This is a genomic window from Pseudomonas sp. DE0010 (assembly GCF_007680745.1).
In the GTDB taxonomy this organism is placed as follows: domain Bacteria; phylum Pseudomonadota; class Gammaproteobacteria; order Pseudomonadales; family Pseudomonadaceae; genus Aquipseudomonas; species Aquipseudomonas parafulva_B.
Genome location: NZ_VEJQ01000023.1, coordinates 1 through 55,342, shown reverse-complemented (window position 1 = coordinate 55,342; position 55,342 = coordinate 1). Strand labels below are relative to the sequence as shown.

Genomic DNA, 55,342 nt, shown 5'->3' with positions numbered 1-55,342 from the left:
GCCGCTCGCTGGCGCGCCGGAGTGCTGACATTCAGCCGACGGCTGGGGACCGCAACAACAGCTGAGGCCGCAAAGCGGCCCCAGGTATCCAGCCACACGACAGACTGCACAAACTGCTGCGTCCCCTCTGCTACGGCCCACCCCGTCCAACCTACTGCTTCAGGTCAAACCCGGAACCGGCTGACCAGCATCTGCAACTCACCCCCAAGCCGCGCCAGCTCAACGCTCGACGCCGCCGTCTCGTCGCTGGCCGAGGCCGTCTGCTCCGACACATCGCGCACATTCAGGATGCTGCGGCTGATCTCTTCGGCCACCGCGCTCTGCTGCTCGGCCGCAGCGGCAATCTGCTGGTTCATCGACTGGATGCTCGACACGGTGCCTGTGATGTTCTCCAGCGACTCACCAGCCTTGCGCGCCAGTTCGACGCTGCTGTCGGTCAAGGCGCGGCTGCCCTGCATGGCATTGGCCACCTGCTGGGTGCCATGCTGCAGGCTGGCGATCAGCTCCTCGATTTCCTCGGTCGACTTCTGCGTACGCTGTGCCAGCCCGCGCACTTCGTCTGCCACCACGGCAAAACCGCGCCCGGCTTCACCCGCACGCGCCGCCTCGATGGCCGCGTTGAGGGCTAGCAGGTTGGTCTGCTCGGCCACCGACTTGATCACGTCCATGACGCTGCCGATCTTCTGGCTTTCCTGCTGCAACGCGGTCATGGCCTCGGTGGAGCGGTGCATGTCCTGCGCCAGGCGCTCGATCTGGCTGATTGCCTCGCCCACCACCCGATCCCCGGCCCGCGCTTCGCCGTCGGCACCTGTGGCCGCCTGCGAAGCCTGTTCGGCATTGCGCGCCACTTCCTGAACCGTGGCGGCCATCTCGTGCATCGCCGTAGCCACTTGGTCGGTTTCGACTTTCTGGCTGTTGGCACCGGCACTGGTCTGTTCGGTCACGGCTGACAGCTCCTCGGCAGCGCTGGCGATCTGGGTCACGCCATCACGGATGCCGCCGATCAGCTCGCGCAGGGTCGTGCCCATGCGGGCAATGCCTTGCTGCAGCACCCCCAGCTCGTCGCAGCGGGTGACATGCAACTGCTGGGTCAGGTCGCCGCTGGCGATTTTCTCGACCGCGGCCAAGGTGTCCTGTAACGGCCGGGTGATCTGCCGGGTGATCAGGACGGCTGCCACGATGCCCACCAGCAATGCCAGCAGGGTGGCGATGGTCTGCAAGGTGCGCGCCTGGCTGCTTTCGACGTCGCGACGCTCCAGCTGGATCTTGTACAGCGCATCGCTGTGCTTGACGATGTCCGCGCCCTGGACCGTCATCTCGGCGCGCGCACCGGTAATGGTGGCCACGGCATCGCGGAATTGACGCGTAGCTTCACGGTAGTCGGTGACTGCGCGCTCGAGCTGTTGCACCCGCTCGCTTGGGCCGGACAGTTCACGCTTGAGACTATCGACCACCGCAAGCGCCGCATCGAGCTGGCGCAGAGCCGCTTGTTCATTGTCCGCCGTGTTGTCGGCGATGTAGCCGCGTACATCGATGCGCACCTGCATCAGCTGCTGGCGGGCCTTGCTGATCAGCTGGTACTGCGCAAGGCGCACGCCGTCGGCCTCTGGGCGAGCCATGACTTCCTGGCTCAATGCCTCCATGGCTTGGTCAGCCTGGCTACCGGCGCGGGTCATGGCGGCGCGGGCGGCACGGCTGGCGTCGTAGCCCTGGCGCATCTTGGACAGCGACACCTTGTAGGCGCTGATGATGTCGCCCAGTTCGCCCAGCAACTTGACGTTCTGGGGGCTCTTGAACGTGTGCTCCAGGTAGGCCTGCTGCTTGCTGAAGGTGTCGAGTTTGGCCAAGGTATTGGCAGCAGCGGCGTCATCGCCGTTGGCGATCATGTATTGCAGGCGGGCGATACGCAGGTCGGTAAGGTCCTTGTTCAACTGGCCGATGTCGCTCATCCAGTTGCTGCGGTCGATGAGACCGCCCAGGCTCGTCCAGCCCACCAGGGCCAACAGGCCGGTCAGGATCAGCACCAGGCCGAAGCCCAGGCCGAGTTTGAGGTTGACGCTGATATTGGCAAACCAGCTGTTCATGCACGCACTCCAGAAGTTGTTTTCGCTCTCTTGATCTCCGATCGCAAGGCGTTGTTATTCTGGATGCCCGCTCAATCGTGCTGGAGTTATCGGCCGTTGACGAGGAAGCTGAAACGCTTTTTCAGCCGTAAGGGCGACACGGCGCGTTTCAGCGACCACAGGTGCTGTAATAGTCGAATCAATCAGGTGCAACGCTGAAGATGTTCAGAGATTACGCGCGCTGAAGGTGTCGCAGCTGTCGACGTCGCCTTGAGCGAACCCGGCCTTGAACCAGCGTACGCGTTGCGCCGAGGTGCCGTGGGTGAACGAGTCCGGCACCACGCGCCCTTGACCCTGTTGCTGCAGTCGGTCGTCACCGATGGCATTGGCGGCATTGAGCGCTTCCTCCACATCGCCAGGTTCCAACCAGTTCAGGCGTTTTTGTGCCTGGTAGGCCCACACGCCAGCAAAACAGTCAGCTTGCAGTTCCTGGCGTACCAGCAGGCCATTGCTGCCTTCCATGCGCTGGCCGCTGCGCCGTGCCGCATCCACCTTGGCCGAGACGCCAAGCAGGGTCTGCACGTGGTGGCCGATTTCATGGGCGATCACGTACGCCTGGGCGAAGTCGCCGGCAGCCGAGAAGCGTGTCTCCATTTCCCGGAAGAACGACATGTCCAGGTACACCTGCTGATCCGCCGGGCAGTAGAACGGCCCGACCGCCGCGGTGGCAAAGCCGCAGGCAGAATTCACCTGACCACTGAACAGCACCAGCTTGGGGTCCCTGTACTGTTTGCCGGACTGGGCGAACAGGGCTTGCCAGGTGTCTTCGGTGTCGCCCAATACGGAGGCGACGAATTCAGCCTGCTGGTCATTGGCCGGTGGCGCCTTGCCATCGGTCACGGCAGGCGCTTGCTGCTGCATCTGGCCAGTCAGTTGACCGAGGATCTGCAAGGGGTCCTGGCCCGTCAGCCAGCCGATCCCGACAATCAGCAAGATGGCGCCAAGCCCCAGCCCTTTGCCACCGCCAAAGCGCATGCCACCGCCACCTGCGCCCCGTGCATCGACCACATTGTCGCTACGCCGGCCTTTTCGCCATTCCATGAGTGCTCTCCAGAGCGTGAAACAAGAAGACAAATATTAGTTCAACACAGCCTCAGGTGTCAGAGCACCGCGGCTGTCTTGCGCATTGGAGATTACCGGGGCGGCTGAATTCAATTTCATCGGCCCCGACCTGCACAGGGTCCAGGCTCAGCGCCGCACCAGCAGCACACCGCTTTCCATGTGGTGGGTGTAGGGGAACTGATCGAACAACGCGCAGCGTTCGATCCGGTGGGTATCGTGAAGCTGGGCAATGTTCGCCGCGAGCGTTTCCGGGTTGCACGAAATGTACAGGATCCGCTCGAAGCGCCGGGTCAGCTCGCAGGTGTCCGGGTCCATGCCGGCGCGCGGCGGATCGACGAAGACCGTGCCGAATGCGTAGCTTTTCAGATCGATGCCTTCCAGGCGGCGGAACGGGCGCACCTCGTTCAGCGCCTGGGTCAGCTCTTCAGCCGACAAGCGCACCAGCCGCACGTTATCCACAGCGTTCTCGGCCAGGTTGCTCAGTGCAGCATTGACCGAGGTCTTGCTGATCTCCGTGGCCAGCACCTGGCGCACCCGGGTGGCCAGCGGCAAGGTGAAGTTGCCGTTGCCGCAGTACAGCTCGAGCAGGTCGTCATCGCGCTCGCCAATGGCCTCGAAGGCCCAGCTCAGCATCTTCTGGTTCACGGCGCCGTTGGGCTGGGTGAATGCACCTTCAGGCTGGCGATAGCTGAACACACGGCCGGCCACGTCGAGCTTTTCAACCGCATAGTCACGGCCGATGACCAGGCGCTTGCCCTTGGAGCGGCCGACCAGGCTCACCCCCAGGTCTTCAGCCAGTTGCCGCGCAGCCACTTCCCACGCTTCGTCCAGCGGGCGGTGGTAGCACAGGGTGACCATCGCATCACCGGCCAGGGTGGTGAGGAATTCCACTTGGAACAGGCGATTGCTCAATGCCTCGCTGGCCTGCCAGGCCGCCTTCAGGCGCGGCATCAGGTCGTTGATGCGCTCGCTGGCAATCGGAAAATCGTCGATCAGGATAGCCTTGTGCTTCTCGCCAGGGGCGAACATCGCATAGTGGCGCTGGCCGTCCTCGCGCCACAGGCGGAACTCCGCACGCAGACGATAGTGCGCGCGCGGCGAGTCGAACACGGCAGGCTCTGGCGCACCAAAGGGGGCCAGCAGCGCACGCAGGCGGGCGGCCTTATCCTGCAGTTGCGCGTCGTAGGCGCTAGGGTCGAATGCAGCACTCATGCGTTGAACCAACCCAATTTGATGACGAACAGGATGGAAAGAATCACCAGGGCCGCGTTCAGGTCATGGCGACGCCCGGAAATAAGCTTCACGGCAGTCCAGGCGATGAAGCCGAAGGCAATGCCGTTGGCAATCGAATAGGTCAGCGGCATGGCCAGCGCGGTGACCACCACCGGGGCGGCTTCGGTGACATCGTCCCAGTTGATTTCCGCCAGGCCCGAGGCCATCAGCACGGCAACGAACAGCAACGCCGGCGCCGTGGCGAATGCCGGTACGCTGCCGGCCAGCGGCGCGAAGAACAGGGCCAGCAGGAACAGCACGGCGACCACGATGGCCGTAAGGCCCGTACGGCCCCCGGCGCTCACGCCAGCCGCCGACTCGATGTAGCTGGTGGTGGTCGAGGTGCCCAGCAGCGAGCCGGCCATGGCGGCGGTGCTGTCGGCGATCAGGGCACGGCCCATCTTCGGCATGTGGCCGTCCTTGCCCATCAGCCCAGCGCGCTTGGCTACGCCAATCAGGGTGCCGGAGTTGTCGAACAGGTCGACGAACAGGAAAGCGAAGATGACGCTCACCAGGCCCACGTCCAGCGCCCCGGCGATGTCCAGTTGCAGGAAGGTCGGCGCCAGCGAAGGCGGCATGGACACGATGCCCCCGAATGGCGTCACGCCCATGGCAATGGCGGCCACGGTCACGGCCAGGATGCCGATCAACACGGCGCCGCGCACCTTCAGCGCTTCCAGGCCTACGATCAGGAAGAAGCCCAGGGTAGCCAGGATCGGTGCCGGCTGGCGCAGGTCACCCAGGCCAACCAAGGTCGCAGGGTTATCCACGACGATGCCCGCGTTGTGCAGCGCGATCAACGCCAGGAACAACCCGATCCCCGCCGCAATGGCCGAGCGCAGGGGCAGGGGAATGCTGTTCACGATCCATTCCCGGATCCGGAAGATCGACAGCAGGAAGAACATCACCGCCGACAGGAATACCGCGCCCAAGGCCACCTGCCAGGTGTGCCCCATGTGCAGCACCACGGTGTAGGTGAAGAACGCGTTCAGGCCCATGCCCGGCGCCAAGGCGATCGGGTAGTTGGCGATCAGGCCCATGGTGGTCGAGCCAATGGCCGCCGCCAGGCAGGTGGCGACGAACAGCGCACCCTTGTCCATGCCCGTCTCGCCGAGGATGCTCGGGTTGACGAAGAGAATGTAGGCCATGGCCAGGAAGGTGGTGACGCCCGCCAGTATCTCGGTGCGCACATTGGTGTTGTGTGCTTTTAGTTGAAACAGCCTTTCCAGCATGCCCGCTCCCCGAGGCGCCCCCGGCGCCATGAATATGTCGACCCCATCAGCAAAGCACAGACCGTACCGGTTGCCGTGATTTCTATGGGGCAGAAAAAAGCCGCGCATCATACCAGCATGCCGGGCAGGGGCCTATGGCCGTCTGGGAATAGGCCGGCCCCGCCCGGTGCGCATGGCGTGCAGGGCCGCTGGGGTGGCTTTTCAGCCTTCGTGCAAACGGTCCCGGTTGGCCAAGGTGGGGAACAGTTTTATCCACACCCCCGTCACCACCAGGGTACCCACCCCACCCATGACGACGGCCGGGACCGTACCAAACCAGTGCGCGGTGACCCCCGATTCGAATTCGCCGAGCTGATTGGAGGCACCGATGAACAGCCCATTGACGGCGCTGACGCGCCCGCGCACTTCATCCGGGGTATGCAACTGCACGAAGGCGCCTCGAATGACCATACTGATCATGTCCGCAGCGCCCAGCACCACCAGTACCGCCAGGGAAAACCAGAAGGACGTCGACAGGCCGAACGCAACAGTGGCCACGCCAAAGACGCCCACTGCCGCGAACATGGTTCGGCCCACCTTGCGCTCGAAGGGAAAGCGCGCCAACCACACCGACATGAGCAACGCGCCCACGGCGGGTGCCGAACGTAGTAGCCCGAGGCCCAGCGGGCCTGTCAGCAGGATGTCCTTGGCAAATACCGGCAGCAGCGCCGTGGCCCCGCCCAGCAGCACGGCGAACAGGTCCAGCGAGATGGCGCCCAGAATGTCCGGTCGGCTGCGAATGAAACGAATGCCGGCCAGCAGCGACTCGACGGTGGCACGCCCGCGTTGAACGACCTGTCCTCGCGCGTGCAGGCTCAGGGTCAGCCCACAGGCTATTGCATACAGCACCACGGTCGGGCCGTAGACCCAGCCGCTGCCGAAGGCATACAGGAACCCGCCCACGGCGGGGGCCACGATGGTGGCCGACTGGGTCGCAGAGGCCGAAGCGGCGACCGCCCGTGGAAACAGGCCCGCGGGCACGACGTTGGGCAACAGCGCCTGGGTCGCCGGCATCTCGAACGAACGGGTGGCGCCGAGCAGAAACGCCAGCACGAAAATCAACTCGCGGCTGACCTGGTCCGTGGCGCTGCCCAGCGCCAGGGCCAGTGCGATCAGCCCTTGCAGGCATTGGCACAGGGCGGCGACCTTGCGCCGGTCATAGCGGTCGGCCACATGCCCGGTATGCAGCATGAACAGCACACGGGGTGCAAATTCCACCAGCCCCACAAGCCCCAGGTCCAGCACGTTGCCGGTCAGCTGATACAGGTGCCAGCCAATCGCCACGGTCAACATCTGGAATCCACTGGCGGTAAAGACCCGTGCCAGCCAGAACGCCAGAAAAGGGCGATGATGACGCAACAGCAGCGGTTCAGTCTCGGACATCGGACACCTGTGACCTCGATGCAAGGGAAGCTCCGCAGCCTATCATCTGTATGTAACAAATAGTTGCTGTTTACCGTGTTCGACACAGTTTCGGTGCCGTTGAACAGAGGGTGGGTCAACCGGTCACGCGGCAAACAACCACACCTCGCACCGGACTGTTCGGGGCTATGCTTGACTCATATCGTTGACCTGGATCAATCGTTACGTTTGCAACGATCCCCGACGATTTCGGCCTTTGGCCGCAATCCCTGCACATCGAACAGAACAATTCCAACACGCCGTACTCGACTATGTGGGGGCAGTGGGCGAAAGGGCCGAGTGCCCGACCGCCGGATTATCTGATGAGGTAGCACCTATGTTCGGTCTGGAGGCACTGGATCTTGCCCGGATCCAGTTCGCGTTTACCGTATCCTTCCATATCCTGTTTCCTGCCATCACCATCGGCCTGGCCAGTTACCTGGCGGTGCTCGAAGGGCTGTGGCTGAAGACAGACAGACAGGTCTATCGAGACCTGTACCACTTCTGGTCGAAAATTTTCGCAGTCAACTTCGGCATGGGCGTGGTCTCGGGCCTGGTCATGGCCTATCAGTTCGGCACCAACTGGAGCCGTTTCTCCGAGTTTGCAGGTTCGGTCACCGGGCCTTTGTTGACCTACGAGGTGCTGACCGCCTTCTTCCTCGAAGCAGGTTTCCTGGGAGTGATGCTCTTTGGCTGGAACCGCGTGGGCCGTGGCCTGCACTTCTTCGCTACCTGCATGGTGGCGCTCGGAACGCTGGTTTCCACGTTCTGGATCCTGGCCTCGAACAGCTGGATGCATACCCCGCAAGGTCACGAAATCATCGATGGTCGCGTGATCCCGGTCGACTGGTTCGCTGTCATCTTCAACCCCTCGTTCCCGTTCCGCCTGATGCACATGGCCACGGCGGCGTTCGTCGCTACCGCCTTCTTCGTGGGCGCGTCGGCTGCCTGGCACCTGCTGCGGGGGCGCGACAACCCTTCGGTGCGCAAGATGCTCTCCATGGCCATGTGGATGGCGTTGATCGTCGCGCCGATTCAGGCAGTGATCGGCGACTTCCACGGCCTCAACACCCTCAAGCATCAACCGGCGAAGATCGCCGCTATCGAGGGGCATTGGGAGAACCCGCCCGGCGAGCCTACTCCGTTGATCCTCTTCGGCATCCCGGACATGCAAGCTGAAACGACACGGTTCAAGATCGAGATCCCGGTGCTCGGTAGCCTTATCCTCACCCACAGCCTGGACAAGCAGGTGCCGGCCTTGAAGGAGTTCCCGCCTGAAGACCGGCCCAACTCCACCATCATCTTCTGGTCCTTCCGCATCATGGTGGCGCTCGGCATGCTGATGATCGCCGCTGGCGTGTGGAGCCTTGTATTGCGCAAGGGCGGCAAGCTGTACACCTCGCGGCCGTTCCTGCACTTCGTGACCTGGATGGGGCCTTCCGGGTTGCTGGCAATCCTCGCCGGCTGGTTCACCACCGAAATCGGCCGCCAGCCCTGGGTGGTCTACGGGCTGATGCGCACAGCCGACGGCGTTTCCAACCACAGCTATGCCCAACTGGGGGTCACCCTGGTGGCGTTCGTGGTGGTGTACTTCGCCCTGTTCGGCACCGGGTTCGCCTACATGATGCGCCTGGTGCGCAAGGGCCCGCATACCGGCGAAGGCGATCAGCAGCGTCCGGGCGGTCCTGGCCGCAAACGCACGCCGGCGCGGCCATTGTCCGCCGCCGACGAAGGCAGCGATGCCACCACTGCAGACCTGAGCAAGGGGAACTGAGCCATGGGTATCGATCTTCCACTGATCTGGGCCGTCATCATCATCTTCGGCGTCATGATGTACGTGGTGATGGACGGTTTCGACCTGGGCATCGGCATGCTCTTCCCCTTCGTCAAACAAGAGCGTGACCGTGACGTGATGATGAACACGGTCGCACCGGTCTGGGATGGCAACGAAACCTGGCTCGTGCTGGGTGGCGCGGGGCTGTTCGGCGCGTTCCCAATGGCTTACGCGGTCGTGCTCGAAGCGCTCTATCTTCCGCTGATCCTGATGCTGATCGGCCTGATCTTCCGTGGCGTGGCCTTCGAATTTCGCTTCAAGGCCACCGATGCTGGCCGCCATCTGTGGGACAAGGCGTTCATCTGGGGTTCTCTGGTGGCGACGTTCTTCCAGGGCGTAGCGCTGGGCGCTTTCATCGAAGGTTTCAAGGTGGTGGACCGCCATTACGCCGGTGGCTCGCTGGACTGGCTGACACCCTTCAGCATGTTCTGCGGCCTGGGGCTGATCGTGGCCTACGCGCTGCTGGGGTGTACCTGGCTGATCATGAAGACCGAAGGGCCGCTTCAGGAGCAGATGCACAAGCTGGGTCGGCCGCTGGCGCTTGTGTTGCTGGCCGTAATGGGTGTCGTCAGCCTATGGACGCCAATTGCCTATCCGCAGATTGCCGACCGCTGGTTCAGCATGCCCAACCTTGTGTGGTTCATGCCGGTGCCGATCCTGGTGCTGTTGACCTTCTACAACCTGTTCAAGGCAGTAGCCCGCAGCGCGAACTACACACCGTTCCTGCTGACGCTGGGGCTGATCTTCCTGGGTTACAGCGGCTTGGGCATCAGCCTGTGGCCCAATATCATCCCGCCATCGATCTCGATCTGGGAGGCTGCCGCGCCGCCGCAAAGCCAGGGCTTCATGTTGGTGGGAACGCTGTTCATTCTCCCGCTGATCCTGGGTTACACGTTCTGGAGCTACTACGTGTTCCGCGGCAAGGTCACCCATGATCAGGGCTATCACTAGGAGGCTGCACCATGACCCGTGATCAGGACGTGGCAGGCAAGAAACCGCTGTGGCAGCGCCTGGGCTGGCTGGTGCTGATCTGGGCGTTGAGTGTGGCCGCGCTGGGTGTGGCGGCCTGGTTGATGCGCCTGTTCATGAGCGCAGCCGGCTTGACCACCCACTGAACCCCGGCATCAGCCGGTAGTACGTCGAACGCGCCTGCTCACCCAGGCGCCGTACGAGGCTCCACCCAGTCGACAGTTACTTGCGCGCCTTGAGCACCACGAACTTGGGCGTTGCCGCCACCTGCTCAACGCCCCGGAACAGGCGGGCAAGCTTGCTGTGATAGCCAAGGTGGCGGTTACCCACGATGTACAAGGCGCCGCCGACCACCAGCGCCTCGCGGGCCTGCTGGAACATGCGCCAGGCCAGCACGTCACCCACCACCTGCTGCTGGTGGAAGGGTGGATTGCACAGCACCACATCCAAGGACTGTTTTTCGATGCCGGCCAGGCCGTCTGCGGCCAGGAAGTCGGCTGGCCGAACACCCAGCGCAAGCTGCCAGTTTTCCCGTGCCGATTGCACGGCCATGTACGACTCGTCCACCAGGGTGTACTGGGCGTCTGGATTTTTCAGGGCGCTGGCGATGGCCAGCACGCCATTGCCGCAACCCAGGTCCGCGACCCGGGCGTTGCCCAGGTTATCCGGCAGATGCGGAAGAAATGCCCGTGTGCCAATGTCCAGGCCTTCACGACAGAAGACATTGGCATGGTTGAGCAACTCCAGCGGTGGCGCTTCGAGGCGATAGCGGCTGGGGTAGGGCGATGTGAAGGCAGGGCGCGCATCCACCGTGGCGGTCAGTAGCCGGGCTTTTTTACGTGCCAGCGAGGCTTGCACAGGGCCGACATACTTTTCCAGCAAGTCACCGGCAGCGCGGGGAAGGTGCTTGATCATGGCCCCGGCAATCACCTGCGCCTGCGGCGCCAGGTGCCCTTGCAGCCGAATGAGTTGCTCTTCGAGCAAAGCAAGCGTCTTGGGCACCCTGACCACTACCCGATCGAAGGGGCCTTGCCAGGTGTGACAGGCAGGCACGAACGAAACGCTGTCCGCAGGCAGGCCGTTACGTGCCAGGTTCTTGGCCAGCGCGAGTTGAGCAAGGTAGGAGTCGCCGCTGCTGGTCACCTGCATGTGACTGGCAAGGCTTGCCGCCAGCGCCCCGAAACTGTCGTTGAGCACCAGCACACGGTTGCCGGCTGGCAACGCCTGGGCATGCAGTTGCTCGAGCAGGTACTCATCGGCGGCGTCGAAGGCTTGCAAGGGATCGTTAGCCTGGTCCGGCTGGCGGATCAGATCGAGTTCGGCAAAGGGGGTGGTCAACAGGGGCATGGCAATCTGGCTCGGGTACAAGGCTGCCCGCAACCGTTCGCTGCAGGCCTGGTCGAGCGATTCTACAGGGCTTTGGCTGGGCTCGCAGGCCCGGGATCAGATCCAGCCGCGTAACGCGGCGATGGCAACAGCACCCGCCTTGTTGGCGGCGTTGGTCTTGGTGATCACGCTGCGAATGTGAAAGTTCACCGTACTCTGCGACAGCGACAGGATGCAGGCGACATCGGCAGCAGTCTTGCCCGCCGCCGACCACTTCAGTACTTCCAATTCGCGTTTGCTCATCTTGGGCTGGGAGGGGCACAGTGCATCGAGGTGATGCGCGCTCAGCACCGCATGTGCGGTATGGCACAACCACTGGATAGCCCCGGCTTTTTCGAACAGCTCGGCGGTCTCGACCCTGCGCAGCGGCCTGGACACGCTCATCTGACTTTCGTTGTGCTGCAGGTCATGCAAGGACTGGGTCCAGCCATGGCGCAGGCCATGGTCGCAGGCCGCCTCGCGAAAATGCGGTACCTCGCGGTAGACCTCATCGCTCCATACCACTGGCGTGGTCGAGCTGTGGCTGAGCGCAGCCGCTGCATCCTGCTTGTAGAATTCTTCGCGCTGGTAGCGCTCGATCCATGCCCTGGGGTAATTGCTGTACAAGTAGTGCCGCGGTGTCTGGGTAGCAATCTGAATGCGAAGCTTAAGTCCCACATTCTCGAAACCCAGGTCCTGAACCAGATGCACCGCGATGTCGAACAGCTTCCGTGGGTTACGCTCACTCACCAGGGCGTGCAAGTGCTCGAGGTTCCAGTGAAACATGCGAATCTCCAAGGGCGGCGCGGCCCAGTCCTTATGGGTTCGAAGCCAGTGTAGATAGATTCAAATAGATGTGTCCGTCTTTTTCGCTATAACTGTGCTGTACTTCTGCATATCTTTGTACAACTCTCGAAGCCGCAAAAACCCAGTGGTTTTTATCGCAGGCGCTTTGCGCGACACTGTAGGGACTCAAGACATGGAGCCCGACATGACCGCCAGCGACGAAAAATTCACCCGCCAGACCTTGCTCGAGGTTCAGCCGCTCACGCCGAACCTCTTCAGCCTGCGGGTTACCCGTGATGCGGGTTTTCGCTTTCGCTCCGGTCAGTTCGCTCGCCTGGGCGTGACCAAGGCTGACGGCAGTGTGGTCTGGCGGGCTTATTCCATGGTCAGTGCACCCCACGACGAATACCTGGAGTTCTTTTCAATCGTAGTGCCGGGCGGTGAGTTCACCAGTGAGCTTAGCCGACTGGGCGAGGGCGATACGCTATTGGTGGAGCGGCAAGCCTTTGGCTTTCTCACCCTCGACCGTTTTGTCGATGGACGCGACCTGTGGCTGCTGGCCACGGGTACAGGCATCGCGCCGTTCATGTCGATTTTGCAGGACTTCGAAGCCTGGGAACGCTTCGACAACATCAAGCTGGTGTATTCGGTGCGTGAGGCCAAGGAGTTGGCCTATCTGGACGAGATTGCTGGCTTGGAGCAGCGTGAGTACCTGGCCGAGCATGCCGGCAAGTTGCAGTTCATCCCGGTCGTGACACGTGAGCAACATCCAGGCGCCTTGAATCAGCGCATCACCACCTTGATCGACAGCGGCGAGTTGGAAAGGGCGGCAGGGCTTGAGCTGTCACCGGAGCATTCGCGAATCATGCTGTGCGGCAACCCTGAAATGATTGATGAGACGCGCAAGGTGCTCAAGGCCCGCGACCTGCAATTGAGCCTTAGCAAACGGCCGGGCCAGGTGGCCGTCGAGACGTACTGGTAGCCGGCGTGCCGCTACAGGCTACAGGGGATAGCGATGCATGGAGCTTTGCCGCTTCCTGCAGCCTGTAACGGTGCGCTTCAGGGCCGGTTCTGAGCCTTGAGCAGGTCGCGGATCTCGGTAAGCAGGGTCTGCTCGGGGGACGGCGCGGGCGGTACGCTTGGCGCCACGGCCTCTTCGCGCTTGAGCCGGTTGATGGCCTTGACGCCCATGAAGATCGCAAAGGCGATGATCACGAAATCGATCACGGTCTGGATGAACTTGCCATAGGCCAGCACCACGGCCGGGATATCGCCTTGCGCTGCCTTCAAGGTAATGGCCAGGTCGCTGAAGTCAACGCCGCCGATCAGCAGGCCCAACGGTGGCATGACCACGTCGCCGACGAAGGACGAGACGATCTTGCCGAAGGCCGCGCCGATGATGATACCTACCGCCATGTCGACGACATTGCCTTTGACCGCGAAGGCCTTGAACTCACTGATCATGCCCATGTTTCGATTCCTTTGTAACAAATGGTGAGGTAAACGCAGTGTAAGCCACTTAAACGCTTCATGCGCTGCATTCAGGGGTAGTGACTTCCGTCGCACCGAATAGTTTTGTCGCATGCCAAGGCGTCCGGGACACGGTCAGCCTCGGGTATCATGCAGGTTTTGCCCGGAGGCACCCACCCATGGCCAAGGCCAAGCGCTTGTATGGCTGCACCGAGTGCGGCGCGACTTTTCCGAAATGGGCTGGCCAGTGCGGCGAGTGTGGCGCCTGGAACACGCTGGTCGAAACCATGATCGAAAGCGGCGGCGCCGCAGCGCCCAGCACGGGCCGCGCCGGTTGGACGGGGCAGCAGGCGCAGATCAAGACCCTGGCTGAAGTCAGCGTCGAGGAGATCCCGCGCTTCACCACCAGCAGCACCGAGCTTGACCGTGTGCTGGGCGGTGGCCTGGTCGATGGCTCTGTGGTGTTGATCGGTGGCGACCCTGGGATCGGCAAATCGACGATTTTGCTGCAGACCCTGTGCAACATCGCCGTCGGCATGCCGGCGTTGTACGTCACCGGCGAGGAATCCCAGCAGCAGGTGGCCATGCGCTCCAGGCGTCTGGGCCTTCCCCAGGACCAGCTCAAGGTCATGACCGAGACCTGCATCGAGACCATCATCGCCACCGCCCGTCAGGAAAAGCCACGGGTGATGGTGATCGACTCCATCCAGACCATCTTCACCGAACAGTTGCAGTCCGCCCCGGGCGGGGTGGCGCAGGTGCGTGAAAGTACGGCGCTGCTGGTGCGTTATGCCAAGCAAAGTGGCACGGCGATCTTCCTGGTGGGCCACGTGACCAAGGAAGGCTCGCTGGCAGGCCCGCGGGTACTGGAGCACATGGTCGATACCGTGCTGTATTTCGAGGGCGAGTCCGACGGTCGCCTGCGGCTGTTGCGCGCGGTGAAGAACCGCTTCGGCGCGGTCAATGAGCTGGGCGTGTTCGGCATGACCGACCGAGGTTTGAAAGAAGTCTCCAACCCCTCGGCGATCTTTCTCAATCGCACCCAAGAAGAAGTCCCTGGCAGCGTCGTGATGGCCACCTGGGAAGGAACCCGGCCGATGCTGGTCGAGGTCCAGGCACTGGTCGATGACAGCCACCTGGCCAACCCGCGCCGCGTCACCCTGGGCCTGGATCAGAACCGCCTGGCGATGCTGCTGGCCGTATTGCACCGGCACGGGGGCATCCCGACCCACGATCAGGATGTGTTCCTGAACGTGGTGGGCGGTGTAAAAGTGCTGGAAACAGCTTCAGACCTGGCGTTGCTCGCCGCCGTCATGTCCAGCCTGCGCAATCGGCCGCTGGCCCATGGCCTGCTGGTGTTCGGGGAAATCGGCCTGTCTGGTGAGGTGCGGCCTGTGCCCAGTGGCCAGGAGCGGCTAAAGGAAGCTGCCAAGCACGGCTTCAAGCGCGCCATCGTGCCCAAGGGCAATGCACCCAAGGAGGCGCCTGCAGGGTTGCAGGTGATCGCCGTGACGCGCCTTGAGCAGGCGCTGGACGCCTTGTTCGAATAAACCACAGGCGAAAAAAAGGGCCGACGATGCGCATCGGCCCTGTACAACACCCATGTGATGGGTCAGTGCTCGGCGATTGCCGCGCGCTTGACCGGCTCATTGCCGTGCTCGTCCTGGCCCTTCATCGGTACCTCATGGCCTTCGGCATCGAATAGCCTGCCATCCTTGAAATAGTCACCGTCGCGCAGTGCGGAGATATCCGAGTAACGGATGGTGCGTTCGTAGCCGGCAGCGAACACCGACTGCTGGTCCGAGTTGCCCGCCGTGAAATGGTTGAAGATCAGGTTCAGCACAATGGCCATGATCGCCGCCGAGCTGATGCCTGAGTGGAAGATGGTTTCGAACCAGTTGGGGAACTGGTGGTAGAAGGCCGGTGCGGCGATCGGGATCATGCCAAAGCCCAGCGACGCGGCGACGATGATCAGGTTGACGTTGTTCTGGTAGCTGACCTTGGACAAGGTGCGGATGCCGCTGGCTGCCACCGTGCCGAACAACACGATGCCCGCGCCCCCCAGCACGGGGGTAGGCACCGCGGCGATGATGCGCCCCATGATCGGTAGCAGGCCCAATACCACCAGGATCACACCGCCGGTGGCCACCACGTAGCGGCTGCGCACGCCAGTCACGGCGACCAGGCCCACGTTCTGGGCGAATGCACTTTGCGTGAACGAGCCAAACACTGGTGCGAGGATGCTCGAGGCCATGTCGGCACGCAGGCCATTGCCCAAGCGCTTGGAGTCGACCTTGGTACCGATGATCTCACCCACGGCCAGGATGTCGGCCGAGGTTTCCACCAGCGTCACCATGATGACGATGCACATCGACAGGATGGCCGCGATGTGGAATTCCGGCATACCGAAGTGGAAGGGCGTCGGGAAGGCGAAAACAGGGCCTTCGGTAACCTTGCTGAAGTCGGTCATGCCCAGTGCCCAGGCGATCAGCGTACCGACCACCATCGCCAACAGGATGGACAACCGGGATATCGTCGCGCTGCCCAGTTTGCTCAACAGCAGCACGATGGCGAAAGTGAGGGCAGCCAGGCCAATGTTGGCCATGCTGCCGAAGTCGGGTGAGGCGCTGTTGCCACCCATTACCCAGCGCGCGGCCACCGGCATCAGCGTCAGGCCGATGGTGGTGATCACGATGCCGGTGACCAGCGGTGGGAAGAACTTGGTGATGCGTGAGAATACCGGGGTGATCAGCAGCCCTATCAGCGAGGCGGCCATCACCGCGCCCAGCACCCCCGGCAGCCCGCCCCCACTCTCACTGCTAAGGATGGCGCCCATGGTGGCGACCCCTGCGAAGGACACCCCTTGCACCAAGGGTAGTTGGCAGCCGAAGAATGGCAGACCCAGGGTCTGTAGCAAGGTCGCCAAGCCACCTGCAAACAGCGAAGCGGCGATGAGCATGCCGATTTCTGCGCCATTGAGGCCTGCGGCCTGCCCCAGGATCAAGGGTACGGCAACGATCCCCCCATACATGGTCAACACGTGCTGCAGACCGTAGGCCAGGTTGGCACCCAAGCCGAGGTTTTCGTCCTCTGGTCGCTGGGCGGGAGACGTGCTTGTGGACGTAGTCATGGCGCAGGCTCTCTGTTTATTGTTGTGGAGCTACTGTAGTCAGTTATTGCCTACAGGTACTACACAAATTGTATACAATATTTTGATCCAAGCGCCGTCATGGGCAGCCTTGGGGCGTTCGCGTCCTTGTTGCAGGAGGCATACCAACCCAAAGCGCTTGTACAGAGAGGGTGTATACAAAGATGCCTGAGGCAGGCAGGAAGCTGTCTAGATGGACAGGAAAGGGGGGGGGCTGAGGCAGTTAGCCAGCTAATAGATCCTGTTATTCGATCAATTCCCGCAGCTCACGCATCATTTCGGTGCTGTCGGCAATGTTCAGTTCCACAAGACGGTGCAGGTGGCTCATGGAGTCGATGTCGATGTACAAGCAAACGAAGCCCAGCCGCGTGGGTTCTTCATGGCGCAGTTCGACTTGCATCTTCACCCAGGTATCGGCGTCAAGTTGGATGACCGCTTCGTAGTTCTGGGTAGGGTCCGGGGTCCAGTCGCTCGGGCGCTCGACCAGCAGGCCTTTGAGGGATAGATCGATGAGCCTGGCAGGCCAGCGCTGCTCGCCTTGGCGAAGTTCGGCAGGTGCGTCGAAATCGATACGTTGGAAGCGGCGGCGTTCGGAAGGTGGCGGGGTCATGGCGAGTCCTCATCTGATGCTCAGACTATAGACCAGCCATATGTACGTCATTGTTTGCCACCCAAGGCTATTTGAAGAAGTCCAGGCCCACTGCCTGATGAAAAGCTTTCGGTTTAGGCAATTTTCCAGAGGCCAAGCAGCACATGGTAGCCTTCGCGCTCCGGCAGTTGCAGGTTATGAACCAAAGAATTACCAGGCCTCATCTCTGTCAGGAATGCCAGTTGCCAAACCCAGCTGTAGGTTGAAGGGGCGCTGGCAACCGAGGATGAACCCCGCACTAGAGCGGGTTCGGGCCTGTGGCATCTGGCGTAATTGGAGATGGTAAAGCCGGCAGGCAGGCCCTAGACTCAAAGGGCCATCCATTCCAACCTCTCAGCTGGAAGCCAACTATGAACAATAACAACAGCCTGCTACGCCACCTCCCGTGGCTGGTGCTGGCAGTCCTGGGAGCCTGCGCGCTGGGTGTCGTCGCCCTGCGCCGTGGCGAAGCGATCAATGCCTTGTGGATCGTGGTCGCGGCAGTGGCCATTTATCTGGTCGCCTACCGCTATTACAGTCTGTTCATCGCCACCAAAGTGATGCAACTCGATCCACGCCGCGCCACCCCTGCGGTGCTCAACAATGACGGTCTGGACTATGTTCCAACCAACAAGCACATCCTCTTCGGCCACCACTTCGCGGCCATCGCTGGCGCAGGCCCATTGGTCGGTCCGGTACTGGCGGCGCAGATGGGCTATCTGCCCGGCACCCTGTGGCTGATAGCCGGTGTGGTACTGGCCGGTGCCGTCCAGGACTTCATGGTCCTGTTCTTGTCCACCCGCCGCAACGGCCGCTCGCTGGGCGACATGGTGCGCGAAGAAATGGGCCGCATTCCGGGCACCATCGCCCTGTTCGGCTGTTTCCTGATCATGATCATCATCCTCGCGGTGCTGGCGCTGATCGTGGTCAAGGCCCTGGCCGAGAGCCCCTGGGGCATGTTCACGGTGATGGCGACCATCCCGATCGCCATGTTCATGGGCGTCTACATGCGCTACATCCGCCCCGGCCGCATCGGTGAGATTTCCCTCATCGGCGTGGTGCTGCTGCTGGCTTCCATCTGGTTGGGCGGCCAGATTGCCGCGGATCCGGTCTGGGGCCCAGCCTTCACCTTCACCGGTGTTCAAATTACCTGGATGCTGGTGGGCTACGGCTTCGTCGCAGCCGTGCTGCCGGTCTGGCTGGTGTTGGCCCCGCGTGACTACCTGTCCACCTTCCTCAAGATCGGCACCATCGTGGGCCTTGCCATCGGTATCCTGATCATCGCCCCTGAACTCAAGATGCCAGCGCTGACCCAGTTCACCGATGGCACCGGCCCGGTCTGGAAGGGTACGCTGTTCCCGTTCCTGTTCATCACCATCGCCTGTGGCGCGGTCTCAGGGTTCCATGCCCTGATCTCGTCGGGCACCACGCCCAAGCTGCTGGACAACGAAACCAACGCCCGCTACATCGGCTACGGCGGCATGCTGATGGAATCGTTCGTGGCGATCATGGCCATGGTCGCGGCCTCGGTGATCGAGCCGGGCGTGTACTTCGCCATGAACAGCCCGGCTGCCGTGGTCGGTGCAGACACGGTTTCGGTGGCGCAGACGGTCAGCAGCTGGGGCTTCTTGATCACGCCCGAGCAGCTTGAGGCGGTTGCCCGTGACATCGGCGAGCACACCATCCTGGCCCGCGCCGGCGGTGCGCCGACATTGGCCGTGGGTATCGCGCAGATTCTTCACCAAGTACTGCCTGGCGAGAACACCATGGCGTTCTGGTATCACTTCGCTATTTTGTTCGAGGCCTTGTTCATCCTCACCGCCGTGGACGCCGGTACCCGTGCCGGGCGCTTCATGCTGCAGGACCTGCTGGGCAGCTTCGTGCCGGCGCTCAAGCGCACCGAATCGTGGGGCGCGAACCTGCTGGCCACCGCAGGTTGCGTCGCCATGTGGGGCTACCTGCTCTACCAAGGCGTGATCGACCCGCTCGGGGGTATCAACACGCTGTGGCCGCTGTTCGGCATCTCCAACCAGATGCTGGCCGGTATTGCGTTGATGCTGGGCACCGTGGTGCTGATCAAGATGAAGCGCCAGCGCTACATCTGGGTCACGCTGCTGCCAGCTACCTGGTTGCTGATCTGCACCACGGCGGCCGGCCTGATCAAGCTGTTCGATCCCAACCCGGCCGTGGGCTTCCTGGCCTTGGCCAAGAAATACAGCACCGCACTGGACGCTGGGCAGGTACTGGCACCAGCCAAGGACATCGGGCAGATGCAGCACGTGATCTACAACGCCTACACCAACGCCGGGCTGACCATCCTGTTCCTGCTGGTGGTATTCAGCATCCTGTTCTTCGCGATCAAGGTGGGCTACGCCGCCTGGGGTCGCAAGGAGCGGACCGACAAGGAAACCCCGTTCCAGGCCCTGCCTGACGCTTGAGAGGACTGCTGCGATGTTCAATGACCTGGGTCGGCTGGGCAAATACCTGGGGCAGGCTGCACGCCTGATGGTGGGCATGCCTGACTACGACAATTACGTCGAACACATGAACAAGACGCATCCGGACAAACCGGTCATGACGTACGAAGCGTTCTTCCGGGAGCGCCAGGAAGCGCGTTATGGTGGCAAGTCCGGGCCAAAGTGCTGTTAAGCCCCAAGCGTTAAGCTGTACCGGCCCCATCGTCGGCAGCCTGCGCTCATCGACCCGCTTGCTCCTCTTGGGAGCAGGCGCTGGCGATGAGCGCAGGCTTGTCGCGGTGGGGCCTGTGTTTTTTCCGAACAGGAGATGTTCTGCGTGCAGACCCCGATTCCCGTAACCGTACTGACCGGCTTTCTCGGTGCCGGCAAGACCACGCTGCTCAAGCACATGCTCAAGGCCGAGCACGGCCTGCGGCTGGCCGTGATCGAAAACGAGTTCAGCGAAGCAGGCATCGACAGCCAGTTGCTCGGTGACGAGCCGGTGCAGGTCATGACCCTGGCCAACGGCTGTGTGTGCTGCAGCATCCATGGCGACCTTACCCGTGCGCTGTTCCTGCTGCTGGAGCGGCTCGATGCTGGCGAAATTGCCTTTGATCGGCTGGTGATCGAGTGCACAGGGTTGGCCGACCCCGCGCCTGTGGCTCAAACGTTCTTCATCGACGAAGAGCTTCGCGAGCGGTACATCCTGGACGGCATCATCACCCTGGTCGACGCCGCTCACGCCGACGTCCACCTGACCCAGACCATCGCCCAGGCCCAGGTGGGCTTTGCCGATCGCCTGCTGCTGAGCAAGACCGACCTGGTGGAACCGGCCACCGTGCAAGCCCTGCGCGAGCGCCTGGCCCGCATCAATGGGCGGGCCGCCATGCATGTGGTCGAACAAGGCCGCATCGACTTGGGTGCACTGCTCGATGTACGCGGCTTCAACCTCAACCCGGATCTGGGCGCCAACCTCAAACCCACCCTGCGTCCAGTACGCAAACCCGCCACCCCGGACCGTATCGCCACCTTGGTGTTGCGCACCGACAAGGCGCTGGACATCGACCGCCTCAGCGACTTCATGAATGGCCTGTTGGAAACCCATGGCACGCAACTGTTGCGTTACAAGGGCGTGCTCAATATCGCGGGCGAGGATCGCAAGCTGGTGTTTCAGGGCGTGCTCAAGCTCTACGGGTTCGACTGGGACGCTGAATGGGCTGAGGCCGAACCGCGCGAGAGCGTCATGGTGTTCATTGCCGATGATCTTCCCGAAGCTACGATTCGCGCCGGCTTCGAGGCGCTGACGGCCGAGTGACGGGCTGAGCCTTGCCACCGAACCAGCCCGGCCAGGAGCTTCGATGGCGGGTGTGCTGCTCCACGCAAGGGATCAAGCGCTGGGCCAGCACATCGGTTTGCCGCACCGCCTTGGCCGTGCGGTACTTGGCACTGTGGATGCACTCACGATCGCCAAACTCGCACCGGTTCAAGGTGGTACCGCCGCAGGGGCCGTTCGCCAGGCCCTTGGGGCAGGTCTCGGGGCAGGTGTACAAGGTGTCTTCCAGGCGGCAACGACCGCAGGTGTCGCAGCCAAGCAGTGGTCGCTTCACGGCCCGCTCCACGCTGTGCAGCACCTGGGCGCCCAAGCCCGTCGCCCACATCGGCTGGCGAACCGCCCACCCGAACAACTGACTCACCGGGTTGCGACGGCTGAACAACAGGCCATGCATGCCATGCATGGCGTGGTAGCGGGCTTTCTGGGCAAACGAAGCCACAACACGCGACTCTCCCTCGCGCCAAGCCGCCTGCGGTGGGTGAAACGTCACTGCCGGTAGGCCAGGCATTTGCCAGCTAGCCTGCCAGGCAGGCGCCCATTGCTCCAGCGTGGCCACTTGCGTCTGCCAGTGCGCAAGGCGTGCCTCCAAGGCAAGCAGCTGGCTGGGCTCATGGATGCCCGACAGATGCACGCCGGCGTAGCCCATCAGCTTTACCCCAATGACCTGCAGGGCCAGGCGGTCGATGCTGCGAGCCTGGGCAAAGGCCTTGGATTGTGCCGCCTCGGCTTCCAGCATTTGCCGCATCGACGGGGTGACGGTCACGCCTGCGACATGATCGAGCATGCCCGCACGGCCTTGGGTAAGGCTCATGAGACAAGCCAGCATGGGTTTAGGTGCGCGTTGGCGGCGCATCCAGTGCATGGCCTCCTGGTGCTTGGCAGCATCGAAACCTAGCTGCAGGATGAAAAAGTCGGCACCGGCTGCCAATTTCTTTTCAGCCTTCAGGTACTGAGCGGCGCCTTCTTCTTCACGGTATTTGAACGGGTTGAGCGCTGCGCCCAGCCACCAGTGCGGATAGGCTTGGCGGGCGATCTGCAGCGCTGCGACCGATTCCAGGTAGCGCACCGGGCGCTTGCCTGGGGTATGGCCTGGCAGGCGGTCCCCTGTCAGCATCAACAACTGGTGCTGGCCCGCAGCATCCATGCGCCGCATCTGGGCGAGCAGGTGATGGCGCTCCCGGTCCTTGCCGGAAAAGTGGGGCAGGGCAGGTACCGGATGCTCGAAACAGGCCAAGGCATCCAGGGGGGACATGTCCAGCGGGCTGCTCACCCGGTCGCCAATGGCGAGTGTCATCGGCCAGCCACACAGCTGCCTGCGGGCCATTATTGCGTCCATCGCCGCAAAACGCTCTGCTGACGGCTTGGGGACGAACTCCATGACGCAAGCGAATTGCTGTTGTTGCAGGGCAGCTTTGAGCACGCTCATGACGGAACACCGAGTGTGGGCAGGCTGGCATTGTGCGCCAGCCGCGTGAATGGGTCATGCCCGGTTGCGCAGCGCATTGATCTGATCAAGACACGGCTAGGCGTCACGGGTGCGCCAGCACGAGTAACATGAGGGAAACTTGAGTTGATCTCAAATTTATTGAGTTTGTTTCAAACGCTCATCGATCTGAAAATGCCCCCATCATTTCTGCACAATGGGGACATACACATGGCACTGGCGCATAACCTGGGCTTTCCACGCACTGGCAACGACCATGCGCTGCGCGCACGTCATTGGCAGATGCAGAAAGACGCCGGTATCGAGCTATTGCCTGTAGGCGATGTGGACTGGCAGGGCGGCGCAGTGCGCGACCCTCAGGCACCTGTGACGCGGCATTTCACCCTGCTTGCCGATCAGCTGCTACAGGAAGTGGCCCAGGCCAGCGCGCTGGGCCACACCGTCAAACCTGTTCTCGTCGGCCCCTTGACCTACTTGTGGCAAAGCGCGGCGCAAGACGGGCACAGCCTGGCGCTGGAAGGTGTTGACGAACTGCTTCCGCACTATGACGCCGTCCTCAATCGCCTGGCCGAACAAGGCGTGCAGTGGGTGCAGATCGATGAGCCGATCCTTGCCCAGGCGCTGCCGCAGGACTGGAAGAACGCCTACGAGCGGGTTTACAACATCCTGCAGCGCGCCCCGTTGAAGAAGCTGATCGCGACGTGGGCTGGTGGCTTGCAGGGCAACCTTGGCCTGGCCGCGCACCTGCCGGTGGACGGCTTGCACATTGACCTGGTGAGCGACCCTGAGCAGCTGACGACCACCCTGGACCGCCTGCCTGCCTACAAAGTGCTTTCGTTAGGCCTGGTCGACGCAGAAAACGATGCCCAGCATGCCCTGGACAGCAAGTGGCACTGGCTGTGTGAAGCCAATGAGCGTCTGGGGGAGCGACTGTGGATCGGTACGGCGTGCTCACTGCTGCACAGCCCGCTGGGCGTCGCCGTCCAGGCCTGTGAGGAAGTGGTCCGGCTGGCCAAGGCGCTCAATGATCCGATCAAGGCCACGCCACCCGCGTTCCACGCCCTGCAGGTAGCCAACGCCTGATTGTGCATGGTGGAAGCCGCCGCTAGGGCGTGCACGGCGGCGTCCAAGTGCCCATGGCTCGGTTGATCAGCGCTCGATCGCCAGGGCCACGCCTTGCCCACCCCCGATACACAGCGTTGCCAGGCCTTTCTTGGCATCGCGCTTGATCATCTCGTGCAGCAGGGTGACCAGCACGCGGCACCCGGATGCACCGATGGGATGACCCAGCGCAATCGCCCCACCGTTCACGTTGACCCGCGAAGCATCCCACGCCAGTGCCTGGCCAACGGCCAGCGCCTGGGCCGCGAACGCCTCGTTGGCCTCGATCAGGTCCAGGTCGGCCAGTTGCCAGCCTGCTTTGCCCAGGCAGCGTTCAGTCGCCGAGACAGGGGCGATCCCCATCACGGCGGGGTCGACCCCGGCGCTGGCATAGGCCGCGATCCTGGCCAGCACGGGCAAGCCCAATGCCTGGGCCTTTGCAGCGTTCATCAGCAGCACTGCCGCAGCCCCATCGTTGAGGCTGGAGGCATTGCCTGCCGTCACGCTGCCGTCCTTCTTGAAGGCAGGGCGCAGTTTGGCCAGGGATTGGGCCGTGGTGTCCGAACGTGGCTGTTCGTCCTGGGCGAAGACCTTGGGCTCGCCTTTTTTCTGTGGCAGCACGATCGGGGTGATTTCGGCCTCGAAGCGGCCAGCGGCGATGGCTGCCACCGCCTTGCGCTGCGACTCGGCCGCGAAGGCGTCCTGCTGTTCACGGCTCAGCGCGTACTCCTGCACCAGGTTTTCAGCCGTGATGCCCATGTGGTAGTCGTTGAACGCGTCCCATAGGCCGTCGCTGATCATGCTGTCGATCAGCTGGCCATGGCCCATGCGCTGGCCGGTGCGGGCAGAAGGCATTACATAAGGGGCAAGACTCATGTTTTCCTGACCGCCGGCGATCACCACCTCAGCGTCGCCGCAGCGAATGGCCTGGGCGCCCAGGTGCAGTGCCTTGAGACCGGAGCCGCAGACCTTGTTCAGGGTCAGGGCAGGCACGCTGAACGGCAGGCCGGCCTTGATCGCTGCCTGACGTGCAGGGTTTTGCCCGGCGCCGGCTGTAAGCACTTGGCCCATGATCACCTCGTCGACCTGAGCCGGCTCCAGCCCGGTCTGCTCCAATAACCGCTTGATCACGGCTGCCCCCAGGTCGACGGCCGGGACGCCCGCCAGTGCGCCCTGGAAGCTACCGATGGCGGTGCGGGTCGCGGCGACGATCACCACTTCGTTCATGTTGTTGTTCTCCGTCTGAAGGTGAGGGCAATCAGCATCGGCGCATTTTGCTCATTTGTTAAGTTTGTTTTTATTGCCCATTGATAGGAAAACCGAATCAATACCTCCGCGCGGCAAGAGTGCGTCCGGGCCGCGTGCCGTGTCACCAACCGGCCCCCGATTTTGCATCGCTGCGCTCAACCCTTAAGATGTGTCGCCTAACCTGCGGGGTGAGTCTTACCCCTCAGTCCACTCTGAAAGCGCCCTGTGTGGCGTTTTCGTGCATAAACCAGACGAGGTACAGACATTGGCCATCATTCATCCTAAGGTCCGCGGTTTCATCTGCACCACGACTCACCCCAAGGGCTGCGAGCTCAACGTCCGTGACCAGATCGAAGCCACCCGCAAGCTGGGCGTGCGCGAGGATGGTCCGAAGAAGGTGTTGGTCATCGGTGCTTCCAGTGGCTACGGCCTGGCCGCGCGCATCACTGCGGCCTTCGGTTTCAAGGCCGACACCCTGGGCGTGTTCTTCGAGAAGCCAGGCACCGAAACCAAGGCCGGCACCGCTGGCTGGTACAACGCGGCGGCGTTCGACAAGTTCGCCAAGGCCGAGGGCCTGTACAGCAAGTCGATCAACGGTGACGCTTTCTCCGACGAAGCGCGGGCCAAGGTCATCGAGCTGATCAAGAACGAAATGGGCGGCAAGGTCGACCTGGTCATCTATTCGCTGGCCTCGCCGGTGCGCAAGCTGCCACAGACGGGCGAACTGGTGCGCTCGGCGCTCAAGCCCATCGGCCAGCCGTACAAGTCGACGGCCATCGACACCAACAAGGACGCCATCATCGAGGCCAGCATCGAGCCGGCCACCGAGCAGGAAATCGCCGACACCGTGACCGTCATGGGTGGCCAGGACTGGCAGCTGTGGATCGACGCCCTGGCCGGTGCCGATGTGCTGGCCGAAGGCGCTCGCACCGTCGCCTTCAGCTACATCGGCACCGAAATCACCTGGCCCATCTACTGGCACGGCGCCCTGGGCAAGGCCAAGCAGGACCTGGACGACACTGCCCTGCGCCTGGACCAGAAGCTGGCAGCTGAGGTCAAGGGCGGCGCCAATGTGGCCGTGCTCAAGTCGGTGGTGACCCAGGCCAGCTCGGCTATCCCGGTCATGCCGCTGTACCTGTCGATGGTGTTCAAGATCATGCAGGAGAAGGGTGTCCACGAAGGTACCCAGGATCAGCTCGATCGCATGTTCCGTGACCGTATGTATCGCACCGACGGCGCCCCGGCGCAGGTCGACGAGAAAGGTCGCCTGCGCCTGGACGACTGGGAACTGCGCGATGATGTGCAAGATGCCTGCAAGGCCATGTGGCCGCAGGTGACCACCGAGAACCTGTTCGAGCTGACCGACTATGCCGGTTACAAGAAGCAGTTCCTGAACCTGTTCGGCTTCGAGCGCACGGACGTCGACTACGACGAAGATGTGGCGACCGACGTGCAGTTCGATTGCGTGCAGCTGTAATTCAAGCGCTCTGAAGTCAGGTTAATGGGGCTGCCATGCAGCCCCATTCTTCATGCTGCCGTGCTCGACTCCAGGGCACAGTCCGCTGGATGGACAACCCCCCATCAAGCCTTGCGCGACAGTGGCAATGCCTCGAACTTGACGCCTGCCAGGCCGTACGCGATCAGCGCACGGATATTCCCATGGTCGTGGCCCTCGGGTGTGGCCTGCACATCTCGATAATGCTCGCCAAAGGCCAGCAGCGCCTCACGATCAGTCAATCCCTCGAGCAACGCCAGGCCCAAGGTTTTGCATGAACCTTCGTTCTGCCCGGCTGCGTTTTCGACGTCACCGTTGCTGAAGGCCTGGGGCTGATAGGCATAGTGCTCGGCAATGAATGCCAGGGTATCGGCGAACACATGTTCACCACTGGCCAGGCTGGTGCGCAGGGTAGTCAGATCAGTCACGGGGTTTTCCTTGTTCGAATGCGGCCTGCTGCTGGGGGCTGGCCTCTTTTTGGTACTGGGCCTTCCACTCGCCATAAGGCATGCCGTAGATGGCTTCACGGGCGTCATCCAGGCTCAGGTCCAGCTGGCGCTCATCGGCGGCCGCCTTGTACCACTTGGACAGGCAGTTGCGACAGAACCCGGACAGGTTCATCAGGTCGATGTTCTGCACGTCGGTGCGTGAGCGCAGGTGTTCCACGAGTCGGCGGAAGGCGGCGGCTTCCAGTTCGAGCTGTTGCTGTGGGGTCATGGGCTTCTCTCAAATGATGCGGTTTTTCAGGTGGCGGCCACCATTGATGACCACTTGGCTGCCGGTGCTGTATTGGCTGGCAAGCAGGTACTTGACCGTCTCGATCAGCGGCCCGGCGCCCGGTTCGAATTCCAGCAGTGCCTTCTTCAGCGTCTGCTGGCGATAGGCTTCGTCGCCGCCCTCCTTGAGGATCAGCAGCCCAGGCAGAATACCGTTGACGTGTACCGTGGGTGCGTACTTTTCGGCGAACGACAACACCATGTTCTGCAACGCGGCCTTGGTGGCGGCGTAGCCGATGTGGCTCTTGCTGCCGCGTGAGGACGTTTCGTCGCAGACGTGGATGATGTCGGCCTTGTCGACCTTGGCCAAGAGCTCGCCCAGGGCCAGGTTGAGATGATAGGGCGCTTCGACATGAAGGCGGAACATGGTGTCGAGGTGGGTCAGGTCATCGTCGAGCCACAGCGAAGCGTTGTGGATGACGGCGCGCAGGCCATCGTAATGGCTATAAAGATAATCGATCAGTGCCTGGCGGTCGGCCACCTGGCACAAGTCTGCGGTGAACGGAATGATATTGGGGTGTGGCGATTGAGGCTGGACGCTGCGGCTGGCACTGACCACCGTATGGCCGGCCTGGGCCAGTTCCATGGCCAGGGCCAGCCCGACGCGTTGGCTGGCTCCGGTTATCAGGATAGGGCTGTTCATGTTCGGGGCGGTCAACTGTATGTGTCGAAGGTTGCCGCCCAGCATACCCCAACTGCCCAACGCGTGTGTGGCCTGCGCCTACCGGCTACGCCAGGCGTGTTCGCGTGCCGCCGACCCCTGCAGCCAGCCCGCCAGCAGGTGCGTTGAAAGGGGGATGAACAGGTACACCATCAGGGGGGTGAGCGCCAGGGTGCTGACAAGCACGCGTGGCAACAGATCCATGCCTGCCAGCCAGTGACCGAACAGCATGTTAAAGGCCAGTGACACCGGAAAGAATGCCAGCCAGATCGCCGTGGCCTGTTTCCAACGGGGTGGTTTACGCACCAAGGCAGTGCCGAACCAGTCGTTTATGCCACTGACCCGTGCCTCCCTGGGGCGCTCGAACAGCCCGTTGCCGCGCTTGAGCCAGGCGCGCCGCGAGGCCGAATGCTCCCAGGCATGCAAGGTCGGCTCATCGCTGAAGCGGAAGATGATCTGGAATTCATCGCCGTCGCGCGGCGGTGCGAGAATCCCTGAGCCCAGGTAGCCGGGGAAATCGGTGGCCAGCTGTTCGCCCTCATGGAGCCAGGCCAGCAGTTCTTCATAGCGGCCATCGGCGGCGCGCCGCGACACCATCAAGGTGACGGGGGATCTAGACATCGTGTATCTCCTGACGACGAGGCTGGCGGGTAGCTGGCCCCTTGGCTGTGTCGGCCGGGGTGGTGGTCGACTCAGTTAGGCATGCAAGAAGTGGGCGCGGATTATGGCGTATCGACCGAGCGGGCGTAAGCCACCGCCGTGGGAGAACACGGTGCGTTCGTCGGGGGTCGTCTTCAGCCGGGCATTTGCGTATGCAACTCAGGGTGAGCAAGCCGGTGCTTGTGGAGGATGAAATCGCGCAGGCGTTCGATGTCTTCCTGGGCAGTGCCACTCAGGTCATAGGCGGCCTTGGAGCCGTCGATACGCCGGCCCAGTTTGCCGTGAAGCTCGATGGGGCAGACACCGTCCGGGGCGAATCGGAGCGTGAAGACATCAGGAGCGTCTAGCAGGTCGCGCACATGCACAAGCACACCTTTGACAGAGATGTCGCACACCCAGAGCCCGCTCTCCTCACCGTGGGCGTCGAGCAATGCACAGGGCGGATCAAGGGTCAGTCGCCATGGGCGCAGCCTGGGGCCTATCTCGAAGATATCGGGCGCGCCCAGTTGCAATTGCAGCGTATGAAACTCGTCCTCGATCAGCTGCAGCGGAATGCTGATCTGCTGGTTGTCGACATGGGCCTGCAAGGTCACCTGCTCATGCGCGACCAGGCGGGTGAGCAGTCCCTGGATGCGGCTATCCCCATTGACCAGGAGGCTCGTCATGGCTTCGGCCATGTCGAACTGAGGGAAATGCTGGACATCCTGGATATAGTCCAGTTCATCCTGGGTCAAGAGTGTGTCGGGGGGCATGTTGAAACTCGATGTGAAGGGTTCTACGGCCCGATTGACTCCAAAACGCAACCTTGGTTCACGCGCCATCACCGGCTTTCTGACGAACGCGCAGCTCAGCCAGTTCGCGTTCCATTTCCACTTGCCGGGTAACGTCCTTTTGAATGCCGATGAAGTACAGGCGCTGGTCAGCCGCATGCCTCAGAGGCGTAATGGATAGCTCGTTCCAGAACGCGGTGCCGTCCTTGCGGTAGTTACGCAGTACTTCACGGCATGCCCGGCCCTCGGCCAGCGCTTTGCGGATGCGCGCGCGGCCCAGTTGGTCACGATCGTCCCCCTGCAGAAAGCGGCAGTCCTGGTACAGGATTTCATCCCGGCTGTAGCCGGTGAGACGCTCGAAAGCCGCGTTCACGTAGATGAGGATGGTGTCGTCGCCTTCCTGTTCGGCGACCACGATACCGTCGTCCGAGGCATCGACCATCGATTGCAGCAACTGCGCATTGATCATGTCTGGGTCATGCAGTGAAGGAATGAGGGCCGCGGGCGTTGCCACGGCCTTGTGCCAGCGCTGGGTGCTAGTATCCTACGATTTCACTCAGTATCGGAATCCTTTTCCCTGATGAAAGTCGTCATTATTTCCGGATCGGTGTACGGCACCGCCGAAGAAGTTGCCCGTCACGCCGAATCGCTGCTCAAGGCCGCTGGCCTGGAAGCCTGGCACGCCAACCGAGCCTCTTTGCAAGACTTGCAGGCGTTCGGCCCGCAGGCCGTACTGGCGGTGACCTCCACCACAGGCATGGGCGAGTTGCCCGACAACCTCATGCCCCTCTACAGCGCCCTGCGCGACACCCTGCCGGCCGACTGGCGTGGCCTGCCGGGTGCAGTCATCGCCTTGGGCGACTCCAGTTATGGCGATACCTATTGCGGTGGCGGCGAACAGATGCGCGAACTGTTTGCCGAACTTGGCGTGCAGGAGGTGCTGCCCATGCTGCGGCTCGATGCCAGCGAAACCGTGACACCGGAAACCGATGCCGAGCCATGGCTGGCTGAACTGGTGCAGGCACTGAGCGCCTGACGTTTTTGCAGGACGGATACGCAGCCGGCAACCAGTCAGGCTGCGCCTACCGCTGGTGCAGGTGACTCGCTCAGTCATCAAGCTGGCTGGCAACGCAAGTTCAAGCGCCTCGGCCGCTGGCTAGACTGAGTCTCGCACAGAGAGCACATGCAAGTGCCGAGGTGACATGCAATGACAGCAGCCTTGCCTTATCGCGTCCACATCCCTTAACCCGGTGCCTTCCGATGCCCATGGCCGAAATTCCATTGTGCGTCTGGCGTACCCGGGGACAGAGTTTCACATTCCGGGGCCAGAGCATCCGCTACTGGACCGCAGGGCAAGGAACGCCCCTGCTTTTGCTACATGGTTTTCCTACAGGCAGCTGGGACTGGCATTACTTGTGGGGCCCTCTGGCCCAGCGCTATCGGGTGGTGGCCTGCGACATGCTGGGGTTCGGCGATTCGGCCAAGCCAGTTAATCACGCCTATAGCCTGATGGAGCAGGCCGACTTGCAGCAGGCCTTGCTGGCTCACCTGCAGATCGACCAGCCGGTGGATGTGCTGGCTCATGATTACGGAGGTAGCGTGGCCCAGGAGCTGCTGGCTCGGCATCATGAGCAGCGCGCCAATATCGCCAGCTGCGTCTTTCTCAACAGCGGCCTGTTTCCTGAAGGTTGTCGCATGCTGTTGCTGCAGAAGCTGCTGCTAAGTCGCCTGGGCTGGCTGGTGGCGCGCTCGTTCAGCCGCGATGACCTGGTGCGTCACCTGACCCGTGTCTATGGGCCATGTACCCACCCGAGCGAAAGCGTGCTCGACGACTTCTGGAGCATGCTGGCTGCCAATCGCGGCACGCGCGTGCTGCACAGGCTTGCCGGCTACGTGCCTGAACGCTTGCAGCACCGTGATCGCTGGACGCAGGCGCTGCAGGGGGCGGTGCCGTTGCGTTTGATCGCCGGCGCAGTCGATCCCCTTTATGGCGCGCACATGGTCGAGCACTACCGTCGACACGTTCCGACCGCCGATGTCGTACTGTTGCAGGGTATTGGCCACCATCCGCATACCGAAGCGCCGCAACAGGTGTTGCGTCATTACCTGGCGTTCAGGGAACCCGCCCGAGGGTTCGGCTCGCTCAAAGTGGCCAGGTTTTGACTCGATGACGTGGCAACCGGGCTCCTGAGGACCAAACGGCAGGCAAAAAAAACCGCTGCCTTTCGCAGCGGTCAATCGAGACGTCAGATCAAGGAGCTTCAAAATCTACGTCGATACACCTGGCTGGCACCGCGAGCGGGGGGAGAGCCCTCGGTGCCAGCCAGTGATCCAATAATAAGCAATTGAATCCGCTGGAAAAACCGCATACGGCGACATTCACCGTTACATACCAGGCAACAGTCTGCGGTGCTCAAGGGGCTGGGCAGTACCCCATGCGCCAGCTTGCCTCGCGCGTAGCAGCCAAGAGCCGCTGTGCCGCAGGGCCTTGTTCATCGGCATGAAACATCGACGTGGGCCCCACCACCGTCATCACCGCAGCGATCTGCCCCATGGCGTTGAAGATCGGCGCCGACAGCGCATCCACACCCGGCATCAGCAGCCCGTGGATATGGTGCAGACCGCGTTCACGTATACCGGCCAGCACCGTCTGATAATCCCCAGGCACCTGCTTGAGCTGGGTCAGCTCGCGCGCCATCAAGTCCACGGTTTCCCGTTCAGGCAAATGGGCCGCGAACACCAGCCCGGTGGACGAGGTCAGCAGCGGCAATACCGAGCCAATCTGCGTCACCACGGTGACGGCGCGTACGGCCGGTTCGATGCTTACCACGGTCGCCCCCTGATTGCCCCATACCGCAATAAAGCAACTCTCGTTCAGTTCATCACGCAGCTGGGAGAGCGGCAGCGCGGCGACTTTCAGCACATCGATGCTGCCCAGCGCGGCCATGCCCACGCGCAAGGCTTCGCGCCCCAGGCCGTAATGATTGGTAGCCGCATTCTGTTCGGCGAACCCACTGGCAATCAGGGCTTGCAGGTAACGATGCACCTTGCTCGCCGGCATCTGGACATGCTCTGCAAGCCTGGACAGTGACGTGGAGGGTGAGAGTTCGGCCAATGCCTTGAGGATGTCGGTGCCCACCTCGGCTGAGCGGACCTTCTGCTTGCCGTTGTCGGTAGGGGAGCTGGCTTTGGCCATCGTAGGGTCATCCGCGAGTCATCGAGTCGCGCCTTTATAGCTTGACGCCTGGCGCAGAGCAAATTACGTTATTCGTAATCTAATTACGATAAAAACAATGCAGATGCGCCGCCGTTCCCTCGGGCAGCAGCAACTGCTCCCACAGGCCGCCCCGGCCCGGAGGCATCGATGAATCGCGACCCTGCACCTGACCTTCACTACCTCAGCGGTTTCGGCAACGAATTCACCAGCGAAGCGTTGCCAGGCGCCTTGCCGGTCGGGCAGAACTCGCCACAGAAAACCCCCTATGGGCTCTATGCCGAGCTGCTCTCCGGCACGGCGTTCACCATGGCCCGTCATGAGCTGCGCCGCACCTGGATGTACCGCATCCGGCCGTCAGCCGCCCATCCGCGTTTCGAGCGCCTGGCGCGCCAGCCCCTGAACCAGGCGGGGGGCACGATCACGCCCAACCGCCTGCGCTGGAACCCGCAGCCCATCCCGCAAGCACCAACCGACTTCATCGCGGGTTGGCTGCCCATGGCGGCCAATGGCCCTGCCAACGCGCCTGGCGGTGTGAGCATCTACATCTACAGCGCCAACCGCTCCATGGAGCGCGTGTTCTTCAACGCCGATGGCGAGCTGTTGCTGGTGCCTGAGCAAGGTCGGCTGCGCCTTGCCACCGAGCTGGGTGTGATGCAGGTGGGCCCGCTTGAAATTGCAGTGATTCCCCGCGGCATGAAGTTTCGTGTCGAACTGCTCGATGGCCATGCCCGTGGCTACCTGGCTGAAAACCACGGCGCGCCCCTGCGCCTGCCGGACCTGGGGCCTATTGGCAGCAATGGGCTGGCCAACCCCCGCGATTTCGAGACGCCGGTGGCCGCTTATGAACACACCACTGGGCCGGTACAGCTGGTACAGAAATTTCTAGGAGAGCACTGGGCGTGCGAGCTCCAGCATTCCCCATTGGACGTGGTGGCCTGGCACGGTAGCAACGTGCCTTACAAATACGACCTGCGTCGCTTCAATACATTGGGCACAGTCAGCTTCGACCACCCGGACCCCTCGATCTTCACCGTGCTCACCTCACCGACCAGCGTGCATGGCCTTGCCAACATGGACTTCGTGATCTTTCCCCCGCGCTGGATGGTGGCCGAGAACACCTTCCGTCCGCCATGGTTCCACCGCAACCTGATGAACGAGTTCATGGGGCTGATCGACGGTGCCTACGATGCCAAGGCCGAAGGCTTCGTGCCCGGTGGCGCCTCCCTGCACAGCGTGATGAGTGCCCATGGCCCGGATGCCGAGACCTGCGACAGGGCCATTGCGGCCGAGCTTGCCCCGCACAAGATCGAGAACACCATGGCGTTCATGTTCGAGACCAGCCAGGTGCTGCGCCCGAGCCAGTACGCCATGTCCTGCCCGCAGTTGCAGGCCGACTACGACAGCTGCTGGGCCACCTTGCCCAGCACCTTCAACCCGAACCGGAGATAACCCATGAACCAACCCGCCATTGCCCGCAGCTGGGTGAGCCACGCCAATGGGCACAGTGACTTCCCGCTGCAGAACCTGCCCTTGGGTATCTTCAGTCGTGGCAGCGAAGCCAAGCGCTGTGGCGTGGCCATCGGCGATGCCATCCTCGACCTTGAGGCGGTGCTGGCCATGGGTTTGTTCGAAGGTCAGGCCAGGGCGGCGGTACTTGCCACCCAGGGCGGCACCTTGAACGCGTTTTTCGCACTCGGGCGCGGTGCGCGCGTGGCGTTGCGGGAGCGGCTGCTCGAGTTGCTCGGTGAGCAGTCCGAGCACCAGGCAATGCTGGAGGGGGCGCTTTATCCCGCCAGCACCTGCCAGTTGCATGTGCCGGCCCAGATCGGCGATTACACCGACTTCTACGTGGGCATCGAGCATGCCCGCAACATTGGCAAGTTGTTCCGCCCCGACAACCCCTTGCTCCCCAACTACAAGTACGTGCCTATCGGCTATCACGGCCGCGCATCGACCATTCGCCCCTCCGGGACGGATGTTCGCCGGCCCAAGGGCCAGACATTGCCTGCCGGCCAGAGCGAACCAAGCTTCGGCCCCTGTGCGCGGCTGGACTACGAGCTGGAGCTGGGCATCTGGATCGGGCAGGGCAACGACATCGGCCAGGCCATCCCCATCGGCGATGCGGCCGAGCACATCGCGGGCCTGTGCCTGCTCAACGATTGGTCGGCGCGGGACATCCAGGCGTGGGAATACCAGCCACTGGGCCCGTTTCTGTCCAAGAGCTTCGTGACCACGATTTCGCCCTGGGTCGTCACGGCCGAGGCGCTGGCGCCTTTGCGCTGCGCTCAGCCGCCAAGGCCTCAAGGTGACCCCCAGCCGCTGTCCTACCTGCTCGACAAGCGTGACCAGGCAGCGGGTGCATTCGACATCGAACTGGAAGTGTTGCTGCTCACCGAGCGCATGCGCGAGGAGGGGAGTGCGCCGCACCGCCTGGCCCTGAGCAACACCCGCAGCATGTACTGGACGGTGGCCCAGTTGGTGGCGCACCACAGTGTCAACGGTTGCCAGTTGCAACCCGGCGACCTGTTCGGCTCCGGCACCCTGTCAGGTGCCACCCCAGGGTCCTATGGCAGCTTGCTGGAAATCACCGAGGGCGGTAAGCACCCGGTCGAGCTGCCCAATGGCGAAGTGCGCAAGTTTCTGGAGGACGGCGACGAAATCATCCTGCGGGCACGGGGTGTGTGCGACGGTGAGGTGAGCATCGGGTTCGGCGAGTGCCGTGGTCGGGTCATTGCGGCCAACTGAGGAGACGCAGGCATGGAGCTGTATACCTATTACCGTTCCACCTCGTCCTACCGAGTGCGGATTGCCTTGGCCCTCAAAGGGCTGAGCTTCATGGCACTCCCCGTCAATCTGCTGCAAGGCGAGCATCGGCAAGCCGGTTATCTGGGTATCAATGCCCAGGGCCGGGTACCCACCCTGCGTACAGACGGTGGCGAGCTGCTCGTGCAATCTCCAGCGATCATCGAGTACCTGGAAGAGGCCTATCCGCAGCCCGCGCTGCTACCGGCAGGGGCGGCGCTGCGCGCCAAGGCGCGTGGGGTGGCGGCGATCATCGGCTGCGACATCCACCCCCTGCACAACGTCAGCGTGCTCAACCGCCTGCGTGAGGCGGGCCAGGATGAAGTGCAGATCAACCAATGGATCGGCCATTGGATAAGCCAGGGGCTGGGGGCGGTCGAGCAGGTGATCGGCGAGGGTGGCTACTGCCTGGGCGATGCGCCTGGCCTGGCGGATGTCTACCTGATACCGCAGCTCTATGCCGCCGAGCGATTCGGGGTCGACCTTGGGCGTTACCCGCGCATTCGCAGGGTGGCGGCGTTGGCGCAGCAGCATCCGGCGTTCATACAGGCTCATCCTTCGCGTCAGCCCGATACGCCGTAGTGTGCAGCGTTAGATTGCGCGATCAATGAAGGGAGCGGCTTGTCGCGGGCAACTGCTCCAGCCGCTCGCTCAATACCAGCCGCTGCAGAGGGTCTTCCGTCAGCAGCAATGCATGTTCCAGGTCGAAGCGTTCGGCGTGTGGGCAATCGAGCTGCCTGTACAGGTTGGCACGGGCCAGGTAGTCGCCGACCTGGGCGGGGCCCAGTTGCATGACGCGCTCGGCGTCGATCAGCGCCGCGAGTGGGGCGTCATTACTGGTGTGCAACTGGCGCAAGTTGCGTGACAGCCGTTGCAGCATCTGCATGGCGCTGGCCGGGCGCAAGTGCTCGGCGCTCAAGGCGGTGCCCGGACCGTACTGGCGGACCAGCAGCTCTCGACAATCATTGGGATAAAGACGCCGACCGCCGCAGGGGTCGAGCAAATGGTCGGCACCCGGCACCCGCAACAGGAAATGCCCGGGGAAGGCGACGCCTTCGAGTGGAATGGACAGACGCTGCGCAAACTCCAGTGCCAGGATGGCCAAAGCCAGCGGTTGGCCGCGTCGCCTTGTCAGCACATGGTTCATCAAGGCAGCGTGAGGACGCAGCGGCAGGTATTCATCCTGTTGGAAACCCAACGCGTTGAGCTGGCGCAAAAGCGGCTGGGCAAGTTCAGTGACGCCAATCATGGGCAGGTGAATGCTGATGGTGTGCTGCATGTTCTGGAACACGGCCTGGCAGGCATCAGGATCGACGCTTGGGTCATGTTCGGCGGCGATCCACAGCGCAGCTTGCAGCAGGGCGGCAGGCGTGTTTTCAAGGCAGGCCAGGCAGGCTTGACGTGGCTTCATGGGCTTCTCCACTCACCCTTGAGTAATAGCCGGCCAGAGCGGTTTCGTCCAGTTGTCCGGTAGCCCGGCCCGCCCGTTTCAGGTGCCTATACTGGATGCTGCACCTCATGGGGAGCCAGGCCATGTTCGCACTGATGCAATGCACCCGTACCCAGTCACTGCATGTGTTCAACGATCCGCAGACAGGCCTTGAGGCCGTCGTGGTCATTCACAGCGAGCGGTTCGGGCCTGCCATGGGCGGTTGTCGCTACCTGGCATACACCGATCATGAGAGTGCGATCACCGACGCAGTCACCCTGGCCCAGGGCATGAGCTACAAGGCGGCAATGGCGGGCCTGCCTTTCGGGGGCGGCATGGCGGTCATGCTGCGCAGCCCGCATGTGAACGACCGCGCTGCCTTGTTCGAAGCATTCGGCCGCCGTATCGATAGCTTGCAAGGGCGGCTACTCATCGCCCTGGACAGCGGCACCTCGACACTGGACATGGATTGCCTGGCGCAGGGCACCCCCCATGTTGTCAGCACGACAGCGCTGGGTGACCCTGCCCCACATGCGGCGATGGGGGTATTCGCGGGCCTGCGCGCCACCGCCCATGCGCGGCTGGGCAGCCACAACCTGGAAGGGCTGCGTGTCGCTATCCAGGGGTTGGGGAGCGTGGGGTACACGCTGGCCGAACACTTGCACGCAGCGGGTGCAGACCTGCTGGTCAGCGATCTGGAGCCTGGCCGAGTGCGACTTGCGGTAGAGCAGTTCGACGCACAACCGATTGCCCACGATGCGTTACCTAGTACACCGTGCGACATCTTCGCCCCCTGCGGCATAGGCCCGGGATTGAATGGGCAAAGCGTGATGCAGTTGAGGTGCGCGGCAGTGGCAGGTGCTGCAAACAACCAACTGGCATCGTTGCAGGTTGCCGACCAGTTGGAAGGGCGGGGGATTCTGTATGCACCTGATTACGTGATCAATGCGGGTGCCCTGATCTACTCAGCGCTGGCCCATAGGGGCGAAAAAGCGGAGGCGATCACCGCCCATATTGCCCGTATACCCACCCGCCTGACCGAAGTGTTCGGTCATGCCCAGGCTGAAAAGCGTTCGCCTGCACGTGTGGCGCAGGCGCTGGCGGAACGTTTGTTGTACGACTGAATACAACGCCCCAGGCCTCGTCGCTCAAAGGCCCAGCGATCGCTATTGAGCAGCATCGCCCTCGAGCAGTTCACCCAGCGCGTCGGGCTGGCTCTTGAACGCCCTGGCGAATACGTCGCGGTTCTTGGCCATATAGATACCGGCTTCTTCTACCTGCTGTTCGCTCAACGATGGCACAGCCTTGTGCAGGACTTCTGCCAGGCGCTCAGCCAGTTCGAGCATCTTGTCGTGACGGTCTGCTTCGGCCTTATCCATGAACAAGCGCTCCGGGTCGCGGCTGCTGCGATACACCACTTCGACGGCCATTCATCACCTCTATGCCTTTTTGCTGTTAACGATTTACTGTATCGATATACAGTAATGGCATTCCCTGAATCGCGCAACCCTGAATTTCCCAGGGGGTGTGCGTGTCCTGCATCACTCGACCACCTTCCAAGCCCCTGTGCCTGGCCCTTTAACTGCATGGCACAAGCGTCATACAGGTAGCGGATCATTTGTCAGAGAGCTTCGGGGAGTCATCGATCATGAACATCAAATGGGCAGAAAAACTGCGCAAAGGCCTGCACGGCTCAGCCGATTCGCTGGGCAACCTGTGCGTCGAAGGCTTTCACTACCTGGCCTTGTTCGGCATCGGTGCGATAACGGCCTATGCCGCTGTGGTGACGTTTCTGGACATGCTCGGCAAAGGTGGGATCAGCGTGGATGACATCCTGCTGCTGTTCATCTACCTGGAGTTGGGCGCCATGGTGGGCATCTACTTCAAAACCAACCACATGCCCATCCGCTTTCTGCTGTACGTGGCCATCACGGCGCTCACCCGTCTGTTGATTGGCGACGTGTCGCACCACAAGGCGCCCGATGTGGGGCTGCTGTACGTGTGCGGGGGCATCCTGCTGCTGGCATTCGCCATTCTGGTGGTGCGCTACGCGTCGTATCGCTATCCGTCGACCAAGGTGCTGGACGCCAGCGGCAAGGATGTGGAAGAGGGCAAGTGACCCTCAGTTGGCCACGACGTTGCGTGCTTGACTACCACTGGGGCGCGTAAGGGCGGCGAGCACTTGCATGGGGTTCTGGCTGCGATCTATCGCCAGGCCCAGGCGGATGCTGTCGATGACCCGTTGCAAGCGAGCGGGGTCATTGCGTTGCGCCTGGCTGATCAAGCGTTTGGCGGCGATGCCCGCCTCGTCAGACAAGGTGAGCATGATGCTCCCGTCGAGCGCCTCGATGCTCAGGTTGACCCGGTACTGGGGGCTGAACGCTGCACTGATCTGATCGAATGGGTTGGTCATGATGGCGCTTCTGCAACGTGATGATGCAGAAATTGACTGGTGGGGGTGGGACCGGGTTCCAACCGTTTATCGGTCGCGGCACGGCGGCAGTGGTGCAAGGCTGAGCCCTTGCGGTTGGATAAGGCAAGGGCCGCTGCGCGGCCCCGTTCCGGTCAGGCGATCAAGCCTCCGGATCGCTCAGCTCCAGCACGCCACGCTTGCTGCGCAACTTGCCGTACAGGTGCTCCAGCGCATGGGTCAGCTTGGTGGCCGCGCCTTCCACCGCCTGGTCAAGCGAGTTGGCCGTGTGGGTCACCGAGATCGGCTGATGGCCTTTGGGGCGAGCCTCCATCTGGCAGCGCTTGTCCTGTGGTCCGGGTTTGCCGCCGTTTTCATCGCGCAGGTGCACCTCGATACGGGTGAGGTCTTCCTCGTAGCGCTCCAGCGTGTCTTGCACCGTGTTGCGGACCCACTCGTCGAGCCGGGCATTGCCATCGATATGGTTGCTGCTGTTGACCTGGATTTGCATGATTCAATCCTTATTCAGCTTGCTCGCATGGAGACGCCAGGTCCTTGAGACCCTTGGAATTTCTGCGCCTCTTGACTCTAAGGTCAGGCAAGCCAATAGCGAATTCAACCCCCTCGTGAAAATAAATGTCTTGTAGCAAAGCCGATTGCTCACTTTTGCCCAGCATGCTGTCGGCCAGGCTTTGCATATGAGAATCCATATCATTATTATTGCTGGCTTCAACATTTCCGGACTTGGCCATGACCCGTAAACCCGCCAGCCTCACGCCCAGCTATCGCCTGGCCGTGGCTTCACGCAGCCTGGCGGCGTTGCTTGGCGGTTATCTGTTGGCGTCTACGGCCAGTTTCTGCGTGGCTGTGTCGCTGCCCATAGCGCCGGTCGACGCCACGCTGATCGGCCTGATGCTGTCGTTCGTGTTCTACGTGTTGGCCTTCATCGGTTGCTTTGCCTGCCGTGACGCCTGGCGGGCGTGGCTGGGCGTGTTGATACCGAGCCTGGTGCTCGGGCTGCTCGGCGCGCTGGTCCATTGGATGAAATTGTCATGAAAGACGGCTTTCGCCAGGCGATGGCCTGGCTGCATACCTGGACGGGCCTGCTGTTCGGCTGGCTGCTCTTTGCCATCTTCCTCACCGGCACCCTGTCGTATTTCAAGGAAGAAATCACCCACTGGATGCAGCCTGAGATAGGCCATTACGCACCCAACCCGCAGGCCGCGCTGGCGGCGGCGCAGCGCTATCTGCAAGCTCAGGCGCCCGCTTCACAAAGCTGGTTCATCCGCCTGCCCAATGAGCGTGAAGCAGGGGTGAAGGTCGGGTACCGGGATGCGAACGGAGGGCCTCGCGGCTTCGTCACCCAGACCCTCGATGCCAAGACGGGCGAGCCCGTCACGGCGCGCGACAGCCGCGGCGGCGAGTTCTTCTACCGGTTCCACTTCCAGCTGCAGATGCCTTATCCGTATGGCCGATGGCTGTCGACATTCTGCGCCCTGATCATGCTGCTCGGCCTGGTCACCGGCATCATCACCCACAAGAAACTGTTCAAGGAGTTCTTCACCTTTCGCCCTGGCAAAGGCCAGCGCTCCTGGCTGGACGGCCACAACGCCATCGGCGTGCTGGTGCTGCCGTTTCACCTGATGATCAGCTACAGCAGCCTGGTGCTGTTCATGTACCTGGTCATGCCCGCAGGGCTGATGGCGCATTACGGTGATGACACCTCGAAGTACTTCAATGATTTGTTTGGGGCAGGGGAGGCGCCCAAGGCAGCCCAGGTCGCCGCGCCGCTTGCCCCACTGCCGGCGCTCTATGCCCAGGTCCAGGCGCTGCAACCGGGGGCGCGGGTGGGCAACATTCGGGTTGAGAACCCGGGCGACAGCAACGCACGGGTCACCTTCACCCAGTCTGCCGCCGACCACGTTGCCTATCGGCGCAGTGCCAACTGGACCTTCGACGGCGCCACAGGCGCGCTGCTCGAACAAGGCAAGCCCGAAAGTGGCGCCATGCTGACGGCATTCAGTTTCGCCGGGTTGCACATGGGCAATTTTGCCGGCCCTTGGCTGCGGTGGCTGTATTTCTGCTTCGGGCTGGCAGGCACTGCCGTGATCGGGACCGGCCTGGTGATGTGGTTGGACAAGCGCCAGCTCAAGCATGCCAAGGCCCCGCGCGTTCCGCGTGAGCTGCGTCTGGTAGAGGTACTCAATATCGTCAGCATGAGCGGGCTGCTGTTGGCAGTGGCCAGCTTTTTCTGGGCTAACCGGCTGCTGCCGGCGGCGCTTGAAACCCGTGCCGACTGGGAGGTCAATGCGTTCTTCATGGCATGGGGCCTGGCGCTGGTGCACGCGATGGTGCGTAGCGGTCGCCGGGCCTGGGGCGAGCAGCTGGCGCTCGGGGCGCTGGCCTTCACGCTGTTGCCACTGCTCAATGCGCTGACGACCGCGCACGGGCTCAACCACGCCATCATCGATGGCGATTGGAGCATGGCTGGGTTCGATCTCACCGCATTGGGCTGCGGCCTGTTCCTGGCCTGGCTGGCAAGCAAGAAGCTGCGCCCCGCGCTGGCCTTGGCCAAGCCTTCCCGTTCACGCGCCAGCCAGGTTGGCCATGAAACGGCGCAGGCCCAGTGATGCTCGGTATCGCCCTGATCGCCTTCGCGGGTTTCGCCGCCTTGTGTCTGGCCATGCCCAAGCACTTCCAAGCGCTGCTGGGCCGCGCGCCTGGTCCAGGACAACCGCGGCTGTTACGAGCGACCGGCTGGCTCATGCTGCTGGTTTCATTGGCTCTTGGCGTGCAGGCGCGGGGCTGGGCTCACGGTCTTGTGGAGTGGACGGCCGTTGCGATGGCAGGTGTGACCTTGTGGGTGTTCGGGCTGGCGTACCTGCCTCGCTTGCTGGTCGGCCTGGCCGCTGTCAGTGCATTGCTGGGGCCGTTGTTGGTCCTGTTAGCCGGGTGACGCCATGAGCCCCACGAGGCAGAACGACGGCTCAGAGGGTGAAGCGAGCGCTCGTGCCCGCTTTATCCAAGTCTTCATGGCCCAGCGCGCGCGCATGGAGGCCCTGGTCAGCCGCCGGGTAGGTTGCCGAGCCACCGCCTCCGACTTGGTCCAGGAGCTGTTCCTGCGCTTCTGGGGGCGTGCGCAGGTGAAGGTCGAAGCCCTGGACACCTACTTGATGCGCTGCGCCGGCAACCTGGCGATCGATCACCTGCGCAGCGAAAGCAGCCGCCAGCGTGCTTTCGCCGATGCTTCACAGGGCAGCGCACACCTTGTGAGCCAGACGCTGGAGCAGACCCTGGAAGTGGACGACGATCTGCAACGCATCGAAAACGCCCTGCGTGCGTTGCCCGAGCGTACCCGGCAAATCTTTCTGCTCAACCGTGTCCACGGCTGCACGTACAGCGAAATAGCACGCGCCATGCAACTGTCCCAAAGCGCTGTGGAAAAACATATGATGCGTGCCCTGCAAGCGTGCAAGGCAAGTGTCGCCCAGGCCGCGCCCATTCCACGACGACCACGGGGCACGCCGTGACCACCACGTTACCTGTTGTCACCCAAGCGCAGTCCGATGCCGCCCTACAGTGGCTCGTACGCATCAACGGGCAGCCCGAGCAAGCCCGCAGTGCGGCGTTCAGGCGTTGGCTGCTGGCCGACCCGCGGCATCCGGTTGCGTACGAGCAGGCGCAGGCGCTGTGGAACCACAGCGCCCCCGCTGCGGCGACCCTGGCCGATGAAGACCGGCTGGCCCTGCAACATTACCTCGACCGGATGAGCCCGCCCGCTGCCAGGCGCCCCGGACGTTGGCGTGCAGGGGCGTTGGCCATGGCCGCTTGCCTGATCATGGCCATCGGCATGCTCGGTGGGTGGCAGCCCGGTCATTGGCTGCTGGACCTGCGCGCCGACTACAGCACGTCGGCCGACCGGCGCGAAGTGACCTTGCCAGACCACTCGGCGGTCACGCTGGACGCCCACAGTGCGATTGCCGTGCAATTCGACAAAGGCCAGCGCCGCGTGCGATTGCTGCACGGCGCTGCGTTCTTCAAGGTCACCCACACCGGCGAGCCCTTTGTGGTGCAGGCCGCGCAGGGGCAGGTGCGAGTGCTGGGCACCGAGTTCGAAGTGCGCGAGCAGGGCGCCGCCACCCAGGTCACCGTCCGCGCCGGTCGCGTAGCGGTCAGCCCGTCCAAGGGGGCCATGGCACGTGAGTTGATCGCCAACCAGCAGGTGAGCTACGGCGCGGGGCAGGTCAGCCACACGTTGTCGGTCGACAGCGCGCAGCACCTGGCATGGCGCGAGGGTTGGCTGACCTATTCCCAGGCGCCCCTGGCCCAGGTGGTTGAGGAACTGGGTCGCTATTACCCCGGCCACATCGTGCTGCTGAACGAGGCTTTGGGGCGGCGTGAAGTCAGTGGCAGCTTCCCCATTGCCGAACCCTTGCAGGCGCTGGACTCACTGGGCGCAGTGCTCGGCTTTTCGCGTCAGACAGTGCTTGGACGGTTCACGGTCATCCGTTGATTGCTGGTCGTTAACCACCCTATTTCATGCCCTCCAAAAAAACTTCCTACCGCAGGTGAGGTAACAGCACTCCATAACCGTGTAGTGCGTGAAAGTGCGATTCATTCGCACTCAATACCCTCTCTCAGGTCAGCGTCCATGAAGTCTACCTTGCGTTGCGTTCCCCTTTGGCTCGGTCTTGCAGTACTCCCGCCGTTCATCTACACCCAGGCGGCGAGTGCGGCGCAACGCGCGCAAGCTTATACCTTCGACCAACCTGCCCAGCCACTGCTTCAGGCCCTTGCCGCCTTCAGCCGCGTCACCGGGCAGAGCGTGGTCCATACCCTGACGCTACCTGCCGTACAAGCGCCTGCGCTGCACGGGGCCTTGAGCGCCGAGCAGGCGTTGAAGCGCTTGTTGGGTAATGCCGGGCTGACCTGGCAACGGGTCGATGCCCATACCTTCACCTTGCAGGCGCTGGACACCGCCGGTGCCTTGAACCTGCAGGCCACCACCGTGACTTCGCAGCTCGACAGCTTGAGCTATCAGCCGCCGACCACCACCTCGATCATGCGCGGCCAGGGCCCCACCCAGGACATCCCCCAGGCGATCAACGTGGTGCCCGCCCAAGTACTGCGCGACCAGGCGCCGCGCAACCTGGACGATGCCCTGGCCAACGTCAGCGGCATTACCCAAGGCAACAATTTCGGCGGTACCTCCGACACCGTCATGAAGCGGGGCTTTGGCGACAACCGCGACGGTTCGATCATGCGCGATGGCATGCCGTTGGTGCAGGGCCGCAGCCTCAGCGCCAGCACCGAGCGGGTCGAGGTGCTCAAGGGGCCGGCTTCGCTGTTGTACGGCATCCAGGATCCAGGCGGGGTGATCAACGTGGTCAGCAAGCGGCCCCAGCTGCAGGCCTACAACGCACTGACTGCACGCGGCTCGACCTACGGCGATGGCAAGAACGGCAGCGGTGGTGGGTTCGACAGCACCGGTGCGCTGGGCGACAGCAACTTGGCCTACCGCCTGATTGCCGACCACACGGACGAAGACTACTGGCGCAACTACGGCGTGCGCCGCGAGACACTGCTGGCCCCCTCGCTGGCCTGGCTGGGCGAGGATACCCAAGTAGTGGTGGCCTACGAGCACCGTGAATTTCTTTACCCGTTCGACCGCGGCACGGCCTTCGGCAACGACGGCCATCCGCTTAACATCCCGGCCACTCGGCGCCTGGATGAGCCGTTCAACGACATGCAGGGCCGCTCCGACCTCTACAGCCTGCAACTGGACCATCAGCTTGCCGACGACTGGAAGCTGCACCTGGGCTACAGCTTCAACCGGGAAACCTATGACGCCAGCCAGGTCCGCGTGACCGGGGTCAACCCGCGCACCGGCACACTGACGCGCAGCATCGATGGCACGCGCGGTGCCATGAGCCGAGACCAGTTCGTCACGGCGAGCCTGGCCGGCACAGTCCAGTTGGCAGGCCTGCAGCATGATCTGCTGGTGGGCCTGGACCATGAAGACCGTAAGGTGTACCGCGCCGACCTGATCCGCCAGACGCCGCGCACCCCCTTCAGCTACCTGAACCCTGTGTATGGGCGTGAAGTGGAGGGCAGCACAGTGCGCGCCTCCGACAGTGACCAGACCGACGAGCTGCGCACCGACGCCTTGTTCATGCAGGATGCGCTGCACCTGGACGATCACTGGATCCTGGTGGCCGGTGGGCGCTTCCAGCAATATGACCAGTACGCCGGTCGAGGACGCCCATTCAAGGCCAACACCGACATCAGTGGGCAAACCTGGGTCCCCCATGCGGGGGTGGTGTACAAGGTCGATGAACAGCTCTCGTTCTACGGCAGCTACAGCGAATCGTTCAAGCCCAACTCGACCATTGCACCACTGGCCGGCAACGTGGTGCTCGACGGCGCCATCGCCCCGGAAGAGGGCAAGTCGTGGGAGCTTGGGGCCAAGCTCGACGTACCAGGGCGCATCACCGGCACCCTGGCCTTGTTCGACATCACCAAGCGCAACGTTCTGGTGTCCAACTTCGATTCGAGCACCCGCGAGACGGTCTACAGCAATGCCGGTGAAGTGAACTCCCGGGGCGTCGAGCTGGACCTGACCGGCCAGTTGAGCGAGCGCTGGAGCCTGATCGGCAGCTACGCCTTCACCGATGCCAAGGTCACCCAGGACCCGGCCCTCAAGGGCAATCGCCTGCAGAACGTGGCGCGGCACGGCGCTTCGTTGTCCGCCGTCTACGATTTCGGCACCCTGTTCGGTGGCGACAGCCTGCGCGCCGGTGCCGGGGCGCGTTATGTGGGCGAGCGTACCGGCAATGCCACCAACACCTTCGAGCTGCCGTCCTACACGGTGGCCGACGCCTTCGCCAGCTACGAGACCCAGCTGGACGCGCACACCGTTCGCCTGCAACTGAACGTCAAGAACCTGTTCGACAAGGTGTACTACAGCTCGTCGGTCAACCAGTACTTCGTGGCGGTGGGCGATGCGCGGCAGGTGAGCGTATCGGGCACCTTCGAATTCTAGCGACCAGCCCTGCGGCCCAGGGCCTGGCGATACTCCCCAGGCGTGGCCGCCAGCACCTGGCGGAAGCGATTGCTGAAATGGCTGGCACTGGCGAAACCGCAGGCCAGGGCCACCTCGCCCAAGGGCGCATGGCCCAGCCGCAGCAGCAGGCACGCCCGGTGCAGGCGCCGGGCCAGCAGGTATTGATGGGGAGGCAAGCCGAAGCTCACGCGAAACATGCGTGCGAAATGGTACTCGGACAGGTTGCAGCGCACGGCCAGCTCGCCCAGGGTAAGGGCATGCTCCAGGTGTGCTTCGATGTAGTCGATCAACTGCCGGCGCTGGCTGGGCGCCAGCCCGCCCTTCAGGCGCAGCCCCTGGCGCAGGCCCACTTGGCAGAGCAAGGCATGGTCGACGATCTCGTGGGCCAGGCTGCTGGCCAGCAAACGTTCGGCCGGCTCGTTCCAGTCAAGGCCTGACAACTGGCGAAAGCGCAGGGCCTGCCTGGGGTCGTCCATGAAGGTCGCCTCCTGCAGTTGCAGCGCTCGCGGCTCCCGGTCGAGCAGGCGTACGCACCCCAGCGCAAACTGCGCCGGGCTCACATACAGGTGGGCCATGCGGATAGCCCCGTTGATCACCCAGTTCGATTCGTGCTCGGCCGGCAATACGCACAGCTTGTCCGGGGCACCCTTGTCGGCCGGGCGTTGGCGCCGAAAGGTGCCGGTACCGTCAGCCAGGTAGCAGGACAGGGTGTGGTGGCTGGGTGCCTGGTAGTCGCGGGCATCGTCGCGGTTGCGCCACAGCGCAGCCGCCAGCCCATCGCCCAGGTGCGCGCTGAGCTCCAGCCGGGCGTTAGGGGATGCATGCATGACATTGAACACTTGCAGCTGCGTGAATGGCGTCATCGGGGCCTACCTCTGTTGCACATGCTACTGCGGCCAAGGGCAGGTGACAGCGCCCTGATGCGCAAAAGCGCAAGTTTATGCAAGCAGGGCAGGGCTACCGAGCGAAATACTGGCGGTGCCCGTTACCCCAGGCATGCCTGCCTTGGCCGGGACACCCGTGGAAGGTCCAAAGGAAACACACCATGAACCTGTCGCTCTACCTGCTCACCGTGCTGATCTGGGGTACGACCTGGATTGCCCTGAAATTCCAGCTGGGTGGGGTCGCCATCCCCGTATCCATCGTCTATCGCTTTGCCTTGGCAGCACTGATCCTGTTTGCCGCGCTGTTGCTCACCCGGCGCCTGCAGCCCATGGGTCGGCGCGGCCACCAGATCTGCCTGGCCCAGGGGTTATGCTTGTTCTGCATCAACTTCATCTGCTTTCTCAGCGCCAGCCAATGGATCGCCAGCGGCCTCATTGCCGTGGTGTTCTCCACCGCCACCTTGTGGAACGCGATCAATGCCCGGCTGTTTTTTGGCCGGCAGGTGGCACCGCATGTACTAGGGGGTGGAGCCTTGGGGTTACTGGGCCTGGGCCTGCTGTTCTGGCCGGAGCTGTCGCACCATGCAGCCAGCCGCCAAACCCTGTACGGCCTTGGTCTGGCGCTGCTTGGCACCTTGTGTTTTTCGGCAGGCAACATGCTTTCGAGTGTTCAGCAGGCGGCCGGGCTCAAGCCCATGACCACCAATGCCTGGGGCATGGCTTATGGAGCAGGCATGCTGGCAATTGCCTGCCTGGTGGGTGGGATTCCGTTCGAGATGGAGTGGAGCGCACGCTACGTGGGCTCACTGCTGTACCTGGCGGTGCCGGGCTCGGTGATCGCGTTCACCGCATACCTGACCTTGGTCGGGCGCATGGGGCCGGAGCGTGCGGCCTACTGCACGGTGCTTTTCCCGCTGGTGGCCCTGAACGTGTCGGCGGCCGTCGAAGGCTATCAATGGACGCCCACCGCCTTGCTTGGCCTGGTAGCGGTGATGGCGGGCAATGTGCTGGTGTTTCGCAAACCCAAGGCTGCGCGCAGCCCCGAGGTGCCTCGGCCTGCCTAGGCCTGTCCATGAAACAGGGCCGCATTGATTGCGGCCCGTGTCAGCTACGCCCGTGCTCAGCCTTTCCACACCTGAGGATTGACCAGGTCCCTGGGCCGCTCGCCCAGCAGCGCCGCGCGCAGGTTGTCGATGGCGCGGTTGGCCATGGCCTCGCGCGTCTCGGCGGTGGCCGAACCAATGTGGGGCAGGGTCAGGGCATTTGGCAGGCTGAACAGCGGGGAGTCGGCCAGGGGTTCCTTTTCATACACGTCCAGGCCGGCACCACGGATCGTGCCGTCCTGCAGGGCCTGGATCAGTGCCGCCTCGTCCACCACTGGCCCGCGGGCGATGTTGATCAAAAACGCCGAGGGTTTCATCAGCTTCAACTCGCGGGCGCCGATCAACTGGCGCGTGGCATCGGACAGCGGCACCACGATGCAGACGAAATCAGCTTCGCCCAGCAGTTGCTCAAGGCTGCGCATCTGCGCACCCAGTTCCTGCTCCAGGGCCGTCTTGCGGCTGTTGCCGCTGTAGATGACCGGCATGTTGAAGCCAAGGCGACCCCGCCGGGCGATGGCCGCGCCGATGTTGCCCATGCCGACGATGCCCAGGGTCTTGCCATGCACGTCACTGCCGAAAAGCGCAGGCCCCACGCTGGCCTGCCAATGGCCGGCCTTGGTCCAGGCGTCGAGCTCCGCGGTCCGCCTGGCGCAGCCCATGATCAACGAAAAGCCCAGGTCAGCCGTACTTTCAGTGAGCACGTCCGGCGTATTGGTCAGGGCGATGCCGCGCTCGTTGAAGTAGTCCAGATCGTAGTTGTCGTAGCCCACCGACACGCTGGACACCACTTCGAGCCTGCCGGCCCCTTCGAGCTGGGCACGCCCTAGCTTGCGGCCCACGCCAATCAGGCCGTGGGCATGCGGCAGGGCTTCGTTGAACTGCGCGTTGACGTCACCGCGTTTGGGATCGGGCATGATCACGGTGAAATCGTGCTGCAAGCGCTCGGCCATGGCCGGGGTGATCCGGCTGAAGGCAAGGACGGTCTTTTTCATCGTTCACCTGAAGGCAAAAGCCTGAAGCTACAGGTTGTGCGCAGCAGGCTGCAACCCTTGGCCCGGTGGTGGCTCAGTGCGCCTTCAAGTCGGCTTCATGGGCCGCGAGGATTTCCGGCAGCGAGTTACGCAGGTACTCCACCCACGTCTTGATCTTCGCGTCCAGGTACTGGCGCGACGGGTAGATGGCATACAGGTTCAGTTCCTGCAGCCGGTATTGCGGCAAAATTCGCACCAGGGTGCCGTTACGCAAGCCTTCGATGGCCGAATAGATCGGCAATACCCCCACCCCCATGCCACTGCGAATGGCTGTGCGCATCGCATCGGCCGTGTTGACCATGAACGGCGAGCTGGTGATGTTGACCATTTCCTGGCCTTCGGGGCCGTCGAACAGCCATTTTTCAAGCGGTATCACCGGGCTGACCATGCGCAGGCAGGCATGCTTGAGCAGATCGGCCGGTTTGTGCGGCACGCCATGACGGGCGATATAGGCCGGCGACGCGCAGACGATGCTGTAGGTGATGCCCAGCCGTTGCGACACGAAGCCTGAATCCGGCAGCTCGGTGGCCAGCACGATGGACACGTCGTAGCCTTCGTCGAGCAGGTCGGGTACACGGTTGGCCATGGTCAGGTCGAAGGTCACGTCCGGGTGCGATTCGCGGTAGCGGGCGATGGCATCGACCACGAAATGCTGGCCCACCCCGGTCATCGAGTGCACCTTCAACTGCCCGGCAGGGCGGGCATGGGCGTCGCTGGCCTCGGCCTCGGCTTCTTCGACGTAGGTCAGAATCTGTTCGCAGCGCATCAGGTAGCGCTTGCCGGCTTCGGTCAGCGCGATGCGGCGGGTGGTGCGGTTGAGCAGGCGTGTTTGCAGATGAGCTTCCAGGTTGGAGACGGCCCGCGACACGTTCGCGGTGGTGGTATCCAACTGGCCCGCTGCGGCCGTGAAGCTGCCGAGCTGGGCCACGCAACTGAAGGCACGCATGTTTTGCAGGGTGTCCATGGGTCACTCTCGATGTAGAGGACAAAATTGTGTCACGAAGTCGCGCAACCAGGATGAAAAGTTGCCTTCGACCAAAGGCTGATTATCGCCGTTTCAGTAACAAAGATTCGCAGGAATCAGCGCTTATCGCCAGTGTGGCCGCCCCCTAGAATTGCCCAGCCCCTCCACCTCTTCCTCGGGATATCGCAGCTGTGCCGCGTTGCATCATCGGAACGCTTCAAGCGTTCAGTGCCTGTGCCCTTGCCCTCACCTTGAGCGGCTGTATCGGAACCTGGGGCATTGCCCCGCAGACCCAAACGCTGCAAGCCAACACCCTGAGCCCCAGTGCAGCCATCGAACAGGCCGCCACCGATGCACACTGGCCGGACCAGCAATGGTGGCGCGCCTACCGCGACCCCCAGCTCGATCACTGGATAGCACTGGCGCTGGCCGCCAACCCTAGCCTTGCCATCGCCGCAGCACGGGTGCGTCAAGCGCGTGCCCTGGCTGGCCTTGCCGAGTCGGCCGAACACCTGCAAGGCAACGGTCAGGCGACGCTCAACCGGCACAACTGGCCTGACGACCCCTTCTATGGCCCTGGCGACTTGTCCGGTGCCACCACCTGGGATAACAACGCAACCCTTGGCTTGAGCTACGCCCTGGATCTCTGGGGGCGCGAGCGCAATGCCAGCGAGCAGGCCGTGGACCAGGCCCATCGACAGGTAGCAGAGGCCAGGCAGGCACAGTTGGAGCTGCAGCACACGGTAGTGAGCGTGTACATCGAGCTGAGCCTGCATTACGCCCGGCGCGACATCATCAAGGCTCAACTGGCGCAGCAAGAGCAGATCCTGGACCTGGCCCAGCGTCGCCTGGACGCGGGCATCGGCACCCATCTGGAGGTCAGCCAGGCCCAGGCGCCGCTGCCGGAAACCCATCGCCAGCTCGACAGCCTGGACGAGGCTATCGTCCTGGCCATCCATCAGCTGGCCGCCCTGGCGGGCAAGGGGCCAGGGGAGGGCGCGCAGCTGCAGCGCCCCAGCCTGACCCTTGCCACACCGCTGACGCTGCCCTCCAGGCTACCCGCCGAACTGGTCGGCCAGCGCCCCGATGTGGTCGCCAGCCGCTGGCAGGTCGCTGCCCAGGCGCGTGGGATCGACATGGCCCACGCCGGCTTCTTCCCCAACGTGGACCTGGTCGGCAGCCTGGGTTTCGTCGCCACCGGCGGCGGCCCGCTGGCGTTTCTCACCGGGCGCAAGTTCAACTACACCGTCGGCCCGGCCGTCACCCTGCCGATCTTCGATGGCGGGCGTCTGCGCGCGCAACTGGGGGCCGCCGCCGCCGACTATGATGTGGCCGTAGCGCGCTACAACCAGACGGTGATCGGCGCGCTCAAGGACATCTCCGATCAGTTGGTGCGTCGCGAGTCGATGCAGGCGCAGGCGCACTTTGCGGCCGAGTCGGTCGCCGCCGCGCAGAAAACCTACGACATCGCCATGGTCGCCTACCAGCGGGGCCTTACCGACTACCTGAACGTGCTCAACGCGCAAACGCTGCTGTTTCGTCAGCAACAGGTTCAGCAGCAGGTGCAGGCCGCGCGCCTGATCGCCCACGCCGCCCTGGTGACGGCGCTGGGCGGCGGTCTGCAAGCCGGCTCGGATGTACCGGACCAGGAGCGCCAGGCGCCGCCAGCCACGCCGGCAACCCTCGCCATCCTCAACGCCAAGCCGAGAGCACGCCCATGAGCACATGGGGTTTACCTCTGCGCTGGTTGCAGAGCCTGCAATGGCGGCGCGGTTTCCATGCCTGGGTGCGGACCGATGGGGTCACCTGGGTGTACATCTTCAAGGTGCTGGCTGCAGCCTTCATCACCTTGTGGCTGGCCATGCGCCTGGAGTTGCCGCAGCCGCGCACCGCCATGATCACGGTGTTCATCGTCATGCAGCCGCAAAGCGGGCATGTGTTCGCCAAGAGCTTCTACCGGGTGCTGGGCACCCTGGCCGGCTCTGTGATGATGGTCGCATTGATGGCCGTCTTCCCGCAGAACACCGAACTGTTTCTGCCCAGCCTGGCCGTCTGGGTGGGCCTGTGCTCGGCAGGCGCCATGCGCTACCGCACCTTCCAGGCGTATGGCTTCGTGCTGGCCGGCTACACCGCGGCGATGATCGGCCTGCCGGTGTTGCAGCACCCCGACCAGGCATTCATGGCCGCGGTCTGGCGAGTGCTGGAGATTGCCCTGGGCATCCTGGTGTCCACCTTCGTCAGCGCCGCCATCCTGCCGCAGTCGGCCAGTGCCGCCATGCGCAACGCCCTGTACCAGCGCTTCGGCGCGTTCGCGGCCGTAGTCGTCGAAGCCTTGCGCGGCGACAGCCAGCGTGAGCGCTTCGAAAGCAGCAATGTGCGCTTCGTGGCCGAGGCGGTGGGGCTGGAAAGCCTGCGCAACGTCACTGCCTTCGAGGACCCGCACATGCGTCGGCGCAGTGGCCGGCTGGTGCGCATGAACAGCGAATTCATGGCCATCACCACACGCTTCAATGCCCTGCACCGCCTGATCGAGCGGCTTCGCGCACGCGGGCCCGTGCAGATCGTCAGCGCCATCGAGCCTGGCCTGCACACCCTCGTCGCCCTGCTCGAACCCTATGTGGGGCGCGCGCTGACCGACGCCGACGCCTTGCGCCTGACCCTCGAGCTCGGTGCCTACCGCGAAGGGTTGCAGGCCCAGGTCCGCAGCTTGCGCGCCGACTACCTGGCCACCGCGCCCGGCGAAGCCGACCTGCTGGATTTTCACACGGCGTTCGAGTTGCTCTACCGCTTCGTGGACGAGATGTACAGCTACGCCGAAACCCACGCCTCCCTGGCCGTGCACAACCACGCGCGGGAGCAGTGGGACGAACCCTACGTGGCACAGACCAGTACCTTGGTATGCCTGGCAGCCGGGCTGCGCTCGGCGGCGGTGCTGTTGCTGCTGGGCAGCTACTGGCTGATCAGCGACTGGCCAAGCGGCGCCATGATGACCTTGATCGCCACGGTCACCGCCGGGCTGTCAGCGGCCTCGCCCAACCCCAAGCGGCTGTCGTTCCAGATGGCCTGCGGCACGGCGATAGGCGCGGTGGTCGGTTTCTTCGAAACCTTCTTCGTGTTTCCCTGGATCGACGGCTTCCCTTTGCTGTGCATGGTCCTGGCGCCGGTGTTCGTGCTGGGTGCGTTTCTCTCGTCGCGCCCGGCCTACTCGGGCTACGGCATTGGCCTGCTGGTGTTTTTCGCCATTGGCTCGGTGCCCAACAACCTGACGGTGTATGACCCGTACAGCTTCATCAACGACTACATCGCCATGGTCGTCGGCATGTTCGTGTGCGCGGCTGCCGGGGCGATCATCCTGCCACCCAATAGCCGCTGGTTGTGGAGCCGGCTGGAGCAGGCCCTGCGTGAACAAGTGCTGTTTGCCATCAGCGGGCGCCTGCGCGGCATCGGCACGGCTTTCGAAAGCCGCACGCGCGACTTGCTGCACCAGGCCTATGGCCTGGCGGCCGGCAAGCCCCAGGTGCAAAGCCAGTTGATGGGCTGGATGTTCAGCGTGCTGGAAATCGGCCATGCGGTGATCGAGCTGCGCAAGGAGCAGGCGCGGGCCCCCGTGCACCCGGCCTATGCCGAGTCCCAGCCGTGGCGCCAGGCTATCCGGGTCATGGGCCGTGCCCTGGCGCGCCTGTTCCTGCAGCCCAGCGTCGGGAATCATGAGCGTGCCCTGGTGGCGGTGGACCATGCCATTTCCCGGGTCCAGGCCACCGACGAGCCGTTTGCGCGGCACTTCGACACGTCAGTGCTACGCCGTGTGCAGAGCTACCTGCACTTCATCCGCTCGTCCTTGCTCGACCCCCACTCACCGCTTGCGCCACCCAAAGGGTTGCCCCATGCCTCGTGAAATCGCCTTCCACGGCGTGTACATGCCCACCCTGACCCTGATGTTCCTGTTTGCGCTAGGCCTGGCCTGGGGGCTTGACCGGTTCATTGCCAGCGTTGATGGCTACCGTTTCTTCTGGCACCCGGCGCTGCTGCGCCTGAGCCTGTTCGTCTGCCTGTTCGGCGCCCTGGCGCTGTCGCTCTACTGGTGAGAATCCTTCGATGAAAAAGTTCTTCAGCCTTGTCGCCACGTTGCTGGTCCTGACGGCCGCCGTGGTGATCGGTCGTCAGCTGTGGCTGCATTACATGACCACCCCCTGGACCCGGGATGGCCGGGTACGCGCCGACATCATCAACGTGGCGGCCGATGTGCCTGGCTACGTGGTCGATGTGCCGGTCAAGGACAACCAGCGGGTCAGCAAGGGCGACCTGTTGATCCAGATCGACCCGGAACACTACCGCTTGGCGGTCGAACAGGCCAAGGCCCTGGTCGCCGCCCGCAAGGCCACCTGGGAGATGCGCCGGGTCAATGCCAGGCGCCGTGCCGACCTGGACAACCTGGTGATCTCCAAGGAAAACCGCGACGATGCCAGCAACATTGCCAGCGCTGCTCTGGCCGACTACCAGCAGGCCAAGGCGGCCCAGGCGGCCGCCGAATTGAACCTCAAACGCACCCGGATCGTGGCCACGGTCGATGGCTATGTGACCAACCTGAACGTTCACAAGGGCGATTACGCACGCACCGGCGAGGCGGTGATGGCGGTGGTCGATGAGGCGTCATTCTGGGTGTACGGGTTTTTTGAAGAAACCAAGTTGCCCCATGTGAAGGTAGGCGACCCTGCCGAACTGCAGATGATGAGCGGGGAACGCTTGCAGGGCCATGTGGAGAGCATCGCCCGGGGCATCTACGACCGCGACAACCCGCAGAGCCGCGAGCTGATTGCCGATGTGAACCCCACCTTCAACTGGGTGCGCCTGGCCCAGCGGGTGCCGGTGCGCATCCATATCGACCAGGTGCCCGAAGGCTTCTTCCTGGCAGCGGGGACTACCTGTACGGTGGTGGTCGATCCGCAGTGAAGCACTCGGCGGCCTGCCACTGCGGCAGGTTACCCCTTGTAGGAGCGGTCTCGCCGGGGCGCCGGACCGGCCGCGATGGGCTGCGCAGCAGCCCCAGGATGTCAGCTTCGTAGCAAATATCCCCGGGGCCGCTGCGCGACCCATCGCGGCACGAGGCCGCTCCTTGTATCTCGACTTTTGCCTCTTTGCAGGCCAAAGTTCTCGACTGATCATCGA

55 protein-coding genes and 1 pseudogene are annotated in these 55,342 nt (G+C 63.1%); 28 read left to right on the top strand and 28 right to left on the bottom strand.

The window, feature by feature from the left end; genetic code table 11:
* Positions 1-164: 164 nt before the first annotated feature.
* From FS767_RS23550 to FS767_RS17150, 6 genes and pseudogenes are all read right to left on the bottom strand, one after another.
* Positions 165-869: a methyl-accepting chemotaxis protein gene (locus FS767_RS23550; protein WP_371921598.1), complete on the bottom strand. Its 705-nt coding sequence runs from the start codon at positions 867-869 to the stop codon at positions 165-167.
* 198 nt (positions 870-1,067) lie between these two features.
* Positions 1,068-1,949, bottom strand: a pseudogene (locus FS767_RS23545) (methyl-accepting chemotaxis protein); the annotation flags it as partial.
* A 339-nt stretch (positions 1,950-2,288) separates the two neighbouring features.
* Complete coding sequence (locus tag FS767_RS17165) at positions 2,289-3,164, bottom strand: neutral zinc metallopeptidase (RefSeq protein WP_058604860.1); 876 nt, start codon at positions 3,162-3,164, stop codon at positions 2,289-2,291.
* A 147-nt stretch (positions 3,165-3,311) separates the two neighbouring features.
* A complete protein-coding gene (trmA, locus tag FS767_RS17160; protein WP_058604861.1) occupies positions 3,312-4,397 on the bottom strand; it encodes a tRNA (uridine(54)-C5)-methyltransferase TrmA in 1,086 nt (361 codons plus the stop codon).
* Positions 4,394-5,689 carry an NCS2 family permease gene (locus FS767_RS17155; RefSeq protein ID WP_023534351.1) on the bottom strand — a complete coding sequence of 432 codons (1,296 nt, stop codon included), beginning with the start codon at positions 5,687-5,689 and terminating at the stop codon, positions 4,394-4,396. The genes trmA and FS767_RS17155 overlap by 4 nt, the downstream gene beginning before the upstream one ends.
* A gap of 201 nt (positions 5,690-5,890) precedes the next feature.
* The gene (locus FS767_RS17150; RefSeq protein ID WP_144967006.1) at positions 5,891-7,111 is read right to left on the bottom strand and encodes an MFS transporter; all 1,221 of its coding nucleotides are present in this window, start codon (positions 7,109-7,111) and stop codon (positions 5,891-5,893) included.
* Positions 7,112-7,466: 355 nt separating this feature from the next.
* Between FS767_RS17150 and FS767_RS17145 the strand changes: the two genes are divergently transcribed.
* From FS767_RS17145 to FS767_RS17135, 3 genes are read left to right on the top strand one after another with little or no spacing between them, the layout of a single operon-like run.
* The gene (locus FS767_RS17145) at positions 7,467-8,903 is read left to right on the top strand and encodes a cytochrome ubiquinol oxidase subunit I (protein ID WP_144967005.1); all 1,437 of its coding nucleotides are present in this window, start codon (positions 7,467-7,469) and stop codon (positions 8,901-8,903) included.
* Between the two features lie 3 nt (positions 8,904-8,906).
* A complete protein-coding gene (gene cydB, locus FS767_RS17140; RefSeq protein ID WP_058604864.1) occupies positions 8,907-9,914 on the top strand; it encodes a cytochrome d ubiquinol oxidase subunit II in 1,008 nt (335 codons plus the stop codon).
* An 11-nt stretch (positions 9,915-9,925) separates the two neighbouring features.
* Positions 9,926-10,078, top strand: a complete 153-nt coding sequence (locus tag FS767_RS17135) for a DUF2474 domain-containing protein (RefSeq protein ID WP_023534359.1) — start codon at positions 9,926-9,928, stop codon at positions 10,076-10,078.
* A gap of 76 nt (positions 10,079-10,154) precedes the next feature.
* Here FS767_RS17135 and FS767_RS17130 read toward each other — a convergent pair whose 3' ends face one another.
* Positions 10,155-11,279: a methyltransferase gene (locus FS767_RS17130; RefSeq protein ID WP_144967004.1), complete on the bottom strand. Its 1,125-nt coding sequence runs from the start codon at positions 11,277-11,279 to the stop codon at positions 10,155-10,157.
* A 96-nt stretch (positions 11,280-11,375) separates the two neighbouring features.
* Complete coding sequence (locus FS767_RS17125; RefSeq protein ID WP_144967003.1) at positions 11,376-12,083, bottom strand: autoinducer binding domain-containing protein; 708 nt, start codon at positions 12,081-12,083, stop codon at positions 11,376-11,378.
* A 205-nt stretch (positions 12,084-12,288) separates the two neighbouring features.
* Between FS767_RS17125 and FS767_RS17120 the strand changes: the two genes are divergently transcribed.
* A complete protein-coding gene (locus FS767_RS17120) occupies positions 12,289-13,065 on the top strand; it encodes a ferredoxin--NADP reductase (protein WP_144967002.1) in 777 nt (258 codons plus the stop codon).
* Positions 13,066-13,142: 77 nt separating this feature from the next.
* Here FS767_RS17120 and mscL read toward each other — a convergent pair whose 3' ends face one another.
* Complete coding sequence (gene mscL / locus FS767_RS17115) at positions 13,143-13,553, bottom strand: large-conductance mechanosensitive channel protein MscL (RefSeq protein WP_058604868.1); 411 nt, start codon at positions 13,551-13,553, stop codon at positions 13,143-13,145.
* Between the two features lie 179 nt (positions 13,554-13,732).
* Between mscL and radA the strand changes: the two genes are divergently transcribed.
* A complete protein-coding gene (gene radA / locus FS767_RS17110) occupies positions 13,733-15,103 on the top strand; it encodes a DNA repair protein RadA (protein ID WP_023534442.1) in 1,371 nt (456 codons plus the stop codon).
* Positions 15,104-15,165: 62 nt separating this feature from the next.
* On the opposite strand, the gene FS767_RS17105 is transcribed toward radA, so the two are convergent.
* Both FS767_RS17105 and FS767_RS17100 read right to left on the bottom strand, forming a co-directional pair.
* On the bottom strand, positions 15,166-16,683 hold the full coding sequence (locus FS767_RS17105; protein ID WP_144967001.1) for a nucleobase:cation symporter-2 family protein: 1,518 nt from the start codon (positions 16,681-16,683) through the stop codon (positions 15,166-15,168).
* Positions 16,684-16,945: 262 nt separating this feature from the next.
* Positions 16,946-17,311, bottom strand: coding sequence for a PilZ domain-containing protein (locus FS767_RS17100; RefSeq protein WP_144967000.1), 366 nt, complete (start codon positions 17,309-17,311; stop codon positions 16,946-16,948).
* A 389-nt stretch (positions 17,312-17,700) separates the two neighbouring features.
* On the opposite strand from FS767_RS17100, the gene FS767_RS17090 reads away from it, so the two are divergent.
* The 3 genes from FS767_RS17090 to yjiA all read left to right on the top strand — a co-directional run bounded on the left by FS767_RS17090 (position 17,701) and on the right by yjiA (position 21,100).
* Complete coding sequence (locus FS767_RS17090) at positions 17,701-19,767, top strand: carbon starvation CstA family protein (RefSeq protein ID WP_058604871.1); 2,067 nt, start codon at positions 17,701-17,703, stop codon at positions 19,765-19,767.
* A gap of 13 nt (positions 19,768-19,780) precedes the next feature.
* The gene (locus FS767_RS17085; protein WP_023534469.1) at positions 19,781-19,978 is read left to right on the top strand and encodes a YbdD/YjiX family protein; all 198 of its coding nucleotides are present in this window, start codon (positions 19,781-19,783) and stop codon (positions 19,976-19,978) included.
* A gap of 144 nt (positions 19,979-20,122) precedes the next feature.
* Positions 20,123-21,100 (top strand): GTPase, encoded by a 978-nt coding sequence (yjiA, locus tag FS767_RS17080; protein ID WP_144966999.1) that lies wholly within the window; start codon positions 20,123-20,125, stop codon positions 21,098-21,100.
* On the opposite strand, the gene FS767_RS17075 is transcribed toward yjiA, so the two are convergent.
* Entirely contained in the window at positions 21,060-22,544 is a 1,485-nt protein-coding gene (locus tag FS767_RS17075; RefSeq protein WP_144966998.1) for a methylenetetrahydrofolate reductase C-terminal domain-containing protein, read from the bottom strand. The genes yjiA and FS767_RS17075 overlap by 41 nt on opposite strands.
* Before the next feature lie 228 nt (positions 22,545-22,772).
* Between FS767_RS17075 and FS767_RS17070 the strand changes: the two genes are divergently transcribed.
* Entirely contained in the window at positions 22,773-23,645 is an 873-nt protein-coding gene (locus tag FS767_RS17070; protein ID WP_144967022.1) for a 5-methyltetrahydropteroyltriglutamate--homocysteine methyltransferase, read from the top strand.
* Positions 23,646-23,711: 66 nt separating this feature from the next.
* Here the strand turns inward: FS767_RS17070 and FS767_RS17065 are convergent, their stop codons facing one another.
* The gene (locus tag FS767_RS17065; protein WP_144966997.1) at positions 23,712-24,890 is read right to left on the bottom strand and encodes an acetyl-CoA C-acetyltransferase; all 1,179 of its coding nucleotides are present in this window, start codon (positions 24,888-24,890) and stop codon (positions 23,712-23,714) included.
* A 286-nt stretch (positions 24,891-25,176) separates the two neighbouring features.
* Between FS767_RS17065 and fabV the strand changes: the two genes are divergently transcribed.
* On the top strand, positions 25,177-26,388 hold the full coding sequence (fabV, locus tag FS767_RS17060; protein ID WP_144967021.1) for an enoyl-ACP reductase FabV: 1,212 nt from the start codon (positions 25,177-25,179) through the stop codon (positions 26,386-26,388).
* 104 nt (positions 26,389-26,492) lie between these two features.
* Here the strand turns inward: fabV and FS767_RS17055 are convergent, their stop codons facing one another.
* The 6 genes from FS767_RS17055 to FS767_RS17030 form a co-directional block, all read right to left on the bottom strand.
* On the bottom strand, positions 26,493-26,834 hold the full coding sequence (locus FS767_RS17055; RefSeq protein WP_144966996.1) for a HopJ type III effector protein: 342 nt from the start codon (positions 26,832-26,834) through the stop codon (positions 26,493-26,495).
* Entirely contained in the window at positions 26,827-27,123 is a 297-nt protein-coding gene (locus tag FS767_RS17050; protein ID WP_144966995.1) for a DUF1244 domain-containing protein, read from the bottom strand. Before FS767_RS17050 ends, FS767_RS17055 begins: the two co-directional genes overlap by 8 nt.
* 9 nt (positions 27,124-27,132) lie before the next feature.
* Entirely contained in the window at positions 27,133-27,870 is a 738-nt protein-coding gene (gene folM / locus FS767_RS17045; protein WP_144966994.1) for a dihydromonapterin reductase, read from the bottom strand.
* Positions 27,871-27,903: 33 nt separating this feature from the next.
* Positions 27,904-28,464: an antibiotic biosynthesis monooxygenase gene (locus FS767_RS17040; RefSeq protein WP_058604878.1), complete on the bottom strand. Its 561-nt coding sequence runs from the start codon at positions 28,462-28,464 to the stop codon at positions 27,904-27,906.
* 173 nt (positions 28,465-28,637) lie between these two features.
* Positions 28,638-29,255 (bottom strand): hypothetical protein, encoded by a 618-nt coding sequence (locus tag FS767_RS17035; RefSeq protein WP_144966993.1) that lies wholly within the window; start codon positions 29,253-29,255, stop codon positions 28,638-28,640.
* Positions 29,256-29,313: 58 nt separating this feature from the next.
* Positions 29,314-29,742, bottom strand: a complete 429-nt coding sequence (locus tag FS767_RS17030) for a PAS domain S-box protein (protein WP_144966992.1) — start codon at positions 29,740-29,742, stop codon at positions 29,314-29,316.
* Between the two features lie 111 nt (positions 29,743-29,853).
* On the opposite strand from FS767_RS17030, the gene FS767_RS17025 reads away from it, so the two are divergent.
* Together FS767_RS17025 and FS767_RS17020 are read left to right on the top strand one after the other, a co-directional pair.
* On the top strand, positions 29,854-30,309 hold the full coding sequence (locus tag FS767_RS17025; RefSeq protein ID WP_058637204.1) for a flavodoxin: 456 nt from the start codon (positions 29,854-29,856) through the stop codon (positions 30,307-30,309).
* A 224-nt stretch (positions 30,310-30,533) separates the two neighbouring features.
* Positions 30,534-31,436, top strand: a complete 903-nt coding sequence (locus tag FS767_RS17020) for an alpha/beta fold hydrolase (protein ID WP_144966991.1) — start codon at positions 30,534-30,536, stop codon at positions 31,434-31,436.
* 250 nt (positions 31,437-31,686) lie between these two features.
* Here the strand turns inward: FS767_RS17020 and FS767_RS17015 are convergent, their stop codons facing one another.
* A complete protein-coding gene (locus tag FS767_RS17015; RefSeq protein ID WP_144966990.1) occupies positions 31,687-32,469 on the bottom strand; it encodes an IclR family transcriptional regulator in 783 nt (260 codons plus the stop codon).
* Between the two features lie 168 nt (positions 32,470-32,637).
* On the opposite strand from FS767_RS17015, the gene hmgA reads away from it, so the two are divergent.
* Genes hmgA through maiA form a run of 3 tightly spaced genes read left to right on the top strand, consistent with a single transcriptional unit; the run spans position 32,638 to position 35,874 of the window.
* Entirely contained in the window at positions 32,638-33,939 is a 1,302-nt protein-coding gene (gene hmgA / locus FS767_RS17010) for a homogentisate 1,2-dioxygenase (RefSeq protein WP_144966989.1), read from the top strand.
* Positions 33,940-33,942: 3 nt separating this feature from the next.
* Positions 33,943-35,235, top strand: coding sequence for a fumarylacetoacetase (fahA, locus tag FS767_RS17005; RefSeq protein WP_144966988.1), 1,293 nt, complete (start codon positions 33,943-33,945; stop codon positions 35,233-35,235).
* A 12-nt stretch (positions 35,236-35,247) separates the two neighbouring features.
* Complete coding sequence (gene maiA / locus FS767_RS17000; RefSeq protein WP_144966987.1) at positions 35,248-35,874, top strand: maleylacetoacetate isomerase; 627 nt, start codon at positions 35,248-35,250, stop codon at positions 35,872-35,874.
* Positions 35,875-35,896: 22 nt separating this feature from the next.
* On the opposite strand, the gene FS767_RS16995 is transcribed toward maiA, so the two are convergent.
* Positions 35,897-36,703, bottom strand: a complete 807-nt coding sequence (locus FS767_RS16995; protein ID WP_144966986.1) for a SirB1 family protein — start codon at positions 36,701-36,703, stop codon at positions 35,897-35,899.
* Positions 36,704-36,825: 122 nt separating this feature from the next.
* Between FS767_RS16995 and FS767_RS16990 the strand changes: the two genes are divergently transcribed.
* Positions 36,826-37,845 carry a Glu/Leu/Phe/Val dehydrogenase dimerization domain-containing protein gene (locus FS767_RS16990; RefSeq protein ID WP_144966985.1) on the top strand — a complete coding sequence of 340 codons (1,020 nt, stop codon included), beginning with the start codon at positions 36,826-36,828 and terminating at the stop codon, positions 37,843-37,845.
* A 42-nt stretch (positions 37,846-37,887) separates the two neighbouring features.
* Here FS767_RS16990 and FS767_RS16985 read toward each other — a convergent pair whose 3' ends face one another.
* The gene (locus FS767_RS16985) at positions 37,888-38,151 is read right to left on the bottom strand and encodes a YebG family protein (protein WP_058604888.1); all 264 of its coding nucleotides are present in this window, start codon (positions 38,149-38,151) and stop codon (positions 37,888-37,890) included.
* A 218-nt stretch (positions 38,152-38,369) separates the two neighbouring features.
* Here FS767_RS16985 and FS767_RS16980 point away from each other — a divergent pair, with 218 nt between their 5' ends.
* Positions 38,370-38,840 (top strand): phosphate-starvation-inducible protein PsiE, encoded by a 471-nt coding sequence (locus FS767_RS16980; RefSeq protein ID WP_058637197.1) that lies wholly within the window; start codon positions 38,370-38,372, stop codon positions 38,838-38,840.
* A gap of 3 nt (positions 38,841-38,843) precedes the next feature.
* Here the strand turns inward: FS767_RS16980 and FS767_RS16975 are convergent, their stop codons facing one another.
* The 3 genes from FS767_RS16975 to FS767_RS16965 all read right to left on the bottom strand — a co-directional run bounded on the left by FS767_RS16975 (position 38,844) and on the right by FS767_RS16965 (position 39,883).
* A complete protein-coding gene (locus FS767_RS16975; protein WP_144966984.1) occupies positions 38,844-39,134 on the bottom strand; it encodes a DUF3509 domain-containing protein in 291 nt (96 codons plus the stop codon).
* Between the two features lie 160 nt (positions 39,135-39,294).
* Complete coding sequence (locus tag FS767_RS16970) at positions 39,295-39,642, bottom strand: HPF/RaiA family ribosome-associated protein (RefSeq protein ID WP_058604891.1); 348 nt, start codon at positions 39,640-39,642, stop codon at positions 39,295-39,297.
* Between the two features lie 10 nt (positions 39,643-39,652).
* Complete coding sequence (locus FS767_RS16965; protein WP_144966983.1) at positions 39,653-39,883, bottom strand: hypothetical protein; 231 nt, start codon at positions 39,881-39,883, stop codon at positions 39,653-39,655.
* Between FS767_RS16965 and FS767_RS16960 the strand changes: the two genes are divergently transcribed.
* The 6 genes from FS767_RS16960 (at position 39,882) to FS767_RS16935 (ending at position 46,173) form a co-directional block, all read left to right on the top strand.
* Complete coding sequence (locus FS767_RS16960; protein ID WP_058604892.1) at positions 39,882-40,187, top strand: DUF3649 domain-containing protein; 306 nt, start codon at positions 39,882-39,884, stop codon at positions 40,185-40,187. The two genes, FS767_RS16965 and FS767_RS16960, sit on opposite strands and share 2 nt — an antisense overlap.
* Positions 40,184-41,761: a PepSY domain-containing protein gene (locus FS767_RS16955; RefSeq protein WP_144966982.1), complete on the top strand. Its 1,578-nt coding sequence runs from the start codon at positions 40,184-40,186 to the stop codon at positions 41,759-41,761. Before FS767_RS16960 ends, FS767_RS16955 begins: the two co-directional genes overlap by 4 nt.
* A complete protein-coding gene (locus FS767_RS16950; RefSeq protein ID WP_058604894.1) occupies positions 41,761-42,087 on the top strand; it encodes a DUF3325 domain-containing protein in 327 nt (108 codons plus the stop codon). The genes FS767_RS16955 and FS767_RS16950 overlap by 1 nt, the downstream gene beginning before the upstream one ends.
* Positions 42,088-42,091: 4 nt before the next feature.
* A complete protein-coding gene (locus FS767_RS16945; RefSeq protein WP_144966981.1) occupies positions 42,092-42,661 on the top strand; it encodes an RNA polymerase sigma factor in 570 nt (189 codons plus the stop codon).
* Entirely contained in the window at positions 42,658-43,644 is a 987-nt protein-coding gene (locus tag FS767_RS16940; RefSeq protein WP_144966980.1) for a FecR family protein, read from the top strand. Before FS767_RS16945 ends, FS767_RS16940 begins: the two co-directional genes overlap by 4 nt.
* A gap of 138 nt (positions 43,645-43,782) precedes the next feature.
* Positions 43,783-46,173 carry a TonB-dependent siderophore receptor gene (locus FS767_RS16935; RefSeq protein WP_144966979.1) on the top strand — a complete coding sequence of 797 codons (2,391 nt, stop codon included), beginning with the start codon at positions 43,783-43,785 and terminating at the stop codon, positions 46,171-46,173.
* Here FS767_RS16935 and FS767_RS16930 read toward each other — a convergent pair.
* Entirely contained in the window at positions 46,170-47,057 is an 888-nt protein-coding gene (locus tag FS767_RS16930) for a helix-turn-helix domain-containing protein (protein ID WP_144966978.1), read from the bottom strand. The two genes, FS767_RS16935 and FS767_RS16930, sit on opposite strands and share 4 nt — an antisense overlap.
* 182 nt (positions 47,058-47,239) lie before the next feature.
* On the opposite strand from FS767_RS16930, the gene FS767_RS16925 reads away from it, so the two are divergent.
* The gene (locus tag FS767_RS16925) at positions 47,240-48,142 is read left to right on the top strand and encodes a DMT family transporter (RefSeq protein WP_144966977.1); all 903 of its coding nucleotides are present in this window, start codon (positions 47,240-47,242) and stop codon (positions 48,140-48,142) included.
* A gap of 56 nt (positions 48,143-48,198) precedes the next feature.
* Here the strand turns inward: FS767_RS16925 and FS767_RS16920 are convergent, their stop codons facing one another.
* The gene (locus FS767_RS16920; protein ID WP_144966976.1) at positions 48,199-49,173 is read right to left on the bottom strand and encodes a D-glycerate dehydrogenase; all 975 of its coding nucleotides are present in this window, start codon (positions 49,171-49,173) and stop codon (positions 48,199-48,201) included.
* Positions 49,174-49,246: 73 nt separating this feature from the next.
* Positions 49,247-50,176, bottom strand: coding sequence for a LysR family transcriptional regulator (locus tag FS767_RS16915; protein WP_058604901.1), 930 nt, complete (start codon positions 50,174-50,176; stop codon positions 49,247-49,249).
* 191 nt (positions 50,177-50,367) lie between these two features.
* Here FS767_RS16915 and FS767_RS16910 point away from each other — a divergent pair, with 191 nt between their 5' ends.
* Genes FS767_RS16910 through FS767_RS16895 form a run of 4 tightly spaced genes read left to right on the top strand, consistent with a single transcriptional unit; the run spans position 50,368 to position 55,126 of the window.
* A complete protein-coding gene (locus tag FS767_RS16910; protein WP_144966975.1) occupies positions 50,368-51,897 on the top strand; it encodes an efflux transporter outer membrane subunit in 1,530 nt (509 codons plus the stop codon).
* Complete coding sequence (locus FS767_RS16905) at positions 51,894-54,071, top strand: FUSC family protein (protein ID WP_144966974.1); 2,178 nt, start codon at positions 51,894-51,896, stop codon at positions 54,069-54,071. The genes FS767_RS16910 and FS767_RS16905 overlap by 4 nt, the downstream gene beginning before the upstream one ends.
* A complete protein-coding gene (locus tag FS767_RS16900) occupies positions 54,061-54,261 on the top strand; it encodes a DUF1656 domain-containing protein (protein WP_023534307.1) in 201 nt (66 codons plus the stop codon). The genes FS767_RS16905 and FS767_RS16900 overlap by 11 nt, the downstream gene beginning before the upstream one ends.
* Positions 54,262-54,271: 10 nt before the next feature.
* Positions 54,272-55,126: an HlyD family secretion protein gene (locus tag FS767_RS16895; RefSeq protein ID WP_144966973.1), complete on the top strand. Its 855-nt coding sequence runs from the start codon at positions 54,272-54,274 to the stop codon at positions 55,124-55,126.
* The last annotated feature ends 216 nt before the right edge of the window (positions 55,127-55,342 follow it).

Bases quoted from the DNA above. Each gene is read 5' to 3' on its own strand.
- FS767_RS17020 (WP_144966991.1), top strand. From the start codon at position 30,534: ATGCCCATGGCCGAAATTCCATTGTGCGTCTGGCGTACCCGGGGACAG.
- cydB (WP_058604864.1), top strand. From the start codon at position 8,907: ATGGGTATCGATCTTCCACTGATCTGGGCCGTCATCATCATCTTCGGC.
- FS767_RS17070 (WP_144967022.1), top strand. From the start codon at position 22,773: ATGGCACTGGCGCATAACCTGGGCTTTCCACGCACTGGCAACGACCAT.
- FS767_RS16965 (WP_144966983.1), bottom strand. From the start codon at position 39,883: ATGGCCAAGTCCGGAAATGTTGAAGCCAGCAATAATAATGATATGGAT.
- FS767_RS17030 (WP_144966992.1), bottom strand. From the start codon at position 29,742: ATGATCAATGCGCAGTTGCTGCAATCGATGGTCGATGCCTCGGACGAC.
- FS767_RS16920 (WP_144966976.1), bottom strand. From the start codon at position 49,173: ATGAAAAAGACCGTCCTTGCCTTCAGCCGGATCACCCCGGCCATGGCC.
- FS767_RS16975 (WP_144966984.1), bottom strand. From the start codon at position 39,134: ATGACCAACCCATTCGATCAGATCAGTGCAGCGTTCAGCCCCCAGTAC.
- hmgA (WP_144966989.1), top strand. From the start codon at position 32,638: ATGAATCGCGACCCTGCACCTGACCTTCACTACCTCAGCGGTTTCGGC.
- FS767_RS17075 (WP_144966998.1), bottom strand. From the start codon at position 22,544: ATGAGCGTGCTCAAAGCTGCCCTGCAACAACAGCAATTCGCTTGCGTC.
- FS767_RS16995 (WP_144966986.1), bottom strand. From the start codon at position 36,703: ATGAAGCCACGTCAAGCCTGCCTGGCCTGCCTTGAAAACACGCCTGCC.
- FS767_RS17040 (WP_058604878.1), bottom strand. From the start codon at position 28,464: ATGTCTAGATCCCCCGTCACCTTGATGGTGTCGCGGCGCGCCGCCGAT.
- maiA (WP_144966987.1), top strand. From the start codon at position 35,248: ATGGAGCTGTATACCTATTACCGTTCCACCTCGTCCTACCGAGTGCGG.
- FS767_RS16990 (WP_144966985.1), top strand. From the start codon at position 36,826: ATGTTCGCACTGATGCAATGCACCCGTACCCAGTCACTGCATGTGTTC.
- FS767_RS16915 (WP_058604901.1), bottom strand. From the start codon at position 50,176: ATGGACACCCTGCAAAACATGCGTGCCTTCAGTTGCGTGGCCCAGCTC.
- FS767_RS17100 (WP_144967000.1), bottom strand. From the start codon at position 17,311: ATGACCCCGCCACCTTCCGAACGCCGCCGCTTCCAACGTATCGATTTC.
- FS767_RS17120 (WP_144967002.1), top strand. From the start codon at position 12,289: ATGACCGCCAGCGACGAAAAATTCACCCGCCAGACCTTGCTCGAGGTT.
- FS767_RS16950 (WP_058604894.1), top strand. From the start codon at position 41,761: ATGCTCGGTATCGCCCTGATCGCCTTCGCGGGTTTCGCCGCCTTGTGT.
- FS767_RS23550 (WP_371921598.1), bottom strand. From the start codon at position 869: ATGGCCGCCACGGTTCAGGAAGTGGCGCGCAATGCCGAACAGGCTTCG.
- FS767_RS17150 (WP_144967006.1), bottom strand. From the start codon at position 7,111: ATGTCCGAGACTGAACCGCTGCTGTTGCGTCATCATCGCCCTTTTCTG.
- FS767_RS16960 (WP_058604892.1), top strand. From the start codon at position 39,882: ATGACCCGTAAACCCGCCAGCCTCACGCCCAGCTATCGCCTGGCCGTG.
- FS767_RS16900 (WP_023534307.1), top strand. From the start codon at position 54,061: ATGCCTCGTGAAATCGCCTTCCACGGCGTGTACATGCCCACCCTGACC.
- FS767_RS17130 (WP_144967004.1), bottom strand. From the start codon at position 11,279: ATGCCCCTGTTGACCACCCCCTTTGCCGAACTCGATCTGATCCGCCAG.
- FS767_RS16930 (WP_144966978.1), bottom strand. From the start codon at position 47,057: ATGACGCCATTCACGCAGCTGCAAGTGTTCAATGTCATGCATGCATCC.
- FS767_RS17025 (WP_058637204.1), top strand. From the start codon at position 29,854: ATGAAAGTCGTCATTATTTCCGGATCGGTGTACGGCACCGCCGAAGAA.
- FS767_RS17125 (WP_144967003.1), bottom strand. From the start codon at position 12,083: ATGTTTCACTGGAACCTCGAGCACTTGCACGCCCTGGTGAGTGAGCGT.
- FS767_RS17050 (WP_144966995.1), bottom strand. From the start codon at position 27,123: ATGACCCCACAGCAACAGCTCGAACTGGAAGCCGCCGCCTTCCGCCGA.
- FS767_RS17035 (WP_144966993.1), bottom strand. From the start codon at position 29,255: ATGCCCCCCGACACACTCTTGACCCAGGATGAACTGGACTATATCCAG.
- radA (WP_023534442.1), top strand. From the start codon at position 13,733: ATGGCCAAGGCCAAGCGCTTGTATGGCTGCACCGAGTGCGGCGCGACT.
- FS767_RS17085 (WP_023534469.1), top strand. From the start codon at position 19,781: ATGTTCAATGACCTGGGTCGGCTGGGCAAATACCTGGGGCAGGCTGCA.
- mscL (WP_058604868.1), bottom strand. From the start codon at position 13,553: ATGGGCATGATCAGTGAGTTCAAGGCCTTCGCGGTCAAAGGCAATGTC.
- FS767_RS17015 (WP_144966990.1), bottom strand. From the start codon at position 32,469: ATGGCCAAAGCCAGCTCCCCTACCGACAACGGCAAGCAGAAGGTCCGC.
- FS767_RS16955 (WP_144966982.1), top strand. From the start codon at position 40,184: ATGAAAGACGGCTTTCGCCAGGCGATGGCCTGGCTGCATACCTGGACG.
- fahA (WP_144966988.1), top strand. From the start codon at position 33,943: ATGAACCAACCCGCCATTGCCCGCAGCTGGGTGAGCCACGCCAATGGG.
- FS767_RS17145 (WP_144967005.1), top strand. From the start codon at position 7,467: ATGTTCGGTCTGGAGGCACTGGATCTTGCCCGGATCCAGTTCGCGTTT.
- FS767_RS17065 (WP_144966997.1), bottom strand. From the start codon at position 24,890: ATGAACGAAGTGGTGATCGTCGCCGCGACCCGCACCGCCATCGGTAGC.
- FS767_RS16895 (WP_144966973.1), top strand. From the start codon at position 54,272: ATGAAAAAGTTCTTCAGCCTTGTCGCCACGTTGCTGGTCCTGACGGCC.
- FS767_RS17165 (WP_058604860.1), bottom strand. From the start codon at position 3,164: ATGGAATGGCGAAAAGGCCGGCGTAGCGACAATGTGGTCGATGCACGG.
- FS767_RS16925 (WP_144966977.1), top strand. From the start codon at position 47,240: ATGAACCTGTCGCTCTACCTGCTCACCGTGCTGATCTGGGGTACGACC.
- FS767_RS16985 (WP_058604888.1), bottom strand. From the start codon at position 38,151: ATGGCCGTCGAAGTGGTGTATCGCAGCAGCCGCGACCCGGAGCGCTTG.
- FS767_RS17155 (WP_023534351.1), bottom strand. From the start codon at position 5,689: ATGCTGGAAAGGCTGTTTCAACTAAAAGCACACAACACCAATGTGCGC.
- folM (WP_144966994.1), bottom strand. From the start codon at position 27,870: ATGCTGGGCGGCAACCTTCGACACATACAGTTGACCGCCCCGAACATG.
- FS767_RS17090 (WP_058604871.1), top strand. From the start codon at position 17,701: ATGAACAATAACAACAGCCTGCTACGCCACCTCCCGTGGCTGGTGCTG.
- FS767_RS16945 (WP_144966981.1), top strand. From the start codon at position 42,092: ATGAGCCCCACGAGGCAGAACGACGGCTCAGAGGGTGAAGCGAGCGCT.
- FS767_RS17135 (WP_023534359.1), top strand. From the start codon at position 9,926: ATGACCCGTGATCAGGACGTGGCAGGCAAGAAACCGCTGTGGCAGCGC.
- FS767_RS16970 (WP_058604891.1), bottom strand. From the start codon at position 39,642: ATGCAAATCCAGGTCAACAGCAGCAACCATATCGATGGCAATGCCCGG.
- FS767_RS17105 (WP_144967001.1), bottom strand. From the start codon at position 16,683: ATGACTACGTCCACAAGCACGTCTCCCGCCCAGCGACCAGAGGACGAA.
- FS767_RS16905 (WP_144966974.1), top strand. From the start codon at position 51,894: ATGAGCACATGGGGTTTACCTCTGCGCTGGTTGCAGAGCCTGCAATGG.
- trmA (WP_058604861.1), bottom strand. From the start codon at position 4,397: ATGAGTGCTGCATTCGACCCTAGCGCCTACGACGCGCAACTGCAGGAT.
- FS767_RS16980 (WP_058637197.1), top strand. From the start codon at position 38,370: ATGAACATCAAATGGGCAGAAAAACTGCGCAAAGGCCTGCACGGCTCA.
- FS767_RS16935 (WP_144966979.1), top strand. From the start codon at position 43,783: ATGAAGTCTACCTTGCGTTGCGTTCCCCTTTGGCTCGGTCTTGCAGTA.